Source organism: Psittacicella gerlachiana (assembly GCF_003585965.1).
GTDB lineage: Bacteria > Pseudomonadota > Gammaproteobacteria > Enterobacterales > Psittacicellaceae > Psittacicella > Psittacicella gerlachiana.
The window spans coordinates 1-47,568 of the sequence record NZ_NRJF01000029.1 but is presented as its reverse complement, the minus strand read 5'-3'; the positions used below and the strand labels follow the sequence as shown (position 1 = coordinate 47,568).

The 47,568-nt window shown below is 35.3% G+C and carries 28 protein-coding genes and 1 pseudogene; 18 read left to right on the top strand and 11 right to left on the bottom strand.

Annotation, left to right across the window (positions count from 1 at the left end; all coding sequences use genetic code 11):
* Nucleotides 1-836: 836 nt before the first annotated feature.
* From CKF59_RS01230 to CKF59_RS01160, 15 genes are all read left to right on the top strand, one after another.
* The gene (locus CKF59_RS01230) at nt 837-1,103 is read left to right on the top strand and encodes a SemiSWEET family transporter (RefSeq protein ID WP_245959256.1); all 267 of its coding nucleotides are present in this window, start codon (nt 837-839) and stop codon (nt 1,101-1,103) included.
* 87 nt (nt 1,104-1,190) lie between these two features.
* Nucleotides 1,191-1,820, top strand: a complete 630-nt coding sequence (rlmE, locus tag CKF59_RS01225; protein ID WP_119534164.1) for a 23S rRNA (uridine(2552)-2'-O)-methyltransferase RlmE — start codon at nt 1,191-1,193, stop codon at nt 1,818-1,820.
* Between the two features lie 182 nt (nt 1,821-2,002).
* A complete protein-coding gene (speA, locus tag CKF59_RS01220; protein WP_245959255.1) occupies nt 2,003-3,964 on the top strand; it encodes a biosynthetic arginine decarboxylase in 1,962 nt (653 codons plus the stop codon).
* A 20-nt stretch (nt 3,965-3,984) separates the two neighbouring features.
* Nucleotides 3,985-4,914, top strand: coding sequence for an agmatinase (gene speB / locus CKF59_RS01215; RefSeq protein ID WP_119534163.1), 930 nt, complete (start codon nt 3,985-3,987; stop codon nt 4,912-4,914).
* A gap of 467 nt (nt 4,915-5,381) precedes the next feature.
* Nucleotides 5,382-7,106, top strand: coding sequence for a hypothetical protein (locus CKF59_RS01210; RefSeq protein WP_119534162.1), 1,725 nt, complete (start codon nt 5,382-5,384; stop codon nt 7,104-7,106).
* Between the two features lie 149 nt (nt 7,107-7,255).
* Nucleotides 7,256-9,943: a penicillin-binding protein 1A gene (locus tag CKF59_RS01205; protein WP_119534161.1), complete on the top strand. Its 2,688-nt coding sequence runs from the start codon at nt 7,256-7,258 to the stop codon at nt 9,941-9,943.
* 90 nt (nt 9,944-10,033) lie between these two features.
* Nucleotides 10,034-11,359: a hypothetical protein gene (locus CKF59_RS01200; RefSeq protein WP_119534160.1), complete on the top strand. Its 1,326-nt coding sequence runs from the start codon at nt 10,034-10,036 to the stop codon at nt 11,357-11,359.
* Nucleotides 11,360-11,447: 88 nt separating this feature from the next.
* On the top strand, nt 11,448-12,515 hold the full coding sequence (locus CKF59_RS01195) for a metallophosphoesterase (protein ID WP_119534159.1): 1,068 nt from the start codon (nt 11,448-11,450) through the stop codon (nt 12,513-12,515).
* A 2-nt stretch (nt 12,516-12,517) separates the two neighbouring features.
* The gene (locus CKF59_RS01190; RefSeq protein ID WP_119534158.1) at nt 12,518-13,564 is read left to right on the top strand and encodes a metallophosphoesterase; all 1,047 of its coding nucleotides are present in this window, start codon (nt 12,518-12,520) and stop codon (nt 13,562-13,564) included.
* Nucleotides 13,565-13,656: 92 nt separating this feature from the next.
* Nucleotides 13,657-16,137: an autotransporter assembly complex protein TamA gene (locus tag CKF59_RS01185; protein ID WP_119534157.1), complete on the top strand. Its 2,481-nt coding sequence runs from the start codon at nt 13,657-13,659 to the stop codon at nt 16,135-16,137.
* Between the two features lie 3 nt (nt 16,138-16,140).
* On the top strand, nt 16,141-20,658 hold the full coding sequence (locus CKF59_RS01180; RefSeq protein ID WP_119534156.1) for a translocation/assembly module TamB domain-containing protein: 4,518 nt from the start codon (nt 16,141-16,143) through the stop codon (nt 20,656-20,658).
* 201 nt (nt 20,659-20,859) lie between these two features.
* On the top strand, nt 20,860-21,756 hold the full coding sequence (locus tag CKF59_RS01175; protein ID WP_119534155.1) for a metal ABC transporter solute-binding protein, Zn/Mn family: 897 nt from the start codon (nt 20,860-20,862) through the stop codon (nt 21,754-21,756).
* A gap of 534 nt (nt 21,757-22,290) precedes the next feature.
* Nucleotides 22,291-23,448, top strand: coding sequence for a hypothetical protein (locus CKF59_RS01170; protein WP_119534154.1), 1,158 nt, complete (start codon nt 22,291-22,293; stop codon nt 23,446-23,448).
* A 451-nt stretch (nt 23,449-23,899) separates the two neighbouring features.
* The gene (locus CKF59_RS01165; RefSeq protein ID WP_119534153.1) at nt 23,900-24,823 is read left to right on the top strand and encodes a hypothetical protein; all 924 of its coding nucleotides are present in this window, start codon (nt 23,900-23,902) and stop codon (nt 24,821-24,823) included.
* 69 nt (nt 24,824-24,892) lie between these two features.
* Nucleotides 24,893-26,053, top strand: a complete 1,161-nt coding sequence (locus CKF59_RS01160; protein ID WP_222985464.1) for a CDP-glycerol glycerophosphotransferase family protein — start codon at nt 24,893-24,895, stop codon at nt 26,051-26,053.
* Nucleotides 26,054-26,107: 54 nt separating this feature from the next.
* On the opposite strand, the gene CKF59_RS01155 is transcribed toward CKF59_RS01160, so the two are convergent.
* Together CKF59_RS01155 and aroB are read right to left on the bottom strand one after the other, a co-directional pair.
* Complete coding sequence (locus CKF59_RS01155) at nt 26,108-26,968, bottom strand: GNAT family N-acetyltransferase (protein WP_119534151.1); 861 nt, start codon at nt 26,966-26,968, stop codon at nt 26,108-26,110.
* A gap of 26 nt (nt 26,969-26,994) precedes the next feature.
* Complete coding sequence (gene aroB, locus CKF59_RS01150) at nt 26,995-28,140, bottom strand: 3-dehydroquinate synthase (RefSeq protein ID WP_119534150.1); 1,146 nt, start codon at nt 28,138-28,140, stop codon at nt 26,995-26,997.
* Between the two features lie 150 nt (nt 28,141-28,290).
* On the opposite strand from aroB, the gene CKF59_RS01145 reads away from it, so the two are divergent.
* Nucleotides 28,291-30,171 (top strand): subtype B tannase, encoded by a 1,881-nt coding sequence (locus tag CKF59_RS01145; RefSeq protein WP_119534149.1) that lies wholly within the window; start codon nt 28,291-28,293, stop codon nt 30,169-30,171.
* Nucleotides 30,172-30,210: 39 nt separating this feature from the next.
* Here CKF59_RS01145 and thiL read toward each other — a convergent pair whose 3' ends face one another.
* Genes thiL through CKF59_RS01130 form a run of 3 tightly spaced genes read right to left on the bottom strand, consistent with a single transcriptional unit; the run spans nt 30,211 to nt 33,430 of the window.
* Nucleotides 30,211-31,512 carry a thiamine-phosphate kinase gene (gene thiL / locus CKF59_RS01140; RefSeq protein WP_119534148.1) on the bottom strand — a complete coding sequence of 434 codons (1,302 nt, stop codon included), beginning with the start codon at nt 31,510-31,512 and terminating at the stop codon, nt 30,211-30,213.
* Between the two features lie 52 nt (nt 31,513-31,564).
* Nucleotides 31,565-32,803, bottom strand: a complete 1,239-nt coding sequence (gene serA / locus CKF59_RS01135; RefSeq protein ID WP_119534147.1) for a phosphoglycerate dehydrogenase — start codon at nt 32,801-32,803, stop codon at nt 31,565-31,567.
* A 60-nt stretch (nt 32,804-32,863) separates the two neighbouring features.
* Nucleotides 32,864-33,430 (bottom strand): nitroreductase family protein, encoded by a 567-nt coding sequence (locus CKF59_RS01130; RefSeq protein WP_119534146.1) that lies wholly within the window; start codon nt 33,428-33,430, stop codon nt 32,864-32,866.
* 418 nt (nt 33,431-33,848) lie between these two features.
* Here CKF59_RS01130 and CKF59_RS01125 point away from each other — a divergent pair, with 418 nt between their 5' ends.
* On the top strand, nt 33,849-36,194 hold the full coding sequence (locus CKF59_RS01125) for a 5-formyltetrahydrofolate cyclo-ligase (RefSeq protein ID WP_119534145.1): 2,346 nt from the start codon (nt 33,849-33,851) through the stop codon (nt 36,192-36,194).
* An 83-nt stretch (nt 36,195-36,277) separates the two neighbouring features.
* Here the strand turns inward: CKF59_RS01125 and rlmB are convergent, their stop codons facing one another.
* Complete coding sequence (rlmB, locus tag CKF59_RS01120) at nt 36,278-37,021, bottom strand: 23S rRNA (guanosine(2251)-2'-O)-methyltransferase RlmB (RefSeq protein WP_119534144.1); 744 nt, start codon at nt 37,019-37,021, stop codon at nt 36,278-36,280.
* A gap of 339 nt (nt 37,022-37,360) precedes the next feature.
* On the opposite strand from rlmB, the pseudogene CKF59_RS07980 reads away from it, so the two are divergent.
* Nucleotides 37,361-37,585 (top strand): annotated as a pseudogene (locus tag CKF59_RS07980) (met regulon transcriptional regulator MetJ); the annotation flags it as partial.
* Between the two features lie 543 nt (nt 37,586-38,128).
* Here the strand turns inward: CKF59_RS07980 and galE are convergent.
* The 5 genes from galE to CKF59_RS01090 all read right to left on the bottom strand — a co-directional run bounded on the left by galE (nt 38,129) and on the right by CKF59_RS01090 (nt 46,766).
* On the bottom strand, nt 38,129-39,157 hold the full coding sequence (gene galE, locus CKF59_RS01110) for a UDP-glucose 4-epimerase GalE (RefSeq protein WP_119534142.1): 1,029 nt from the start codon (nt 39,155-39,157) through the stop codon (nt 38,129-38,131).
* Between the two features lie 18 nt (nt 39,158-39,175).
* Nucleotides 39,176-42,571 (bottom strand): ATP-dependent helicase, encoded by a 3,396-nt coding sequence (locus CKF59_RS01105; protein WP_119534141.1) that lies wholly within the window; start codon nt 42,569-42,571, stop codon nt 39,176-39,178.
* The gene (locus tag CKF59_RS01100; RefSeq protein WP_222985462.1) at nt 42,561-43,436 is read right to left on the bottom strand and encodes a SprT-like domain-containing protein; all 876 of its coding nucleotides are present in this window, start codon (nt 43,434-43,436) and stop codon (nt 42,561-42,563) included. The genes CKF59_RS01105 and CKF59_RS01100 overlap by 11 nt, the downstream gene beginning before the upstream one ends.
* Before the next feature lie 293 nt (nt 43,437-43,729).
* Nucleotides 43,730-45,124: an NAD(P)(+) transhydrogenase (Re/Si-specific) subunit beta gene (locus tag CKF59_RS01095; RefSeq protein WP_119534166.1), complete on the bottom strand. Its 1,395-nt coding sequence runs from the start codon at nt 45,122-45,124 to the stop codon at nt 43,730-43,732.
* Between the two features lie 61 nt (nt 45,125-45,185).
* The gene (locus CKF59_RS01090; RefSeq protein ID WP_119534139.1) at nt 45,186-46,766 is read right to left on the bottom strand and encodes a Re/Si-specific NAD(P)(+) transhydrogenase subunit alpha; all 1,581 of its coding nucleotides are present in this window, start codon (nt 46,764-46,766) and stop codon (nt 45,186-45,188) included.
* Nucleotides 46,767-47,568: the final 802 nt, after the last annotated feature.

The window sequence follows — 47,568 nt, the reverse complement described above, 5'->3', positions numbered from 1 at the left end:
TCATGAGATAGGCCAAATAATTCTTTTTTAACCGCAGTTGTTAATTTTAAAGCCATGAAAACCTCAAATTTAAATTGACAATATTTTGTAACTACAAGCAAACTATTATAACATAAATGCTCTTAAAAGTTATTAGAAGTTGTAAAATATGCTTATTTTTTATTTAGTAATACAAAAAATAGGGTATAATATACGGCATAGATAAAATTTAGATAAGATTAGGTGTCGGTATTTATTACAATATTTATTGATACTTATCTAAATACATTACTATTATTAACATAAACTTTGTGTGATTTTATGTAGTCTTAGTTAGTTCGAAAAGCTTTATTGAGAAAGTAAAAAAGTATTAACAAAGGTTTAGTAAAAATTTAAACAAAAGCTTAAACAAACTTAACCCAAAGCTTTAATGCAAAGTTCTAAACCTCCAAAATTTAAAACTAAAACTCAATAAATTTTTTCGAAAAAACTAATCCTTAATTTAGACCCGCAAAGGAGCATTTGGAGACCTTAGATCCATAATGTTGACTATGTAATGGCGTATTTTTTGTTTTTAAGTAAAAGCAAAAAGGTTACTTAAGCGATTATCTTAAATAATTATCGATAGATTATTTCCATAATCTCATCATTGTTATAAAGAATATAAATGTTTATAAATTAGTAAAACTGTTTACAGCGTAAACAGTTTGCTCTATTTTTAGCACAAATAATAACTTAGGGCAATTGTCCTTACTTAAGTAATTAAAGAAAGGGAGGAGGTATATAAATACGTTTTTCCTTGCACTGATTTTTTTATCAGTTATACGTACATGCAAAAAGACATCAGGGAGTCGATTTTGGAAAAAACGTTTAATATTGTAGGCTGGATTGCAACTTTTACTTCTATGTTAATGTATATAGCTTATATACCACAAATATGGAATAGTTTGCATGGTGTCTCAGGGGATTTTATTCAGCCGTTGGCTGCAGGGATTAACTGTAGCTTATGGGTAGTATATGGATTATTTAAACCGGATAGAGATTTACCTCTAGCGGTAGCTAATATTCCAGGAGTTTTCTTTGGTTACACGGCTGCAATTTTGGCAATTATTAATCTTTTATAAATAACCAAAGCTCAAGGATTAGCTTCTTACAAAGTAAGAAACTAAATCTTGAGCTTTGCTTTGTTCTCATGTAATTTTTTTATTATTATGGCAAAAAAGAATATTTCTGTAAGTTCACGACGTTGGCTCAATGAACATTTTAAAGATCATTATGTACAAAAAGCACATGCAAATAAACTAAGATCACGTGCTTATTTTAAGCTTGAAGAAATCCAAAAAGTAGATCGTATTTTTCGTAAAGATATGATTGTGGTGGATTTAGGAGCTGCTCCTGGAGGCTGGTCACAATATGCTTCTACGGTAATTGGAGAAAATGGTAAGGTAATCGCTTGTGATATTTTGCCAATGGATCCATTATTTAATGTAGATTTTTTACAAGGCGACTTTAGGGAAGAAAGTGTTTTAGAAAAGCTCATGACCATGATTGATGGACGTGAAGTAAATGTGATTCTTTCTGATATGGCTCCTAACTTTTCAGGAAATCCTAATGTAGATATTCCTCGAGCTATGTATCTTTGTGAGCTAGCTTTAGAAATGGTTAAAGACTGCTTAGCCAAAGGTGGAAGCTTTGTCATAAAAATTTTCCATGGTGAAGGCTTTGAGGAGTATTTAAAAGAAGTACGTCAAATGTTTAAAACAGTGCGTATTCGTAAGCCAGATGCTTCTCGTGATCGTTCTCGTGAAGTATACATTGTCGCTTTAGACTATAAAGGATAAAAAGAGATCATTAAAGATAAAAATTTTTTCTCTTTACCCTCATAAGTTCGTTTTTTAAGTTATAATATAACTCGCAAAATGACACCTTATTTTTCGTAACTCTTTGCAATTTTATTTTGTACCTTGCTTCTGTTGTCAGAGTTAAGGATATTATTAATTATCTATTTTTAGGGGAATAAGCAGTGGCTGATTCTATTGCTCCTTCAATTACTCCATTATCTCACATTGCGGTTGATGGCAATCAACAAAGCCTCCGTGAAGTAAGTAATATTCAATATTGGGGAATGGGGTACTATAACGTAGATGAAAACGGTGAAGTTTATGTTTGTCCAAATCCTGATAAACCAGAAAACCGTATTTCATTAAATAAACTTGCACAACGTATGGAAGAATCATACGGAGCTCGTTTACCTGCATTATTTTGCTTTCCGCAAATTATTAAGCATCGTTTACGTTCTATTAATAAAGCCTTCTCGACAGTAATCGCAGATTATGAATATAAGGGTGAGTATACTTTAGTTTATCCAATTAAAGTAAACCAACACAGTCGTGTTGTTGAAGCTTTAAAGCACTCGGGACAAAAATATGGTCTTGAAGCTGGTTCTAAAGCTGAATTAATGGCAGTAATTGCCCACGCTGGTTTAAAGAAACATACAATTGTATGTAATGGGTATAAAGATTTAGAATATGTACGTTATGCTCTCATGGCTGAAAAGCTAGGACATAAAGTATATTTAGTAATTGAAAAACTCTCTGAAATTTATTTAGTTCTTGAAGAATCAGAACGCCTAGGGGTATTACCTCGTTTAGGGGTAAGAGCTCGTTTAGCTTCACAAGGAGCTGGGAAATGGCAATCTTCGGGAGGGGAAAAATCTAAATTTGGACTTTCTTCAACGCAAGTATTAAAGCTTGTTGATATTTTACGTGAAGAAAACAAATTAGATAGTTTACAATTATTACATTTCCACTTAGGTTCACAATTAGGTAGTATTCGTGATATAGCTACAGGCGTACGTGAATCAGCTCGTTTCTATGTTGAATTAGCGAAATTAGGTGTAGAAATTAAATGCTTTGACGTAGGTGGTGGTTTAGGTGTGGATTATGATGGTAGCCGTGTAGGTTCTGATCGCTCTGTAGACTATGGTTTACGTGAATATGCGGAAACTATTATTTGGGGAATTGGGCAAATTTGTGATGATAATAATTTACCTCACCCAGATATTTTTACTGAGTCAGGACGTGCTACTACTGCTCATCATGCGTTATTAATCTCAAATGTAATTGGGGTTGAGCGTTATGAATCACAAAAATTAGCTCCACCAAAAGAGCAGGACCCGACAGTTTTACATAGTTTATGGGAAACTTGGGAAAATATTAATAATAATCGTGATAAACGTTCTCTACGTACTTGGATTCATGAAGGTCAATTTGATCTTGAAGATGTACACCAACAGTACAATGTAGGAACTATTTCTTTAGAGCAAAGAGCCTATGCAGAACAATTATATTTAAATATTTGTTCGGAAGTAGCTAAACTCTTTACTTCACAAAACCGTTCACACCGTCAAGTAATCGATGAATTACAAGAGCGTTTTGCTGATAAAATTTGGGTGAACTTTAGTTTATTCCAATCTTTACCTGATGCTTGGGGGATTGACCAACAGTTCCCTGTAGTGCCGATTAGTCAGTTAAATGCTCCAATTGAACGTCGAGCAATTCTTCTTGATATTACTTGTGACTCTGATGGTTTAGTTGAAAGCTATATAGATGGCGATGGGATTGCTACTACCCTACCAATGCCGGATTTTGAGGTAGATAATCCTCCGTTAATGGGCTTTTTCATGTTAGGAGCTTATCAAGAAACTCTAGGAAATATGCACAATCTTTTTGGTGATACCACGACCGTAGATATACGTATTACTGGACCGGATAAGTTTGAGATCATTGATCTCTATCACGGGAATACAGTATCTGACATGCTCGAGTATGTGTATATAGATCCGAAGAAAATTCTTGAAAGATATCGTGAACAAATCTATGCTTCAAATTTATCGCAAGTCGATAAAGTTAAATTCTTAAAAGAATTAGAAGCGGGAATGTCAGGTTACACTTATCTTGAAGAAGATACCGAAATCGATTATTAATTTGTGGAAAGTTAATCTTTATGAAAACTAATACCAATACTTTAAATCATCGTGAAGATATTTCTTTAGTATCTAATAACTTTGGTTTTTTACGTTTACCAATTAACTTTGAACCAGCTACTTCTGATGCTGATTGGGTAATTACCGGTGTTCCTTTTGATAGTGCGGTTTCAGGACGCTCAGGAACTCGTTTTGGAGCTGAAGCGATTCGTCGTGCTTCAGTAAATCTTGCGTGGGAACACTGTCGTTTTCCATGGACGTTTGATGTTCGTGAACGTCTAAATATTGTTGACTGTGGCGATTTAGTTTATGCTATGGGCGACAATGGAGACTTTACTCAGCGTTTAGAACAGCATGCAAGCAATATGTTACAAGCAGGTAAACGTTGTTTAACTCTAGGGGGAGATCATTTTATTACTCTTCCGTTGTTAAGAGCTCATGCAAAACACTTTGGTAAATTAGCTTTAGTGCATTTTGATGCTCATACTGATACCTATGATAATGGTTCAGCTTATGACCATGGAACCATGTTCTATCATGCTCCAAAAGAGGGTCTAATTGATCCAAAACACTCAATTCAAGTGGGAATTCGTACTGAGTATGATCGCAATCTTGATTATACTGTGCTTGATGCCCCAACAGCTAATGATTTAACTGCAGAGCAAATTGTAAGTCGTATTAAAGAAGTAGTAGGCGAGATGCCTGTATATCTAACTTTTGATATTGACTGTTTAGATCCTGCTCATGCTCCAGGGACTGGAACTCCAGTAATTGGTGGGATGACTACGGATAAAATTCTTAAAGTTATTCGTCTTCTTTCGCCTTTAAATATAGTGGGCATGGATTTAGTAGAAGTTTCTCCTGCTTTTGATCAATCTGATATTACCGCTTTAGCTGGAGCAACCATTGCTCTTGAAATGCTATATATGCAAGCTGCAAAACAAGATTAGTAGCCCAAAAAAGTCCTTTTACCTCTTGGTAAAAGGGCTTTTTTGTGATAAATATTGATCTTTTAGGGTATTTGGTGGTACACTGGATGAGTAAAAAAATGCCTAGGCACGAACTTGGTTTTTAAAAAGTAGACTTTTTAGAAGTGCAAGTTTAGAAAAAGTTCTTGTTTATTAAGGGCTTGAGATATTTAGGTTAGAGGATTTAGCTCCAAAGGATTTAAGTTCTTAAATAAATTTTCTCAGTGATAAGTAAAGCCATTAATAAAATTTGAGAATTTTTTCAGAGAAATAGCAGTTTTTTGTTATATTTACGCCTTTATTTCAAATAATTAGTTTATAATATAAAGTAAAAGTAGATAAATTTAGTCATAAAGTCAATTTTCTTATCTACTCTAGTTATAATTATCACCCGAATTCCTACAGAGAGAATTAAGACGAGCGTCTTATTTTTTAATAATTTAAAAGATATGGAAAACAATTACGTTTTTGTAATCTGTATTGTTTTAGCATTAATTGTCTTAGGTGCTGTTTTTTATCGTTTTATAAAACGTAAGCCTCATCAGGATGCGATTCGCACTGATGTTCCGAAAAAAAGTAGCTATAGTCTAATTAATCATGTAAATCCATCTGTAAGTCAAGATTTACGTACCCAGAATATTGCTGAAACTTTACAAAGTAATCTTGCGGCTATGTATGCTCAAGAAGAAAAACAACAGTCTCAAACAGCTGAGGCAAAAGCGGAAAAACCACTTGAGCCGGTAAAGCAAACAGTTACTCCTCCTAAAGTAGATACTACTTTGGGAGTTAAGGTAACTGCAAATAACACCGCTAATGTTACCGGTGATACTATTACTCAGCAAAAAATTGCGGCTGAGAATAACAGCAAGGATAGTGACTCTAAAGCTAGTGCGGCAGAAAGTTACTTTGGTAAATCTTATACGGTTACCGGTAAGGCTAAAGAAAGTGCAATTGAACAAACTAATAAAACCTTAGCCAAAAAAGAATTTAATATTAATCAAGAGCGTACTATTGCGACCGATAATATTAATGATGTTTATAAAACTCGAGAGCAAAAGCGTTTACAGCAAGAATTAAATCCTGAACGTGAATTAAGTCTTGCCGAAGAACGTAAAATTGCCAATAAAGAGTTAACTCCACAAGTAGTAGCTAAACGTGAAATTACCGCAAAACCGGTAAGTAAACCAGTAAGCAAACCTGTAGCTAAAACTGCAACTACAGAAGCAAATGAGTCCCAAGACCAAGCAAGCTTACAAGCTTTGGAACAGTTAATTCGGAGTAATCCTGAAGTTTATGAAAAAGTTCTTGCTTTTTTAAAGAGTAAAAATACGGGAACTCAGGAAACTAGTTCTCTAGTTTCAACCGTAACTAAGGCTCAACAAGCAGAGGCAAGAGATAAAGAGCAAAAGGTTGCTTCTCCAGCAGGAGCTACTCCCCCTCCGGTAACTCAGGGGGCTGCACCTGATTTAAGTGCGGTAACTAATGCTTCACACTTTGCCACTAATGGGATTAGAGTTGAAAGTCCTGAAGATGTAGCCAAAGCGGTAACCGGTTATCAAAATCTTGCCGAAATCGCTCGTAAGCGTAGTCAACCATCAACTAAAGAACCTGAAGAAGTTAAAGTTGATCCTTATGTTGAAACAGATCCGGTGATTTTAAAGTTAAATACCTTATTTGAAAATCCCGAGCAGTATATTGTTTTTAAAGTAAAAAATCAGCGTAGTGCAGAGATCTCGGCTGTACGCATTAATAATATTTTACGTAACTTAGATACGGACTTTAATGAAAATAGTGTGAATTACACTACTTTTGTAGGCGATCGTATGCGTTTGAGTTACAACAATGTATGGCGTCCTGCAACTTCTTCAGCTAAAGAAGTGGTAATCTACCATCTCTTTAATGAGTTTGGGCAATGGATTGGAGAAAATGAACGTGAAGAGTATAAGTATCTTTATTTATATGTTTCACGCAGAATTTTACAAAATGATGAAGCCTTATCGATTCTCATTACCCAATTAACTAAACTCTGTAACAAGCTTTCAGCTTATTTAGATTTACGAGGAACGGTATTTAGTACGAGAGAACTTTGTTCTTATCCTTCAACTATTCGTAATCAAATTAATCAAGTCTTAAAACAAGGTGATGCTGTGCGTCATAGCTCACGCTATTCTTGATTTTTGACTTTTGCAAGCTATAACTCTAATAAGACCAGCCCCGGGGCTGGTCTTATCTTTCAAGATTCGACAATGATATTTTTTGCTATAATAGGAGTTTGAAAAAATTATCATTGCTAGGTTAATCGCAAAACATTAACTGTTTTATTATGAAATCTCTATTTAAGAAATTATTCTGTACAGGTTTAACTCTAGGTACGATTGGGGTAGCTGGTCTAATAGGCTTCTACTCTTATTTATCTACAGATTTACCTGATGTAAAATCTTTTACCCCAACTTTTTCTGAACCTCTAAGGGTTTATGACCGTAATGGAGATTTAATTGCTTCTTATGGATCAGAGCGTCGTATTACTTTAACTTATGACGAGTTTCCTAAAGTATTACGTGATGCGGTAGTGGCGATTGAAGACCGTCGCTTTTACGAGCATGGAGGGATAGACTTAAGAAGTATTGCTCGTGCCTCTATGGTGCTCTTAACTACAGGGAATAAATCACAAGGGGCTTCAACTATTACCCAACAATTAGCTCGTAACTTTTTCTTAAATTCTAAAAAAGAATTTATTCGTAAGTTTAGAGAAATGATCTTAGCCGTACGCATGGAAAAAAGTATGACTAAAGATCAAATTTTAGCTGCTTATATGAATAAAATTTATCTTGGGCATAGATCTTATGGTTTTGCCGAAGCAGCACGTACTTACTTTAATAAAAGTGTAAATGAGTTAACTTTATCGGAAGCTGCTCTTTTAGCTGGGATTCAGCAGGCTCCATCTAAACTTAATCCTATTGCTAATCTTGAAAGTTCGGTAGCTCGTCGTAACCAAGTGTTAGCGGCTATGCTCGATACTAAGATGATTAGTCGCCAAGAGTATGATCAAGCAATTGCTGAGCAGATCATGGTTAATCCAGGACGTATGGATAACCAAGGGGTAGGTTATGTCTCTGAGATGGTACGTCAAGCTCTATATAATAAATACGGAGAAAAAGCTTATACCGAAGGCTTTAAAGTTTACACTACTGTAGACAATACTCTCCAAAATGAAGCAACCGTGGCTCTACGTCGTACCTTAATTGGTTATGATCAACGTAAAGGCTGGCGTGCAAAAGACAATGAGCGTTTTCTCTTTAACAATGGTGAAGCTTTAGTAAACTATCAAGATGCTTCGCACATAGTAGTAAAAGTAAGACAAAATCAAGGTTTTACGGAGAAAACTATTACTTTAAATGATTTATTAAATCGCTTTAAGTTATCAAATTACACTAGAAGTTATGATCCGTTATATCCGGTAGTAGTGTTAACCGCTAATAAAGAACAAGCTCAGGTAGTAGATATTAATGGTAATATTATGCCTCTACCACTAAAAAATATGGCTTGGGCGGGAGCTTATATAAATCCAGATCGTAAAGGTGCTGCTCCGAAAGCGGTAAACGAGCTCTTAACTCCAGGACAAATAATCTATGTCGAAAAAGAGTTAGCTGCTAATGGCATGGTGGCGAGTTTAGGACAAATTCCTGCGGTAAACTCAGGTTTAATTAGTCTTAACTCAACTGATGGGGCAATTGAAGCTATGGTTGGTGGTTTCTCTTATGACTTATCTAAGTTTAACCGTGCAACGCAAGCTACTGTCCAAGTAGGTTCTTCATTTAAACCTTTCTTATATGCAGCTGCTTTTGAAAAATTCTCTTCCTTAAGTGATCGAGCTTTAGGCTGGGGAAGCATTATGCGTGATGATCGTATTGCGATTAAAGATAATGATAAGATTTGGACACCAAAAAACTATGGTGATACTTATAAGGGTGATATTACCTTACGTCAAGCTTTTGCCGAGTCGCGCAATATTATTGCAGTAAAACTCATGCAACAAGTTGGTCCTAACTATATGTCACGTTTCTTACAACGTCTAGGCTTTAGTTCGAATTCATTTTTACCAACCTTATCTTTAGCTTTAGGTACGGCAAACTTTACCCCATTAGAAATGGCTCGTGCTTATGCTACTTTTGATAATGGAGGCTTTTTAATTAATCCATATCTCATTACTAAGGTAGTAGATGCGGAAAATAATGTGATTTATCAAGCTAATCCTTTAGTTGCATGTACTGCAGATACTGATGAATGTAACAGTATTATGCCTTTAGATCCAATTACCGATGAAACTGCAATGCAAACTGCAACTAATCAGGATTTAATCTCGCTTGATAATTCTAATGGACAAGCATTAGAAGGGCAAGAAGATCTTGATGCTTTAGTTAAAGCTAATACTCAAGAGCGTAACTTAGACCAAAGTCAAGCTGCTGAGGCTACAGATGTAGGTTTAACCGATGGTCAGCAGGCAAGTTCACAAGCTAAGTATGCTCCAAGAGTTCTAAGTGCTGATGTAGCTTGGTTAATGTGGTCGGGCTTAAATTCTAATGTATATGGACGTCAAGGTTTTTATACGGGAACGGCAGCTCGTGCAGCTCAACTTGGAACATCGGATGTCGGTGGTAAAACCGGAACAACCAATGATTCTAAATCAGCATGGTTTGTAGGTTATGCAAATAAATATGTAACCGCAACCTTTGTAGCTTTTGATAATGCTACAACCTTAGGTCGTCGTGAGTTTGGGGGTGGTTTAGCGTTAAATAACTGGATAGCTTTTGAAAAACTGCAGTTAGCAAAAGTGACAACCAAGTGGGTTCGTCCTATGCCAAATACCATTCAAACCTTTATGATTAATGCGCAAGGCTATCAGGTGCCAACTGGAGGCTATAATGAATACTATCGTATTCCACAAGTTCCTCCTACTGCTCCAAGCAATAATAATGTAGATCTCAATTCAGAAGATCTAGGTATTTTCTAAAATTAGATTTGTTAGATCCGAGATGTTTATCTCGGATCTCTTTGATTTAAGGTATAATAGAAGCAAAAATTTTAGGCAAAGAGAAAAACAATGACGCAAACAAAAGATTTTAGTGCCATAGATACTGGGATTTTTCCGGTTGATTTTGCTTTAGAGCGTGAGGGAGATCAACAAGTTTACCCAGAAGATTATCGTCAACGGGAACGTGAAGTTGAGGTATATGCTTTAGTTCCTTTTGCTAATAATGCGATTACCTTAAAAAGTTCCTTAAATTCCTTAACTCCTACAATTAGTAAAGGAGTTTTAGTTTACCCTGAATTAGGAGAAGGAATTCAAGATGATCAGAGCCTCGCAATAGCTACGGCTTTTGTGCAAGAAAATCCTGGATTTAAATTAGTAAAATACCCAGTGCCGGTAATTCCTCCAACCAGTTCTTGGTTGGCGTCAAAATTATTTGCTGGTGGAGTTTCGGTATATTGGTTGTATCATGAGCTTCTTAACTTTGGTTTAGTGAATTTAAAATTTTTAGTGGAAGCTAACCAAGATCAAGATAAAGCTTGGTTGTTTGTAGCTAGTCCTGAAACTATCTATGCCCAAGGGAATCTACAAGTTTTAAAAACTAAAGTCGAAGCACAAAATCTCCAGTATGATGTGTTTAAGTATCAAACTTTAAATTATACCTTGAACCATTTAGAACTCTTTAAAACCGGAGGTTTCTTCCGTAGATTCTTAAAAACTTTAGGTTTAGACGGAAGTGAAGAAGTGCTTTATCCTGAGGTTGTAAGTAAAGCGAGATTAATTCCGGTGCAAGCACCACGAGAACTAGATCTTAACTATCTCATCCGTCTCCGTAACTTAAAGCACTTTAGCTATAAGTATCATAAAGCTTTAGCTGATGATTCTGCATTACTCGAAGCTCAAGGAGCTTTAGTGCCTCAGGAAGCAATTAGTAATTTTAGTCCTGAGTTTGTGAGCCAAGCTCAAATTTATCCGCAAGAGTTCTTACTAGGAAGAAGTTTTCCTTTTGAAGCTCGTCTTGCTTATCAGGGAGATACTGCCGAACACTTAGCTCAGTTCTTTAAGCAAGAGCTACATTTTGAGGTTGAGACACAAGAGCAAGAGCTAGATGCTCAATTTTGGAGTCAAGAAGGACAAGAGGCAAATTTAGCTCAATTAGCATATCCACGTGTACATCGTTTATTACGTAGACCCCAAAAAGTTTTTAATACTTATGACTTGTCTTTAGAGACATTGCTCGGACAAAGTAAGTACCGTATGGAAGAATGGTTAAATGGTTTTAATCTCCGTTTAGGGCAAAATAATTTAACCGAGATAGATCGCTTAAATTTGCGAGCACAAGCGCAAATTTTACAATCCTTTTTTAATAGTTACAACATTAATCCCCAAGTACTTTAGTCAAGGCCTAGACCTCAAAGTCTAGGTCTTTGCTTATGTGAAGATGATATAATAAAGAAGACGTTTTTTAGTTGGAGGAGAGAAAAAAATGGCTAAATATCTAATTGGAGATATTCATGGTTGTGCTGATGAGTTTGCACAATTATTAGAAAAGATTAACTTTAATCCTGCTGAAGATGAGCTATATTTAGCTGGAGATTTAGTGGGACGTGGTCCAAAACCTAAAGAGGTTTTAGATTTAGCAATTAAGCACAATGCTAAAGCGGTATTAGGTAATTATGATCTACATTTTTTAGCTTGTTTATATGGAGCTAGAGAAGCTAAAGAGTCTGATAATTTTGACTCATTATTAAATCTTAATCCTGAAGAAAAGCAATATTATGCAAGTTGGTTACAAGAGCAAGGATTTGTGCGAGAAGACGAAGGCTTTTATTTAGTCCATGCTTCTTTAGATCCAACTTGGTTACCTGAACAAATTACGGATATAGCTCAGCAAGCTAAAGAGTTTTTTAAAAGCTGGGGAGCTGAGGAGTTTAAACGATTTTTTGGTGGCAAGCAATTCTATATTAATTTACGTGAACTAGGTTTTGCTTCTCATGAAGAGATCTTTTTACGTCGCTTTTTTGAAAGCCTACTAGTGTTTACCATTTGCCGTTTCCGCCAGTTTAAAACTTTAGAGGAAGAGTCTATTTTACTCTATCCAAGTGCTCAACAAGTATTGGATACTATTGGTAAGGATAAACTGCAAAAATTAGCACCTTCATTATTAATCGAAGACTATAGTAAAGCTTATTTTGATCTTAATATTGGCTTAAAAGGTAAACCTGAAGCGGTGCGTGAGCAGGGGCTTTATCCTTGGTTTGAATTTGCTCGTGCTAAAGCTGAGCGTACTAAAGATAATGTGCGTCAGGTATATAAAAATCCTAACTTTAATTTTTTAGGTTTTAAAAAACCAGTATATTTTGGGCATTGGTCCTTATGTAATGGTTTTCCTCTGCCTCCAGGATTTATAGGAACAGACACTTCTTGTGTGTTTGGTGATCGTTTAACTGCGTATAAACTTCCGGAATTTAGTGTAAATATGCAAGATCAAGCGTTTTTATTAACTCTTGCTCAACCTATTGCCGAAGTTAAAAGTACAATAAAATTTAATTAAGCATGGCAAAATATTTAATTGGCGATGTACACGGCTGTGCGCAGGAGATGTATGCTCTCCTAGCGCACGTTGATTTTAATCCTAGCAAAGATGAACTTTATTTTATTGGCGATTTAGGCTGTCGTGGACCCCAAACTCTTGAAGTTTTAAAATATGCCGAAAAGTATGCTACGGGAGTAGTACTAGGCAATAACGACTTAAGGGTAATTTGTTTAGTACATGAGGGCTTAAAACCTCTAGCTAGTGATCATCTCGAAGATTTACTAGCTTTGCCGAGAGCTAAACAACATTTTTACACTGATTGGCTGATAAGACAACCTTTGGTAATTAGTGAACCGGGGTTTCACCTTGTCCATGCAGCTCTTGATCCTTTATGGTCAAGTGAGCAAATCCAAGCCTATAATCAAATGGCAAGTGATTACTTACAAGGTTTAACTCATTATCAGCGAGGTTATTATTTAGGTTATAAATATTTTGCTCATACTTTAGCCGATTTAAATCAAGCAGCCTTACAAGGACAAGCTTTAACGGGAACTTGGCAAAGAGATCTAGAGTTAAGAGCTTTTTCTGAGTTTATGCTTACCACCACTGTAGCTCGTCACCGACAATTACGACAACCTCAAGAGCAAGGGATATTAGCTCAGCCAAATCTTATGCAGTTAGAACAAGCTTATGCTCAGCAGGGAGTAGGCTTACAGTCTTTAGTAATTAATGATCTTAGTCAAAGTTATAGTGATTTTAATCTTGAATTAGTTAAAGAACCTTGTTTGGATTTAGCTGCAGGAATTTTTCCTTGGTATCACTATCAAGCTTTAGGGCAAGAAAATCATAATTTAACTTTACAAGGATTTGATCGCCCGGTTTTCTTTGGACATTGGCAACAAGCCTATTATGCAGGAACTCCAGAAGGAATTATAGCTACAGATACAGGTTGTGTTGAGGGTAAGAGTTTAAGTATTTTTGCTCTCCCAGAGCAATTATTAGCCGAGCAAAATTGGCAGCAACTAGCTCAACCTTTACACCAAATTCCTAAATTCCAAAACTTTTAAGAAGATTATTTTGTCTAAGAGAATAACGCATTTTTCCTCTAAATCAATGATTTTAAGGGAAGTGGTATTTATCAATATTTAAGATTTGAGATATGCAATATTATAAATTTCATAAGTTATATTTGCCAATCTTGGGTGCTTTTTTGAGTGCTACAAGCTTTGCTCAAGAAGGTGAAGTTGTCAAGCAAGAGGGTAATACTGTTACCCGTGATGGCTTAATCATAACTTACCAAAATGATCAAACAACTTTTAAAGTAGCGAATAATCAGCAAACGACTCCAGAGATTACTAATGGCTACAATGCTTTAACTGCACTTAAGTTGTATATTAGCAAAAATGATATACGTCATCTCGGCTTAACCAGTTATCCAGTTACTTATCAATTTATTAACTCGGTGTATCAGGCTTTAGCTAGCTGCCAACAGCAGTTACAAGTAGCCTCTAACTTTCAAGCAGTAGATACTAAAACTTTAAGTAATTTAAGTCTTGATAAGCTTAACCAAGTTCAAGAGGCGATGCAACAAGGAAATGCTCAAGAGCTATATTTAGCTCTTGCAGAGTTAAGTAAAAAACTCAATGTTCCAGGTTTAGAGGGATATATTTCGCAACCTTGTGTGGTCGAGCAACTAAGTAAAGCTCAGCCTATAGACTATAAAGCTTTTAAGGCTGAACAAGAAAAGTCACCTAATGTTTTACAGGTGATCCATGCTTATTATCGTTCGCTCTTTGTTAACTATTACACTCCTTTAGCACAAAAGCAACAAACGCCTCCATTACTTTTTAGTAATCAAGGGTCAAACGTTTTAACTGACAATGCAAACTATACTCAGTATACCAATGCTGATTTATTAAAATCTTCGCAAAGTTTTACCGTAACTACCGGTAAATTTAAAACTCAAGTTTTTGGTTTAGGCTCAAAAGAACAACAAGAAGCGGCGGGAGATAATCTCTATGCTCAAGTAGCAAGCAATGTTTTTAATGCTATAAGCACCATTAGTGAAATAAATGCTGATGGCTCTTTACGTCACTTATTTACAATTATGAAACTGGTAAATAGTGCGGTGCAAGCTTATGGTTTCTATGATGCTGATGTTAAGGTTGATCGTATTAGTGAACAAGAGTTTAAAGTAAGTGTAGTTCTTGGCAAGCCAGTACGTTTAACTGATACTTCGCAAATTATTATTCGTGGTTCTGGTTCGGGATTACAAAGCCTTTATGAAATAGCGAGTAAAATTACGCCTGCGGGGACGATTTTTAAAGCTCAAGATTATACAGAGGTTAAAGACGAACTCCTAAGTAAAGCTCAAGAAGCGGGATATCTTGATGCTCAGTATAAGGTTTCTCAAGTATTAGTAAATAAAGAAAAAGCTCTTGCTCGTTGGAATCTCGACTTAGATACTGGAAGTAGGTATAAGATTAATTCGATTAAGGTCGTAGGTGGACCGCTTGATCCTCGTTTAACCTACTATATGACCGGTTTACAGGTAGGTAATGATTATAGTGAAACCGATGTAAGTCGTTCGATTGCTTATCTCCAAGCTTCACGTAACTTTGATACCGTGGACTTAAGTAGTGAAGTAAATAAGGAAAATCGTACCGTAGACTTAACTTATAACCTCACCAAAGGTAAACCAAATAATCTTGAGTTATCTGCTGGTTATGATACTACCGAGGGAGTACGTACTTCAGCTTACTACGATCGTTATTATGTAAACCGTTGGGGTGGAAGTATTGCAGCTAATGCTTATTTATCGAAATTAACCCAAAGGGTAGAGACTTACTACCGTCATCCATATCTTTATAGTCCGTTAACCAAGTACTTTACCGTAGGTTTTTATTTAGAGCGAGCTTACCAATCTTCATTACTCTACTATAGTCGTTCAGCTGTAGGTTATTTTAGTTATGTAAGAATGCCAACCAATAACTGGCAATTTACTTCGACCCTATATTTACGTAAGGATTTATGGCAAGAGCTAGGTGAAAGTAGTAATCAAGGTTTAACTTATGGCGAGTTTATCTTTGCTCGTTCAGGGTTAACTACAGATGTTTCCTTTACTTTCCGTACTACCTTTGGCTTAGAGAAACTCTTATCAGGAAATGTAAGTTACAATGCTTTTATTATGCGTTTAAAACATACTTTCCAGTTAACCGAGAAAAATGGTCTGCTTTTAGGATTTAGATATGGAGTAATTAACTCTAATAACTTTAATAAAGTAGCTCCGAGTTTACGTTTTTATTCGGGAGGGATGAACTCGATTCGTGGTTATGGTTATCAGTCGATTTCTTCTTATAAAGGAAATGAAGATATAGGGGCGAATAAGCAAATAGAATTTACGGCTGAATATCTCCGTACGATTGTAGATAATTTAAAAGGAGCGGTGTTTGTAGATGGAGGGGATTCATCTGATACCGTAAGTGTTAAAAATCTCAAAGATTGGTATTATGGTGCAGGTATAGGGGTAAGATATTACTTACCTGTAGGTTATGCTAGTTTTGATATTGCTTATCCATTGCAACCAGGATTTCAATGGAGTAAAATCGCCTTTTATATAAATATTAATGCTTCTTTCTAAAATATGCGACTTAAGAAAATTTTTAAATATACAGGAATAACCCTTGGAGCTCTTGTCGGGGTAAGTGTTGTCGCAGGAGCATCCGTATGGTTTTCTTCTACCTTAAGTACTAAGGTCTTAAATTTTGTGGCGACAAAAGTTCCAGGTTTAACTTGGGAAAAAGTAGAAGGTAGTTTTTCTTCCGGAATTAAGATTACCAATCTACATTATATTTCACAAAATTATAAATATAATCCTCAGGTTACCCTTAAACCTGAAACTGAACAAGATGAGCCTATTCCTACTTTAGTTGATGTAAAAGTAGCTTATGCAACTTTACATCTTGATATAGGCTGTTTGGTACGTAAGCAAGTTTGTCTTGATAATCTCAATCTTGAGCAAACCCAAGTAACCCTAGCTACGGGTGATGAGACTCAGCTTGATCCGCAAGCTTTACTTTACGGTACGGGCAAAGCTTATAATCCAAATAATTTAGCTAATCCTAACTATCAAGAGCAACCATCATCAGGAGTGCCTGAATGGTTAGATATAGTTTTAGAACAGGCAAAGATTACCGATTTACAAGTAGTGGTTGGAAAAAACATAGGTTTATACCAACAACACTTAAATCAAGAGTTACGTCAGGATGGTCAAGCTTCGACAAATTACAAACCGGTTTTAACTGAGTTTAAGCTAGGTAGTTATCCGCAATCGGTATTTAATCAGTATCTCACTGATCCTATGGTAATTAGCTTAGATCAATTGCAAGTAGGAGCGGTACGTTATCGTCCTACGGCATATGATCTTGGAGATGTAAGTCTTGGTAAATTAAGCTATGCTCAATACGGACAGGAAGTAGCTTCTGCAGTTAATAACGATCTAGCCTCGCAAACTCCTCCTGAAGTTATACAAGCAACGGAGCAGGAACAACCAAAATTTGAAGGTAAGGCTTTACCTCCAGAATTACAAAAATTATTAAGTAAATATCTAAATTTACAAGCAGGTTCTTTCAGTCAAGCTTTTTCGCAAATTAAGCAAGCATTTTCTTTAGAATATAAACAAAATGCTAATGACGCTAATGACTTTGAGATTAGCCTGCCACAGCTTTTAAGTGAAGAGCAGTTTGAGCAACAAACTAATGAACTTAATTCTGCGGTAGTAGAAGAAACTACTCCTGAGAATGACCAAGAATTATGGCAAAGTTTAACTGGCTATCAGGGTGAGTTTAAATTTGTTAAACCTGAAGGGCAAGGCAAAGAACTTCCTGCCTCTAAGGTAAGCTCTCAAATTGCCGATAGCTTTAAGTTTTTCCGTACGCCATTACGTGACTTTTTCTTGACTAATACCCAGTTAAATTTACCTCTTGCCTTAACGAGCCAAAATGTTACGGTAAATGAAGTAAATCTGAGTTTTTATACTTATAAGGTAAAAGGATTAGAACCTGAAGTAGCTACATCTGATACTTTTCAAGTAAATAATATTAGTCTTGATGGTAACTTAACCCCCGAGCAAGCAAACTTAAAAGCTAAGGTCTCTGGAGATGTAGAGTTAGAAGCTCAAGTAGATTTTTTAGCTCGTACTAGTGATTTAAATGCTCAAATTGCCTTAAAAGTACACAAGTTACCTTTAGTGTCTTTACCTGTAGCTATAGATGCTAATATTTCGGCAACGGGTAAAGCTTATAGCAATGTGCAAATTCTTGCCACTAATAAGGCTCAGAACGCTCAGCTTTCTTTAATGCTAGATTTAGATACGGGACGTCCTTATTGGCCAATGGATCTTAATCTCCAATTAGCTACCCTAGCTTTAGATGCAGGAACAAAAATTAGTGATTTAAATCTTACGGCAAAAGGGAGAGTAAATAATCTTAATGCTAAATTAAGTACCAATTTACTCTTTAAGCAACAAAACTATGCTTTTAATGCTAGTCTTGTGAATGTCCCACAAAAATTTGCGACAGAGATTACTTTTGTAAATCAACATAAAGCAAAAGTACAACCAGCTCTACATGCTTATTTCCAGTTTGATTACAACAAGCAACTGGTACTGCAAGGGCTGTTAAAAGCTAAAGATATTCGTGTACAAGATTTTGCTGATCTCGGAAAAATTAAAGATTTAACCATTTCAGGCTCGTTTAATTTAGGGGCGATTTATAATTCCCAACAAGACTGGAGTGCTTTTTTCAAAGAAGCTAGTTTTGTAGGTACTTTAGATCAACGTCCTTTCGAGGGGAATCTGCTTCTCGGGGTGGACTCGGTATTTGGTTTATTAGCCCAAAAGGTTAATGCTGAGTATCTTGAAAACCATGTGCGTGTAGAGGGAAGTTTAAATCGTCAATCAGATTTTAATTTAGATCTTAAATTAGTTGATTTAAGTAAACTGGTGCCTGGGTTAAAAATTAATTCGCAAGCGAACTTAAAACTTGCAGGAAGTATTCTTGTACCAAGTTTACAAGGGACAATTAATACTCCTTATGTGCACTATCAAGCTTCAGGAGTTAATTTAAATATTAATCAATTCCATACCAAGTTAGACTTAACCATGGATGAGAGTTTAACGGGGGAGGCGAATTTATCTTTAGCGAAATCAACCATTAATGATTTAGTCATTAATCATGCTAAAGTAACCTATAATGGTGATCCGCAAAATATTGTAAATATTGATTTTAGTTCAAATCAAGCCGTGCTTTTAACGGAAATAGATAATTTTACTTTATCAAAAGCGGGAGATTTAACTGCTGATATATCTTTAAATCGCTTAGATCTAGTTGCTCTTAACCTAAAAAACTTTAAAACTACCGATGGGGATATTAAAGTTAATCTTAATACCAATAACTTTAACTTTACTGTATCTCCATTTACGGTAAGCAATAATCAGTTTAATTTAACTAATGAAACTGATTTAGTTTATGATTCTAAATCTTTAACGGGAAAAATCTCTACTAACTTAGACTTAGACCTGCTTAATTCTTTATTAAAAGAAAATAAAATCTTTATGCAGGGGAAAGTTAAAGCTACCGCAGATTTTGCTCTCGATCTCCAAGATTTAAATAGTGAGAAATCGCAATTAAGCGTAAACTTAGCAAGTAGCCAAGTAGATTATCATCAGCTGATAGATGTACGTCCATTTAAAGTGAGTATTTATGATTTAGATTTAACTTCGAGTCTTAAAGGTAATGACTTACAAACTAAGGGAAGCTTACAAATTAATCGCCAAGGTAATGTAAGCTTAAATGTTACCGTAGGAGATCTCTTTAAGCAACAAACTCTAGCGGGATCGCTAATTCTTGATAGTTTAAGTCTGAATCTAATTAAACCTCTGCTAGATAATACTCAACAAATTACAGGGAATATGTATGCGAACTTAGAGTTTGGAGGGACTTTACGTCAACCTTTACTTTATGGGCAAACCGGAGCTTCAGACTTAAATGTAGCGATGGTGGATTTACCATTTACCATTAGTAAAGGGGCTTTAGTTTTAAGTTTTGATGGACGTAAAGCAGATATTCTAGGGGATTTACCTACAGATTCTACGGCAATTGAAATTAGTGGTAGTGCAGATTGGAATACTATTGAACAATTAACCTCAAATGTACGAGTACAAGCCAAAGATCTGCGTACTAAGTTAATGGATTATGGTGTAGCCTTAGTTGATACAGATATTACCGCTGAATATGCTAATAATTTCTTAACCGTAAACGGGCAAGCTCGAGTTCATGACGGAACTCTAACTGTAGCTTCTTCTGATGATGCAACTTATCTTGCTCCTAGCGGAGACGTGGTTTTTGTTACCAATGATAATCTTGTAGATACTACCATTATTGATGGTAAAGATACGCCAAGTAATCTCTTAGCAAATATTAAAGTTACTCTAGGTGATAACTTAATTTTTGATGCCTATGGGGTTAATGCAAGTTTAGTAGGAAATTTAGATGTAACTTATGCTGAGTCTCCATCAATTATTGGAAATATTTCCATTGAAAATGGAACCTTCCGTCAGTATGGACAAAATCTAATTATCCAACGTGGAGAAATAACTTTTAATGGGTTATCAGTTATTCCAAATATTTATATTCGTGCAATTCGTGATCCTAATTATGTGATGGATAATGTAACTGTGGGGGTACAAGTACAAGGGCTAGCAACTAAACCAAATATTAGTTTATTCTCGACTCCAGCTTCTTTATCCCAAAATCAAAAGATTAATTATCTTTTAACCGGTACTGCAAGTGATAGTGATGACGATGGAGTAGGTCTACAGTTATTTACTTCTTCGTTAACTTCATCTATTAGTTTATTTGAGCAAATTGGTAATGCCTTTGGCATTAAAAATACTCAAGTAACTACTTCAGGATCAGGAGAAAACTCAAAAGTAAATATTTCAGGTACAGTATTTAATAAAGTAAGATTAAACTATGCTTATGGTTTATTTGACGGTTTAAATACGATTAGTGCTTCATATCGTGTACTACCAAAAGTATTCTTACGAGTATCTCGTGGGGTGAGTGCAGCTGCAGATGTGGTTTACTCTACCGCTTGGTAAATAAATTTAAGGGTCTAGAGATTCTAGACCTTTTTTCTTTATAAATCAATAAGATTAGAATTAAATGATAATTATTTGCATTTGTGAAGAGGTTTTTAGGTATAATATAGGTATCGGTTACATAGAGGGCTGTGATTTTTTAACTAGGTGCAAAATAGTTAATGAAGAACAGAAATCTCAATCTCCTTTTTTAGAAACACTATGAAAACTAAAATTGCTTTTATTTTTGTTGCTGTTTTGTCAGCATTGACTTTTACTTCTAATGCTTTGGCTTTACGTGTAGTTACTACCTTTACGGTATTAGCTGATATTACGAAAAATATTGCTGGTAGTTATGCCCAAGTTGAGTCTTTAACTCCAATTGGGGCTGAAATTCACGAATATGAGCCAACTTCTCGTGATTTAGTTGCTTTAAATCGCTCAGACTTAATCATTACTAATGGTTTAGGGGTAGAAAAATGGTTTGAACGTTTTTATCAACGTGCAAAAAAAATTCCTGTAGTGGTAGCTTCTGAAGGGGTAGAGCCATCTTTAATTAATGAAGGACCTTATGCGGGTAAACCTAACCCTCATGGTTGGATGTCTTTAACTAATGCTTATATTTACGTACAAAATATTACCGCAGCTTTAGTTAAATATGATCCTGCAAACAAGGCTGGTTATGAGGCTAATGCAAAAGCTTACATCGAAAAATTAAATAAAATGGAAAACGATGTACGTACTTTTATTAGCAAAAATAACTTATCAGGAGTGTACTTAATTACTTCAGAATCAGCTTTCTCTTATCTTGCACGTGATATAGGTTTAAGATATGATTCTATTTGGCCAGTAAATGCTGAAGATGTAGGAACTCCAGCACAAATTACTCGTATTATTAATTTAGTACGTGATAATGGCATTAAAGTGGTATTCTCTGGTTCAACTATGGATATCAAACCTATGCAAGTAATTATGAAAGAAACAGGAGCTCAATTTGGTGGTTATCTCTATGTAGATACCTTAACTGATGTTGATGGTCCTGTACCAACATACTTAGATATGTTACAAAAAACAGTTTATACGATTGTTGATGGTTATAACAAAACTTTAACTAAATAATGAGAAAGAGAAGTCGTAAGGCTTCTCTTTTCTAATAATTTTCATCTTCTTCTTAAGATCGATTATAATATAGGCATCTAAATATATTTTCTCGATAAGATTAATTGCTATAATCACCCCGACTGAGAATAATAGCTATTGTAGTAGAGATTATGATAGTTATTTATTATCGCCTCTCAGTAAAATCTTGATAAATAGATGTTTATTAAGGAGTTTTTGCTGGGGGGGGGGTAGCTTAATTTATTAATTTCTCAGCAGGGGAGTGGTTTTTTACCACTCCCTTTTGTCGTGGACAAAATTTAAAGTAAAGTTTGGAGTAAATTGCTCAAAGCTTATACGCTGTAATAAGGATAATCGTATAAGTAAAGGAAAGGTTTTTTGTGGTTGCAATCACCGATGTAGGGAGTCAAAAAACTCAATTTATCTTCGAGATTGAAGTACTTTAAATCAGCAGTTAAGAAACTAACGAATATAGAGGTCTTAATGAGTAAGTTGAGTAAATTAATAAAAAGTCCAAAGTTATTTTTTAAGGATATGGTAAATAAGCGTATTAACAAGGGAGATAGCTCTCAAGCAACAGCTCAGAAAAAAGAATCAAAAAAAACTCTCGAGTTACATAATTTTAATGTGTTAAATAAGTATACTCATGTTTTGCATACAGGTGAAACTATTAAAGCAGGACCAAATCATTTGGTGTTATGGATTCCTTATTTTTGTAAAGCCAAAATAAATTTCTTTATCCTTGTAAGAAATAGAGAGATGTTAAATTGGCTTAAAGAGACCTATCCTTTTGTATCTGTTGCTTATTGTAAAAGAGATCAAGATGTAGAGCAATTACTCACCAATATTGACTCGGTGCATTCTATTTTATATCCCTCAAATACTGCAAATTTAATTCATACCTTACGTTATTCTGAGTATAAGCATATTTTTATTGGACATGGTGATAGTGATAAATCAGCAAGTGCACATAAGTTCTTTAGGGTATATGATCAAATTTGGGTTGCCGGTCAAGCGCATATAGATAGATTTGCGAATGCGGGTTTTAGTATAGCATCGGAGTTTGTTAAAGTAGGAAGACCATCATTAAAAGAAGTAATTGTACAAACTAAAGAAGCATGGCACGAGCGCAACTATAATGTTTTATACTTACCAACTTGGGAGGGAGTCTTGGAAGAAGCTAATTACTCTTCTGTAAAACATGCGGGGAGTATTCTAACTCATGTGCGAGAGAAATTAAATTTACCGGTTAGCGTAAAATTTCATCCTTTAACAGGTACTCGTGATTCCTTCTTAGACAATATTGAAGCTAATGTTATAAAATCTCTTTTAGCTAAGGGGATAGAAGCTAAAGTCGTGAGTAAATTAGAACCTATTAATGAAGGCATCGGGCAAGCAAATATTTTTATTTGTGATATTTCAGCCGTAGTTTCTGAATGTATTGCCGCTAATGGTCCAATTTTTGTTTATGTTCCTAAGGATAAGCATTTGCAAATATCTAAGAGTAATATGAGTTATGATGATTATGCTTATACTTGGTCAACTCTTGAAGAACTATATGCTGAATTAGCACGAGTTTTAGGAGGAGACGATTATAAACAGGAGCAAAGAAAAAAAGCTAAAGAGTATTTAATTGGTAGTACCGAAACTGAAAGTGATACCTTTATTAAACTTTTACAACAAGAAGCTTAAATCCCAAAAAGAGAAGTCGTGCGACTTCTCTTTTCTAATAATTTTCATCTTCTTCTTAAGATCGATTATAATATAGGCGACAAAAATATTTTCTCAATAAGCTTAATTGCTATAATCACCCCGACTGAGAATAATAGCTGTTGTAATCGGTATTATAATCGCTATTTATTATCGCCTCTCAGTAAAATCTTAATAAATATGTGTTTATTAAGGGATTTTTGCTGGGGGGGGGGTAGCTTAATTTATTAATTTCTCAGCAGGGGAGTGGTTTTTTACCACTCCCTTTTGTCGTGGACAAAATTTAAACTAAAGTTAGATCTATGAAAACTTAAGTACTCTTAAATTTAAACAGAGTAGAAATTAAATGCAAAAAATTATATTCCTTATTCTTTTGCTTTGTTTATTTGCTGTGGTTTATTTCAATCCTAGGCTATCTTTAAGATCACAGGTAATGCAATTACCGCCTTTGACTTTACAAGAACAAACTAAAAGCAATCATAATTGGCAATTAGTGCATCAACTTCAACCAGTAGGAAGTAGAGTTGGTAATGTAGAGCAAGGTTTTGTTTTATTACCTCAGTTAGAGCAAGCCTATTCTCAAAGAGTTTGTAATACAGGATTTTCCTGTATTACCAAGTACGTTTATGATCCTCAGACGTATACCATTCAAGGAAAATCTTCAAGTATAGGAAGTCAGCTTTTAGGACACCAAGGAATTAGTGTACAACTGATTGATTCGCAAGTGTACTTTTGGACATCAGCTGGATTTGGGATAACTAACTATGGACACTATGCAGTAAGATTTCAATATCTTGAAAATCAAGCTCCAAGCAATATTTTACGGGTTCGTTTATTTTCTCCTGATTTTCAAGAGCGAGGAAATACTACCCCAGCGATTGCTACTACGGGAGAATATCTAATTGCAGTAGGTGAAAAAGCTCAACAAAAATATCTAAGGGTATGGGATTTAAAAGCTCAAGAACTAACCACCTTAGATTGGAGTGAGAAGTTTATTTCGCAATTTCTTTTAGATCCTTTAAGTAATTCTAAACAGTATCCCGTGCAAGGTATAGCTAGTGACGGTAAATTGATCTATGTTTTTCTTGGGTTATATGACATAAATTTTCCCAAGCTTTTGTTGACTTATACTTTGGATGGAAAATTACTGGGACGTGAATTTATTGAAGCGGGAAAGGATATAGCTTTAAAGAGTGGGAAAGAGAAGCATTGGGAAGCTGAGGGGATCTCCTTAGTCGATAATTATATTTATATCCAAATAGTAGTTGGAGATCATCGAAAACGAGTTAGCCTCTTATATAGACGTTCTTTAGATCAGCAGTTAAAAGGATTATTAGAGAGAGTAGAGAAAAACTAATTTGATATTGAGGTCATCATGAGTAAGCTGAGTAAATTAGTAAAAAATCCGAAGTTATTTTTTAAGGATATGGTAACTAAAAGGGTTAATCAAAATATTGGAGTTAAAACTGCTAAACCTAAATCTAAAACGAAAGCTACAACTTTAGAAATGCACAACTTTAATCCTTTTATTTCTTATACCCATGCCGTGCATACTGGAGAAAGTATAAAAGCTGGTCCAAATCAAGTTGCTTTATGGATTCCTTATTTATGTAAAGCAAAAATTAATTTCTTTATTCTTGTAAGAAATAAAGAAATGTTTAATTGGCTTAAAGAAAATTATCCATACTTACATGTGGTCTTTTGTAAAAGAATTGATGATATAGAGCAAGTGGTGGAAAAGATTAGTAGCTTAAAGTATATTCTTTATCCGTCAAATACCGCAAATTTAATTCATACTTTACGTTATACTCAATTTGAACATATTTTTATTGGGCATGGAGATAGTGATAAGACCTCAAGTGCACATAAATTCTTTAGAGTTTATGATCAAATTTGGGTTGCCGGTCAAGCTCATATCGATAGATTTGCCAATGCCGGTTTTACAATTAGCACCGATTTTGTTAAAGTAGGGCGTCCTTCCTTAAAAGCAGTAATTGAGCAAACTAAAACTAATTGGCAAGAGAGAAAGCCTAGTGTTTTATACCTCCCAACTTGGGAAGGAGTTTTTGAGGAAACAAATTACTCTTCAGTAAAACATGCAACAAAGATTCTTAGTTTTATTGCTGAAAAATTTAAGCTTCCGGTAAATGCAAAGTTTCATCCTATGACTGGAAATCGTGATAAGCTTTTATTAAATATTGAAGAGCAGATTTCTCAATCTCTTGATGAAAAAGGGGTGGAGCATAAAGTTGTCAATAAATTGCAACCTTTAAATGAAGTATTAGTGGAATCAAATATTTTTCTTTGTGATATTTCAGGAGTGGTTTCAGATTGTATAGCTGCTAATGGACCTATATTTGTGTATGTGCCTAAAGATAAGAAAATCCAAATTTCTAAGAGTAATATGAGTTATGATTATTATGCTTATACTTGGTCAACTTTAGAAGAGCTATATAGTGAATTAGAACGCGTTTTAGGTGGGGATGATTATAAGCAAGAACAAAGAAAACAAGCTAAAGAGTATTTAATCGGAAGCACCGAAACCGAGAAGGATACTTTTATTAAACTTTTACAACAAAAAGCTTAAAGGCAAAGAGAGAAGTCTGTTCAAGTAACCGACTTCTCTCTTTTGCTTTTGGGATTAATTTGAAGTTTTTGCTTCAGAATTATCTACCGCACTTTGTTCCGCTTCAATTTCAAATTCTTCATTATTCGTAACCGAAGCATTTTGTTGAGCTACGATACGTGAAACCATATTTTGGGCTTCAGCTTGATTAAGATTATTGGTAGCTTGACGCGTTGCTTCCGCTAATTCTTCAACATTAACCTCTTCTAGATTTTCAATCGAAAATGGAGCTATCGCTAAGCCCTCACCTTCAACAAGACGATCGTTAATTAGTTGGTTTTGTTGAATAAAGTCATCCGGAAGCACATAACTATAAAGACAATAATCTTGACCAAAGTAGTTACGTAATTCCCCTTCAAACTTAGCATTAAGTTTGAGAGCGACATTACGAGAGGCAGTATTTTCTACTCTTACTTTAATTTCAAATCTTTGTACATTGTCATGAGTATAGGTAACCGTACATAAAGCTTGTACCGCCTCATGAGTAAAGTTATGCCCTGTAGCATCTTGGAAAAGGTAATAGCCTAATTCTGCATTGCCGGGATAGTTTTTTCCCACAAAGTTGAGTTTTAAAGAAATACAACCTACCACTTGTTTTTTAAAAAGATGGTTGTTAACTCTAATGGCATAAACTCGATTGGTATTAGCAACAAAATCTTCTTCACATTTTGCAAAGTATTGTGTCAGACTTTCTTTGGAAGCATTTTCAGCCCAAGGTAAAAAGCGTGCTAAATGCTCTTGGCTTTCTTTTACTTGAGGCCACATTTCTTTAACATGGTCAACTTTGATCGGCTCTAAACTTAGCTCTGGGCTAACTAGAATACTACCGTCTTCGTTCAATGAAGGATAAGAAATAGATGTAAGGAATTCTCTCATGAAGTAACCTTAAAAAAGTTATAGGGCTAACTCGCATAGCCTTTGTAAGTGTTAATTATTTTTCTAATCGTATCATGGCTTACATATTTTTCAACATAAGCTTGTCCTAAATGGGCAAAGAGAACAAGTACGATTTGATTAGCAAGATTTTTCTTGTCTCGAGCCATGTATTTTAAGAAGCTATCACTATCCATATTTTCTGGAATATGAATCGGTAATCCTGCACGGGTAAGCAGTTGTTTTACGCGTTCAAGGTCTCCATGGGTAAAGTTTAAGGCGATATCGGTAGCATGGTTTTGTTGGATTATTTCTAAGGTAGTTAATCCAGCTAATACCATTCCTGTACTTATTGCCTCTCCATGTAACCAGTTACCATAGCCTTGGCAAGCTTCAATTGCATGTCCATAAGTATGACCTAGATTTAGTAAGGCTCTCACTCCCGTTTCTTTTTCATCTTCAGCCACTACTTTCGCTTTAAACTCGCAACAACGAGCAATAGTTTGAGCGAGAGTGGCAAGGTCTTTATCTCTTAAACGGTCAAGATTATGTTCGAGATATTCGATAAATTCTGCCGAGAAAATAAATCCATATTTAATTACCTCAGCTAGACCTGCAGATAATTCACGATCGGGAAGAGTTTTTAAGACTTCTAGGTCAATAAGAACATTTACTGGTTGGTGGAAAGCACCAATCATATTTTTTCCGAGCTTATGATTGATCGCAGTTTTACCTCCAATCGAAGAATCTACCTGAGCTAATAAAGTAGTAGGAATTTGTAAAAAATCTATCCCCCGTTGATAGGTAGCAGCCGCATAGCCTGCAAGATCCCCAATTACTCCGCCTCCTAAAGCAATAATTAAAGAGCGACGAGAATAATTGTGCTCTAATAAACTTGTGTAAATTTGCTCAAGGTAAGGTGAAGTTTTAGCTTCTTCACTATCAATAACTTCAACAACATTTAGTTTACTACAGATATTACCTAAGCCTTGGAGTAAAGAATTTAAGTGATATTGAGCTACCGTAGGGTTAGTTACAATTAGTACTTCACGCCCTTTACAATAAGGACTTAAATATTTAACATCGGTTAAAAGATGACTACCAATTAAAATATCGTACGATTTATTATCAGGTAAGGTAACATGTACCTGACTTAAAAGTCTAGATGTGGTCATATTTTATCTCTCTAAGATTTATTTTTTACAATTATATTTTACTACTTTTATAGCTTTGATGCCCGAGCTTTTTTTGCAAATTGTAATTGCCTAAATCTTAGATGCTAAATTTTAGTATAATAGGCGCATACAAAATTCTAGAGGAGAAATATGCGAGTAAATAAATTATTTGTCTTTATTTCTTTGCTTGGTTTTCTTCCTTCTTTAGATACGAGAGCAGAAGAAATCAAATCTTTAAATTTTATCCCCGAAGCTAATTATGTTGATAAAACTTTTATGCTGGGAGATAAAGTTATCAGAGTAAGAGCATATGAAAATGTGCTGTATTTAGGAGCACCAACTAATCCTGAATATCAAAGAATGAATATTTATATTCCTGCTGATTATTTTGCAGGAAAAGAACTCAATGGTTATAGTCAGAGTACTGCACCTATTTTGTTAATTAATCGTATGGATAAGTTTACCTCAGTAGCTCCTGAGGTACTACCAGCCTTAGTTGTCGAACCACAAGTTGATGTTGAGTCTCAAACAGAGGCAACGACTAAAAAAGAACAAGCTGAGGCAACAGCAACCGTAAAGTTTAGTTATCAAGTGGATAACCGAGGACTCTTAGTATTAGGGAATAAGTATAATCTTACTCTTAATCAACAAATTTCTACCCCACAAGCAATTGCTAAACAATTAGGCAATCTTGTGACTACTGCCAAAGATGGAGTCTCGGCAATTGGCGAAAAAGTTACCTCGGGCATAGGTTATGTGACTAAATCGCTTAATGAGAATAACTCAAATGAGCAGCTAGAACCTACGCCTACACCGTCTTCAGGAGAAGCAAGTTTAGATTTGCCAAATCTTGAAGGAAATCTCATTGCTCAAGCTTTAGCTCAAGGATATGTGGTGGTGAGTGTTGGAATGCGAGGTAGTGAGGCGGTAAACAGTCAAGGGCAAGCTACAGGTTATGCTCCCGCTTCTCTTGTTGATGCTCAAGCAGCCGTAAACTACTTAGCGTTTAATGCAGCCTCTATGCCTGGTGATGCTAAACGTATTATTGCTCTTGCCGGAAATGGCGGAGCTAATATTATAAGTTTACTGGGTATGCCTTTAGGGACGCTAATCGAAGAAGAGCTTGCCGATCTTCAAGCCGCACCTAGCCAAGGACAAGTATATGCCATAGCCTTATATGCACCTTATTTTAATTTAGAGCATGCAGATATGGCTTATGAATGGGGCTTTAGTAGCGTTCATGAACAACAACTGCGTCCTTTACCTGGAACTTCTGAGACGGCAAGTAAAGCTATTCCTTTTACCGCAAAACAACTAGAAATTAGCCAAGAGTTACAGCATGAATTTATTCACTATGTAAATAATTTAAATCTTGGTGAAGCTAAACAAACTTATGGCTTAAATCCTGATGGTAATGGCTCTTTTCGTACTTTAATTGAACATTACTTTATTCAAGCTGCTCAAGAGGCTTTAGAACAAACCCCTGAGTTAGATTTAACGCTTTATCCATGGTTAGTTGTACATGAAGGTAAAGTGACAGCAATGCATACTTTTGCTTATCAAGCTGCTGTAGGGAGAGCGAATTTTCCTCTCTTTGTAGATGCCACGGATTTAAGTTCACCTTATAATCGTCTCTTTGCTAAACAGCACTTTAGTAAGTATCAAGAGTTACATAGTCCACAGCAAACTCATGCTTCTCAAGCTCTAGTACAAGCTTTTAATCCGAGTTATTATTTACAAACTCAAGCTCCTGTAACTAAGTTTTGGTGGATGCGTCAAGGAACCTTTGATAATTACTATCCAATTGCTTTACCAATTATTTTTGCTCAACAATTGCAACAACAAAAGGTTGAGCTGGATTTTAAATTAGTATGGAATCGAGCGAATCAAGTAAATTATAATTTGCCTGAGCTTTTTGCGTGGATAGATAAGATTTCTCATCCTAACTTTGTGCAAAAAACCGGAGCAGCCATCAAAGATTCTTTTCAGCGTTTAAAAAGTGCTATTAGTGCTGAACCAAGTAAAGAATAATTGAAAAGAACACCTACAGCTGAGGTGTTCTTTTTTCGTTTAATTAAAATGCTCAAAGATTAAGGAGTTGACTGTTTTGTGGGCTAACTCTTGATCTTGAGTTTTAGTGAAAATATCTTGTTCAATTAATTGACTTAAGTTTACTTCCTCTCCATTTTTATAGTAGCTTACTTGAGGGACAAAGTTTGAACCTATTGCTAAGGTTTCTGAACTTGCTCTTGCTGCTTGTAATTGCTCTGGAGTTGCAGGAGTAATAGTACCAATTTGAGTAATTAAGCCGAGTAAGCCACTTTTAGCAATTTCTGCTTTAAAGCTCTCAACCTTATCAGCTCCCACGGTGAAAAGAATTTGATAATCTTCGCCTCCTTTAAGAGCTAAGATCTCGGGACTCGAAAGAAGTAACTGTTGCGGATCTGTGAGTTCTACGAGAGGTTTTAAGTAAGGGTGAGCAGGTAAGGCTTCTAAATTGATTTGGGCATTAACTTGACTTAACTCAAGAATATGACGTAAATCACTAAATAAGCCATCAGAAATATCCATAGAGGCATTGACATACCCATGGAATCTTTGTACAAACTTAGTGAGAGTTTGTGGATGAAGATTTTTTACAATTAGAGTTTGACAAAGATTACGATAAAACTCTGCTTGACTTGGATCTTTAATAAAGCAACTATAGTCTACTTCTTGACTACTAATAAGCGGGAAACGTGAGCTTTGATAAACACTATGCGTACTTACACCTACTGTAAATGCAGGAGCAAAAGTCGTGATAGGATTAGAGTAATTAGCAAAGTATTTTTGATGTAGAGCTTCGAGGAGTCTAAAGCCAGCATAGGCAGCTCCTAGAGTTCCGGTAACAAAAATCGCATCTCCTACTTGAGCGGCTTTACGAGTAAAGGCTTGATTATGAGCTACAGTACCTTGAGCGGTAATGGTAACCGAAAGTTCTTTTCCTTGTACCGTATCTCCACCAATTAGACGTACATTATATACTTGTAAAGCATCAAAAAGACCTTGAGAAAAAGCTTCGAGCCAAGTTGGATGGGCTTGAGGCAAAGTTAAAGCGAGGCTAACCCAAGTAGGAATTCCTCCCTTGCTGACAATATCAGAAAGATTAGTAACTACGGCCTTATAGCCAAGGTCATAAGGATGAATTTCCGGATAGAAGTGGGAGTTTTCGACCATGGTATCGGTAGTTACGAGCAAATCATATCCCGATTTTACTTGCACAATTGCACAGTCATCCCCAAGGTCGCTAGTTTCACTGACCATAGGGTGTCCAAGGAGTTCTTGAGGTTGAGCAAAGTATTTTGCAATAAGATTAAATTCACCAAGTGCCATAAATTTTCCTTGTAAAAATAGGGACGTAGATCACGTCCCTCCAAAATAATCTTTACAGTAATTGTCTTACTTTTAAAGTTCCAGGAATTTCTCTTAATTCCGCAACTATTTCAGCGACAAGATTTACTTCAGCATTGATATCAATTACTACATAACCAATTTGAGGATTAGTACTTAAGAACTGCCCCGCAATGTTAATATTGTTTTTTACAAACACTTGGTTAATGGCATTAAGTACCCCAGGTTTATTTTGGTGAATATGGAGTAAACGTATAGATTCTGAGTGTTCTGGTAAGGTAACTTCAGGGAAGTTAACCGCAGTTGCAGTAGAGCCATTATCAGAATATTTTACGAATTTAAAGGCTACTTCTGCACCTATATTAGCTTGAGCTTCGGCAGTTGAACCGCCTACATGCGGAGTAAGGATTACATTATCAAATTCACGTAATGGAGAGATAAACTCTTGTCCAGCTCCTTTTGGTTCTTCAGGGAACACATCAAAAGCAGCACCACGTAGATGCCCTGAACTTAAAGAGGTTACAACAGCATCTATATCTACTACCGTACCACGAGCAGCATTTACAAGTACTGCGCCTTGCTTAAAGTGGCTTAAAACTTCTTGGTTAATGAGATTTTTGGTTGATTCATTTTCCGGAACATGTAAACTTACGATATCGGCTTGACTTACAAGTTCGTGCAGTGAACCTACTTGAATGGCATTACCCATAGGTAGTTTATTTTCAATATCGTAGAAAATAACTTTTAAACCAATAGATTCAGCCAGTACAGATAGTTGGCTTCCAATATGCCCATAACCAACAATTCCTAAGGTTTTACCACGCACTTCATTAGCATTAGAAGCAGATTTATTCCAAACTCCACGGTGTACTTCAGCATTAGCTTGAGCGAGATTGCGGTAAAGGATAATCATTTCTCCTAATACCATTTCTGCTACCGAACGGGTATTACTAAAAGGAGCATTAAATACCACAATGCCTAATTGTGAGGCTGCTTCTAAATCAACTTGGTTGGTACCTATACAAAAACAACCTACAGCAATAAGTTTTTCTGCATGTTCTAAAACTTCACGAGTTAAATTGGTGCGTGAACGTATACCAATAAAATGCACATCTTTAATTGCCTCTAAAAGCTCTTGACCTTCGAGAGCTTTTTTCTGGTAGTCAATATTGGTATAACCAGCATTGGTTAAAGTTTCTACGGCTAAAGGATCAACGCCTTCTAAGAGCAGAAATTTAATCTTATCTTTAGCTAAAGATACTTTAGTTGTCATGCCAACTCCTTAATCCATGGGGATAATAATATTTCTTTGCTCTCTATTATACTAGAAAAACTAGTCTATATAGGTTACATAGTCATCAAGATGTTTTACTGCCTTTTTATCTTCTTTGTCTTTACGCTCTTTGGCAGTACCTGAAAGGAGGAGAGCAACGATTTGATCATCTTTTTGGCAGTTAAAATATTCACGCATTGCCGTCCCTTGTACCCATTTTGCAGTTACCCAAAAGTTATCAAAACCTAGAGAATTAGCCGCTAATTGGATAGCATAGGTAGCACAACCTGCCGTAACTACTTGTTCCCAAGCTGGAACTTTTTTGTGGTTAGGATCAACTTTAGCTACGACAACGATTACTTGCGGAGCACGAGTTGCAAATTTCTTTGCTTTTTCTTCAAATTTTTCAGGAAGATCTAATTCACGACAACAGTCGAGCATTAAATCTGAAAGTTTTTGCATTTGCTCTTGACCTTCAAGAACGTAAAATTGATAAGGTTTTAATGAGGCGTGATCGGGAACACGTAAAGCAGCACGAAAGATTTCTTGTAGTTGTTCTTTATTTGGTGCTGGAGCAACTAATTTCTTTTCCGAAAAACGATTTTGTAATAAATTTAACACATCCATGGAAAGTTCCTGTAATACAATTTTTTAGAGGTAAAGTGGATCAATATAAATATACCTTTATGATTATATCCCAAATTTACTTAAGGAAAAATATTTCTCTTGGTTAATCTAAGTCTAATCAGAGGTAGGGAGAAACAATAAAATAGAGGGTGAGAAATAAAAGTTGCAATTACCTAGTAATATTTATAAAAGCAAGAAATAGAAAAAGCAAGAATAGATTAAGAGGAAAAGAAATAAGAGAGAAATAGTGTAAGAAAGAGGGAAAAGAAACATTTGAAGAGCAAAGCTAGAGAGTTGAGAATTTACGGCAAAAGTTTTAGGTTAGTGGTAAACTATAAACCTAAAAAAGTTTAGAGTTTTAGCAACAAAATTTAATAAAAAAACAATCTCTTGTAGAGAATTTTTTCTAGGTGTTTTCATGCATAATATTGAAAATTATAATTTGCTTGTCGCTTCTATCAATGTTTTTAAGCGTGAGCGTTTTAAGCTCGCTCAAAGATATGGTCTTGAAGATAATTTATTTTTACGTGACCACCAAGAAGCCTTAGCCAAGCTAGATTTAGAAGCTTTATTGAGTGTGGATATAGAAGAGCATCCACAAGAAGCTATAGATAATTTAGCTCTTATTCGCCAAGCTTTAGCTCAAGAAACAAAAGTTCAACCTCAGGACTTTGAGCAAAAGGTTTTGGGTTATAAAACCGAATTAAGAAAACTAATTAAACATCGTCGCCAAAAAGTAGCTCATTATAGTAAAGTGAGTAACTTAGATTTTTATGTAAATAAGTTTTTTGAAAACCTTATTCAACATGACACTATATTAGCTGAGTTACGTCGTACTTTTGTGGTCGATTATTTAAGTTTACATCCTTTAGTTACTAGAAAACATATTCAAAACTTTGTTGAGTATAAACAAGATCACCAAGGACAAAGCTTTTTTGAAGCTTTAAAAGATATTAAATCTAAAGCTGGAAGTATTGGCATTAATGCCAAACAAATGGATCTAATCTTAGAGCAGGCAAGTCATCTTCCGTTAATGCTTGAACATGGTCCTAATCTAGGACGCATGTTAGAGTTACAAGCTTTAGCTAAAAGTGATCGTCATTATAAATCCCAATTGCAACGTAAGGTAGCGGTGGATAAAGAATTAAATATTGATTTTAATCCGCAAATAGGAGGTAGAGACTACTATTTACTTGATACGGATTTACCATCATTATTTTATGCTTATCCGAATTCGGCTTATTTAGATCCAGCAGAAGTAAGCGACTATACGCATACAAGTAAAAGTATTGCCGAGCATCGTAAAGATAATACTATTGAGTTAACCGTTCACAATATTGATAAGGTTTATAATCAGCGTAAACAAGATCACGAAACTATGTTTACTTCAGGTAATAGTATTAGTGAGTTAGCTACGCCTCAAGGCTGTGCGGAATTAATTCGTGCTTACCTAGGGTTATTAAATACTCAAGAGTTTGTAGAGTTAAGAGCGATTTTTTCTGATCTTTATCCGGAAATTAACTTTCCATTTAGTGCCTTATATCAAGCGATTTATGGTCAGTTAAATGCTTACTTTGCTTTAACTTCTTCGGCAAGTAATAAAGCTAGTGTGCGTAGTAAAATTTGTTTAGATAATGATGATGAAGTGCTAGCAACTATGGAAAAAGCAATTGCTCATGCTCCAAGTTTTCAGCAAAGATATAAAATTATCTTACAGATTTTACAAAACCTCTGTCCTGAAGAAGTTAAACAACAAGAACTCAAGCTTTTACAGTTAAGTTCTAATCTTGAAACTAAGCAAGAAGCTGTTGATCTTTCTCCTTTAGCTTTACGTTATGCTCAGTTCTTATATGGTAGTGCTTACCATGACAAAACTGGTTATATAGGTTTATATTTCTCGGAAAAAGGTGAATTTGAAACCCAAAACCTGATTAAGCTCCTAATTAGCCAAGGTTATAAGGTTGCTTTACCGGTAATGCGTCCTCAAGGTTTAATGGTATTTGCTCCGGTGAGATCTTTAGATTTTACTGATCCGCAATATTATCAACGTAATAAATATGGCATTCTTGAACCGGTAATTAGTGGTAATACCCCAATTGTCCATCATACTGATTTGTTAGTTGTTGCAACTCCGGTGGTTGCTTTTGATCATCAGTTAAATCGTATGGGCATGGGTGGAGGCTATTATGATATCTTACATGCTTATTTTACTAAGATTCATGTCAATGTCTTCCCTGAAAGTATTTTAAGTGTGGATAGTCCGATTAGTCCAGAGTTTATTGGTTTAGCTCATGCTTGGCAAGAAGTACCTTATTGTTTCCCGCATAAACATGATTTGGTATTAAATAATCTTGTCTTATCAAATCTTGAACCAGTTACCGCAGGGACAAGTACGCAAAAACTCTATCGAGATTTTGGGAGTTATGATCTTGAAGTATATCAGGATTTAGCTCAGCAATATCATGCTTATCGCCAGGCGCAAAAAGCTAAAGAGCAAATAGCTCAAGCTTTAGGAGATTTAAGTCCTGCTTATGCTGATAATTTTGTTCAACAGCAAGCACTAGCAAGCTCTGAATTTAAAGAAAGGCTGCAAGTTTATCGTACTTCGGTAGAGGCAAATCCTTATTTAAGAAGCTCAGAACGAAAAAGTACTTTAGCTAAGCAAGGAACAAAAAAGGCAAGTGCTTATAGCAAAGCAAGAAATAAAGCTTATCAACAAGCCCAAAAGAATCTCCAAGCTTGCTTAAAAACCTTATCTAAATAGAAAAAAGTCCTCAGCTGAGGACTTTTTTCGGTTTTAAATCTAGTAAAATTAGATCTACTGCTATAAATCTGTAGGAGGGTGATTTAAAGTTTTAATTGGCGAACAATTTCAAATAAACAAACGCCAGTAGCTACTGAAACATTTAATGAAGAAACTATTCCTGCCATAGGGATTTTTACGAGGCTATCACAGTTTTCACGGGTAAGACGACGCATACCTTTGCCCTCATTCCCCATAACTAAAGCTAAACCTGTACGTGGAAATTGGTACTCATAGATATTTTGTTCAGCTTCTCCAGCTGTCCCCACAATCCACACTCCATAATCTTGTAAGCGTTTCATGGTACGAGCAAGATTGGTAACTTTAATTACCGGTAATACCTCTGAAGCTCCTGAAGAAATTTTACGTGCAACTGGAGTTAAGCTTGCACTTTTGTCTTTAGGGATGATTACCGCATCTACGCCCGCTGCTTCGGCACTACGTAAACAAGCTCCGAGATTGTGTGGATCGGTAATTCCATCAAGAATGAGGAAAAATGGTTTTTCCTTAGCCGTAACTATTTCTTCAATATAATTTTCACCAAACTCTTCGAGTTTGCGAACAAGAGCAATAACTCCTTGGTGAGCAGCTTCTTCAGGGACAAATTGCTCGATTTTTTCTTTACTACTTGGAGTAGCTTTGATACGTAAATTTTCTAATTGAGTTAATAAATTATGTAAACGTTGATCGTTACGTTGAGCCACGTAAACTACTTCAACTATAGCTTTAGGACGAGCGGTAACTAAAGCTTCAATAGCATGGAAACCAAAAATAACTGAAGCTGACATAAAAAAGCATTCCTTGATTAAAAATAATTATTTTTTGCTAGGTTAGTATATCGTAAAAGCTCAAAAAGCCAAGAAGTTTTTATTGAAAAAATCTCATGAGCTTGTAGAATAAATTAGGGTTAAGGGGTTAAAAAAGCCTCTTTTTATGAAATTAAGAAAAATTTCAACCTATAGACGTATTTTCTATAAAAATTTGCTATAATATAAGTGTAGATTTGGAAAATCAAAAAAGTTAACTTTTATTTTAAGATTAAAAAGATATAACACCTAAAAGAGAAGAATTTAGTTTGTTTAAGCTTTTAAGGAAGATAAAATAATTGTAAAAAAGAGAATAATATTATGACAAAACATATCAATCCATATATCGAACATGGGAAAAAAAATCTCCACATTAAAAAAATGACAGTTTCTGTACCTGTAGAGATTTACGAAACCATTCAACAAGAACGTAAACGTAGAATTGATAATAAAATGCGTCATGCTACCGCTTCAGAATTATTATGTGAAGCATTTGCTCATGCTTTTACCGGACAACCTTTACCAACTGATGAAGAATTATTCCGTTACGTTTCAAAAGCTAAAGCGGAAAAATATGAGTTATTACGTAAGAAAAATCGTGATGACAATATTAACAGTGCCATGATGGTTGCCGAAAGCTACGTAGGTGTACCTGAGTTCCGTGAGCATTTGCATCGTATTATTAATCAAGAGATGTCTGCTAATGAAAAAATGATTCACATTTATCGTTTAGTAAACCTGCTCTTAACTTACGTAATCTCTGATACCATGTCTCCATATTTATTACGTAAAGAATCACAAAGTTATGTGGAATCAATTGAAAAAACGAATAAGTATAAAGACTTTTTAGATTTTATTGATTATAACGTGCAAAGTACGAACTTTTATGCGAACTCAGCACGTGAAGTACAAAAAATCCTTAAACATTTAGGGGATAGAAAAGATAAATAAAACAATGCAAAATAGATAGTATATTTAAATCAAGCTATGCTAAAATAAAGGTATTCTCTAAATAAAAAAATCCAATCAAAAATCCAATCAAAAAACCAATTAAAAAAGACCTTGCTAAGCAGGGTCTTTTTTTCTTCTTTAATTTTGTTGCAATTTATATTTTAAATAGGCAATGGCATGAGTACACATTTGTTCTAAAGTGTATTTAGTGCTAAAACCAAGAATTTCTTTGGCTTTAGTAGTCGAAGCATAGTAGGTTGGTAAGTCCCCAGGACGACGCTCACCATAAACTACTGGAATCGGGCGGTCTGATTCTTTAGTAAAAGCTTCAACAATTTCTTTTACTGAATAAGGATGTCCAGAACCAAGATTAAAGGTTTCTAGATTAACTTCAGGATGTTGTTCAAGAAATTGTAGAGCCTTTATATGCCCATGAACTAAATCCATAATATGTAAGTAATCACGTTCAGCTGTCCCATCTTTGGTTTGATAATCAGTACCAAAAATGGTTAATTGAGGCATTTTGCCTAAGTAAACATCATAAAGAGCTGGGAAAATATTTAAAGGTTTAGCGTATTCTTCACCAAGAAAACCACTAGGGTGAGCTCCTACTGGATTAAAATAGCGGAGGCGTACCGCTCTTAAGTTACTCGCTTGGACAAGATCTTCGATTAGATATTCACAAGTAATTTTACTTTGTCCGTAAGGATTAGCTGCTCGTCCTATAGTTGCTGTTTCTACATAAGGCAGAGGTGCATTTCCATATACCGTAGCTGTAGAACTAAAAATCAGATCATAAGTTTGATGAGCGAGCATTTGTTCTAAGAGAACTTTTAAGCCCATGACATTGTTATGATAGTATTTTAAAGGATTAGCTACACTTTCACCTACAGCTTTAGAGCCGGCAAAGTGAATTACTTGATCAATTTTAAACTGCTTAAATACCGGATCAAGATCTGAAGCAATAGTTACATCACCCACAATAATATGTAAGCGCTGGTTTTCTTCGGGAGTGAGAACTTTACGTAAATTATTACTAAAGCTTAACTTAGAATTTGAGAGGTTATCAAAAATAACTACGTTATAGCCTTGTTGTACGAGAGTTACACTAGTATGTGAGCCAATATAACCTAGCCCCCCAGTAACAAGAATTGTTTTTTGTACCATAGATATATATTTGGAAGATTATTTGAGAAATAGTTTATCAAAATAGTCTTGATAAAAGACTTTAGTGTGAGGTTTTTGTTCGAGCTCTTCTAAAGTATAGGTTTGACTTTGATTACTTAAAGTAAACACAAAAACTATCTCTGCAACTAAAGGATTGTCAACAAACTTTATGCCTCGCATATTTAACTCTTGTTTAATTTCCTCACGAGTTAAAGTTGGATGCTGTCCTAAAGTCGAGACATGGAAATGATGAATATTACTTGCGTCAATAATTTGGGCTTGGCTTTGACTAAAAATTGAATCCATGATTCCATCTAAGTCTTTTTTGTGATAAGCAGTGGTGTAAAGGTTACTATTTTGTGTACTTTTACTTATCGCTTGATCAAATTCTTGAGCCAATTGTTGCTCGTGCGGAGTTAAACTTGCACGAGGAAAAACTTGACGTGCTTCGACTTGACTTCTTTTTTCTTGTAAAGTAGTAAGAATTTCCGCAACTACGCCCAGTTGTTGACGTTTAGCTTTAACCTCTTGATCGGCTGGATCTAAGTTATTACTTGCGACTCCAGCATCAAGAATTTGTAATAGGGTTTCTTGATTTTGCTCTTGCTTAAATACTCGATGAAGAACTACTGATAACTCCGCCGGAACTTTATACTTAGCTAAAGCTTGAGCAAAGTCTACGCTTGTCGTAAATTTATTTACGACCTTAAATAATTGTGAAGCTGATTTAAAGAAACGAGCTAAACGTAAAATTAAAGGTGCATTATCTAAGCCAGGGAAATTAGCCGCATAGATTGCATGCCCAAGACTGAGTTCTTGAGTTTGTTGGATTTGGCTGGCAAAAGTCGAAGCTAAAGGTGCAAGCTTAGGATCGAGTGCTAGATCTTGGGCACTAAATAACAGGAGTTGGTGCGGATAAGTTAATTTATACTCTTTAACTAAAGCGGTAAAGCTCTCAAGATTTGCACTAACAATGCTCAGATTTAAAGCTCCTGGACTTGCAAGATGAGCTAAGGTTTTACGGAGATAATCTTGAGCATTGCTTGAAGCCTGTTGCACTAAAGACACTTCAGGAGCAGCCGAATAGCTTACATTAGGTTTAGGTTTAGGTTTTGGGGTACGAGCAAAACTAAAGTTACTTGCAAGTCCTCCTCTTGGGTTATTACTTTTATTTAAGCTAAATGGGTTTTCTTGTGGACTTAAAGGAATTTTACGACAAGCCTTAATTCCATGACTAAAGTCGATTAAAGCAAAAGAACTTTTTTGTAAGTTACTTTGCTGATAGAACTTAAGGTCATTACTCATTTCGGGAATGAGAAACTCATAAGCATAAGGTGAGATATCTACGGCTTCATGGCGACCATGTAGGTAAATAGCCTCAGGTTTAAATAGGTAGAGGTATTCTTTAGCTCGGGTGATGGCTACATAAAAAATTCTGCGTTCTTCAGCTTTCTCTTCAGGAGTTTGAGAAAAAGCACTCGGCATAGTTAGATCACTAAAATCTGCAATATACACATGCTTCCATTCTAGTCCTTTTGCTCGGTGGACAGTTGAAAGTACTACTCCTTGTTCTTTAGCTTCAGAATTATTTAAGCTCGATTGATCAAGATAATTTTGTTGTAAAAATAATCTTTGTAAATAGAAATTGCGAAGCTGGGCTTCACTTAATTGATGCCCATGTAATTCTTGAAGATGACGGAGATCGGTATTTTCGGTTTCTTCATCTTCAATTAATTCAGGTACAAATTCTTGAGCAAGATTTAAGAGTTTGGTTAAGTTTTCTTGACGAGCTTCGTAATTATCTTTTTTTGCTTTAAGCCAAGCTTCTAAATCAAAGGTTTGGTAAATGTATTTTAGAGTATCATCTAAACTCGCATCTTTAGCATAAGCGGTAACACTTTCAAGACGTTGAATAAACTCTTGTAAATTGGCCTTAGCTTGTGTATTGCTTTTCCATAGGCTGTGTAAATAGTCACGAGCCGTAAGAAAAGCTGGTTGTCCAATGGAAGCTCCTATATCGGCAATTTTATTTAAAATACTTGCCCCCACTTTAGCTACGAGATTATCAACAAGATAATAAAAGGATTCATTAGCGGTTGGGTTATTAGCTAAAGTAAGAATACTGAGAACAATTTTAACTTCGAGACGAGCAAAGAACTCTAAAGCAGTTTTAAATACATAAGGAATATTATGATTAATTAAATACTGCTCTAATTGTTGTAAAGTCGCATTACTCCGAGCAAGAATGGCACTATCATGAAACTCTTTATGGCGGAGTAGATCCGAAGCTATAGCTTGTCCTTGAAAATCACTTGCTCCTGCAGTATGGATATATTTTACTGGAGCATTAGCAGTGTGGCTTTTAGCTGCTTGCAGGACTTTTATATTATCAGTTTTATATTTATTAACAATTAAATTAGCTAGGCTAATAATACTCGGAGCACAACGATAATTGTATTCGAGTTTATAGGTTTTTACTTGCTCAAACTCACGTTGAAATTGAGAAATAAGTTCTACTCGTGAGCCACGAAAACCGTAAATAGACTGATCATCATCCCCAATCATTGATACACGATTAAATTTAGGATTATGCAAGAGTTTGATTAACTTATATTGAATGGTATTAATATCTTGACACTCATCAACAATGAGATAATTAAAGCGTCTCTGATAGGACTCAAGAATATCCTGATTGGTATCTAAAAGTTTATAAGTTTTTACTAAGTAATCAGTAAAATCGACCATATTATTTTCGATTTTATAGCGACGATAGTAATCATAAACTTTTTTAAAATTTTGGTAAAGAGATTTGAGGTTATTGCTTAGATCTTGTGTTCCTTGGTCATAGTCATTTTCACTTTTACTTTGACGAACAAAAGGTAAAAAAGCTTTTTCAAAAATATCAAAATCTAAGTTGTCTTCAATAATATAGGTTTCGCGAATAGCATTAATTAAATCAAGCAGTTTACGAGGATTTAATTCATAACGATTAAATTCTTCTTCCAGTTTTTGTTGCTTTAAATATTCTTTAATGCGACTACGAGCCGTGGTTTCTTCGAGATTGGTGAAGTTAGGACGGATATCACCAACTAAGCGTTCGATATTGTTACGTAAGATACGACCAAATAAAGAGTGGAAAGTACCTATATAACATTGACGAAGTTGACGTTCATCAAATGCGGGATTATATGCACTTAACTCTTTAAGCAGACGTTCACGCATTTCTTTAGCTGCCGTATTAGTAAAGGTCGTAGCGAAAAAACTGTAAATAGTAATATCACCTTGCAAGATTAAATGGGCAATTCTTGCAATAAAAGATGAAGTTTTTCCGGTGCCTGCTCCAGCGAGAACTAAAGAATTTTCTAAAGGCGAATGCACAAATTCTGCTTGTTGAGGATTTAAATTATTCTTCATGTTGCTCTTTATTGATTCTAGGAGGTAATTGAGGAACTTGAGTTTGTCCGGTAAAGTTTAGCCATCCTTTACATTTAGTACAATGATAATAATGGGGATTTTGTTGTTGTCGTTTATGACGGACAATTTTGAGGCGATGAACTTTTTGTGGACAATTGCAAGTATAGAGATATTCTGGACGTTTTTTTGGAGCAAGAGAAACTAGAGCTTGATATTCTTCTTCACTTACTCCATTAAGTACTTGTTCTAATTCTTGATGCTGTAAAGTACAATAAGTGGTTTTTCCGGAACTTCCTAACAACATGGCTACCACTTTAAAAGCATTACCATGTCCGGAGGCAATTTTGTTGCTAATAAGCTTTTTTTGATATAAAAAGCAGAGTACGGCATGAGCAAACTCATGTGGCACCACCTCAGTTAAAAAGGTATCCTTTTCACTAATAATGGTAAACAGATTAAAGGAAATGGCATGTTTACCATGGTGATACCAAGCTAAGCCTCGGGAAGTATGATAGTGAAACTCAATTTGGGGAAAAGCAAACTTGGAGTCAAAATTAAAAATCTCGAGACATAGATTGTAGATTTTTAAACATTCTTTAATAGTTTTTTGCATCCACAAAGAGAGGAGACTTGGAGAAACTTGTCCTGCATTAGCAATTTTTTGAGTCGTGTAAGTTGATAATAATTTACGTAAACTTAGTTCAGGATTTTTTTTGCTTTTAAGTAGTTTTTGTTCTTTTAACTGCAAATTTAGGCAAGCATTAATGACAAATTGCAAAAACTTTTTATTACCTAAGCTTTGAGCTAATTTTAGTCTCTGTTCCACCTCAGGGGTCAAAGATAGTTTATCAGGAATTGATAGCAAAGTCTTACTCCTCATTGCTTGTTAAGACTAGGGTATATTATAACAGTTTCTAATTGTTAATTATTCGCAAAAAAAGGATAAACTAAGACCTAAAGACAAAAAATCTCTTAGTAAAGAGCTGAGTTCTCAGCTTGTTTAGTTATAATAAACTTATCATCTTTGTGGTATTAATTAAAATATCCAAAATTGATAGAAAGATAAAATTTATTAGAGTGGACATAACCTGGGTTTTTACTTAGGTTATTTTTTTATGTATAAGAAAAGGAGCTAGATGGTCTAGCTCCTTATTTAGATTAAGATTTTTTCAATTCGCTATTAATTGCCACAAGGGTTGCTTTAGCATCACCAAAGCACATAGAAGAATTTTCACGATAGAATAATGGGTTAGGTACTCCTGCGTAACCTGAAGCCATAGAACGTTTAAATACTACTACATGTCCAGCTTCCCATACTTTTAATACAGGCATGCCGGCAATTGGAGAGTTAGGATCTGTTGCGGCTGCAGGGTTTACCGTATCATTAGCTCCAATTACGAGGACAACATCTGTGGACGCAAAGTCATCGTTAATTTCATCCATGCCAAGAACTATATCATAGTCAACATTAGCTTCAGCTAAGAGTACATTCATGTGTCCTGGAAGACGACCTGCGACAGGGTGAATTGCAAAGCGAACATTTTTTCCTTGCGCAGTTAAGATATCAACTAACTCCGAAACAGGGTATTGAGCTTGAGCTACTGCTAAACCATAACCTGGAGCAATAATAATGTTATTAGCATTTTCTAACATCATAGCTACTTCAGCTGGAGATGATTCTTGTACAGTACCTTCAGGTTCTTCACTAGCTACAGTTGGCGTAAAGTCTCCGGCAAGAATATTGAATAGACTACGGTTCATAGCTTTACACATAATGTAAGAAAGAATTGAACCTGAAGCCCCAATTAATGCTCCCGTAATAATTAAGATTTTACTATTTAAGAGGAAACCGGCAGCTGAAGTTGACCAGCCTGAGTAAGAGTTAAGTAAAGCAATTACTACAGGCATATCTGCCGCTCCAATCGAACTTACCACATGGTAAGAAAGAAGAGCTGTAAACACTAAGAGTAAGAAAATAAAGAAAAAGCTATTTAGTTGATAATACCAAATTGCACTTACAAGAATCAGAATTCCTAATACCGCAGTCACAAGATGAGGGTGACTAAATTTTGCACGATAAAGTTTAAATCCTGAAAGTTTGCCATAAGCAATTAATGAGCCGACAAAAGTGAACAGACCAATTACAATACTAATTGCAACTAATACCGAGTGAATATTACTCATTACTAGAGCTTGTTCTAAAGTAAACTCACCATCTTCAAGATAAACTTTATTGTACTCGTTAATCGCAATAATAGCTGCGAGTAAACCTGAAATCGAATTTAGTAAAGCAACTAATTGCGGGATTTCGGTCATAGCTACGGTTTTTGCTCGCCATTGTCCTACCACAAATGAAGCTACTAAGCACAGAAGTACTGGCAGTAACCAACCTGACCAGCCTCCTTCAATAAGAGCGGTAAGTACAACTATCCCTATTCCTATCCCACCAAGGCGATTTCCGAAAAAGGCAGTTTTATGTTGTGATAAACGCACAATACTTAAAATAATTAAAAAGGCTGCGATCACATACATTGCCATAGGACTAAAAGGCATGAGAAAGCCGATAATAAGAGCAAGAGCGGCAATCGCATATAAAAGATATGTGTTACTCATGTTATTTACCACCTTGATCTTTTTTAATAAACATACTTAACATACGATTAGTTACCGCAAAGCCACCAAAGATATTTAAGCCTCCAAGGAAAACGCCAATTAGAGCAAGGATTTTTGCAAAAATACCTAAATCAAAATCATTAATTTGGTAAATAGCTCCAATCATCACAATTCCTGATAAAGCATTAGTTAATGACATGAGTGGAGTATGCAGAGCACTATGTACATTCCAAATGAGGAAATAACCTAAAACACTTGCGAGCATAAAGATATTTAAGTCGGCAACAAAAGCGGTTGGCAGATTTGCTGTAAGGTATAGATAAACTAAAAAGCCTACCGATAAACCTAAAGTTTGCCATACTAGACGTCTTGCAAGAGTTTTGGTATCAACTTGTGGTTTTGCAGTTACTTTTGGAGTCGTAGGTTTACTGCTTGCTGAAACACTAATTGCTGGAGGCGGGTAAAGAATACTTGCATTTGCCTCTGCAGGATTACTTAGCGTAACCAGCATATTACGTACGATTACATCTTCTTGGTCGAGTTTAATTTCTCCATTTTTTTCAGGAGTAATTAACGCTAAAAGATTTACAAGGTTGTTGCTATAGAGTTCAGAAGCTTGGTTACCTAGCATTGATTGATAGTTAGTATAACCAACTACTTTTACCCCATTGCTAGTAGTTACTACTTGATCAGCTTGAGTGTATTCACAGTTACCACCTGTAGCTGCGGCTATATCTACAATCACTGAACCTGGTTTCATAGAGTCAACCATCTCTTTGGTTAAGAGAACTGGAGCTTTACGTCCTGGAATAGCTGCCGTAGTAATGATAATATCAACCTCTTTAGCTTGGTTAGCATAGAGTTCAGCTGATTTTTTATTAAACTCTTCAGAAGTAGTGCGAGTATAGCCATCATTGGTTTTTTGTTGCTCTACATGACCTATAGTCAGGAATTGAGCTCCCATAGATTCTACTTGTTCTTTTACTTCAGGGCGAGCATCAAAAGCACGGACAATTGCTCCAAGATTTTTTGCAGTCCCTATAGCAGCTAAGCCTGCAACTCCCGCCCCAATTACTAGTACCTTAGCCGGAGCGATTTTTCCGGCAGCCGTAATTTGTCCATTTAAGAAGCGACCAAATTGAGCCGAAGCCTCAACTACCGCACGGTAACCAGCAATGTTGGCAAGAGAAGATAGAGCATCCATAGCTTGGGCACGAGAAATACGTGGCACCATATCCATGGCAAGAGAAGTAATATTTTTTGCTTGTAGAGCTTCTACTAATGCAGGATTTTGTCCTGGATAGATAAAGCTAATTAGAGTTGAGTTTTCTTTAAGTAGAGGTACTTCCTCTAATTCAGGTGGAGTTACCGCTAGAATAATGTCAGAATTGTATACTTGTTCACGAGAAACTACAGTTGCTCCCGCTTGCGTATACATGTGGTCAGGATAAGTCGAAGCCAGTCCAGCTCCTGTTTCTATCACTACTTGATAGCCAAGCTTAATTAGTTTAGCTGTTCCAGTAGGGGTAAGAGCTACTCTGTTTTCATTAGTATGGGCTTCTTTACGAATGCCGATTTGCATATAAATTTAATCCTATGTCTAAACCTAAATCATTGTAAGTAAAGAGAGTACTTGTAAACTCATTTAGTTGTAAACTTAAGTTAAGCTAAACTGAGAGTAAGTTGTAGGTTACAAGCACAAAAAGTACAGTATTTTTAGGGATACCTGTCTTAGATATTATAAAACGAGAGGAAGAAAATGTCGCTACTTTTGCGTCAAAATGTGACATTTGACAAGTTATTGCTAATAAATGGGGAAGGTTTTTTCTTAAAAAACTGAGATAAAGTGCGGTTAGATTAGGATATTAGTGGAAAATTTTTTAGAAAAAGTAACATTTGATTTATTAAATAAAGTAAAGTATAAATATTTACTATCAAATGAAAGTTTTTTCTTAGCTCTTGAGAAAATCTAGAGGGTGGAAAGCAAATAATTATCAAGGGTAGAGTTTTTAGGAGAAAAATGAACAAAAAAGATCATATATCCCTATAAAAACTATGGGAAGAGAAATAAATGAGGAAGAATGAAAAGGGAAAATAAGAAGGGGAAAAATAAATGAGAAAAGCTAAAGAATCAATTAAAAAAGTTTAGCTGTTAAATTTGAGAGATCTAGGTTACGGAAAACTAAGCACAAAAAAAGGGGATGAGTTTTTTCATCCCACAGTGGTTACTTATGTTTGATTTGGCTTGTCTTCAATATGAAGAGGGTTTTTCTTAATCTCAATGAGATTAAAGAAGAAATCTTTTAATTCATTGTAAATAGATTTATCTCTAAACTTCTATTTAAATGAAAGATATTTTTTTAATTCGGTTGTCTCTATATATT

Bases quoted from the DNA above. Each gene is read 5' to 3' on its own strand.
- rlmE (WP_119534164.1), top strand. From the start codon at position 1,191: ATGGCAAAAAAGAATATTTCTGTAAGTTCACGACGTTGGCTCAATGAA.
- speB (WP_119534163.1), top strand. From the start codon at position 3,985: ATGAAAACTAATACCAATACTTTAAATCATCGTGAAGATATTTCTTTA.
- CKF59_RS01210 (WP_119534162.1), top strand. From the start codon at position 5,382: ATGGAAAACAATTACGTTTTTGTAATCTGTATTGTTTTAGCATTAATT.
- CKF59_RS01205 (WP_119534161.1), top strand. From the start codon at position 7,256: ATGAAATCTCTATTTAAGAAATTATTCTGTACAGGTTTAACTCTAGGT.
- CKF59_RS01200 (WP_119534160.1), top strand. From the start codon at position 10,034: ATGACGCAAACAAAAGATTTTAGTGCCATAGATACTGGGATTTTTCCG.
- CKF59_RS01195 (WP_119534159.1), top strand. From the start codon at position 11,448: ATGGCTAAATATCTAATTGGAGATATTCATGGTTGTGCTGATGAGTTT.
- CKF59_RS01190 (WP_119534158.1), top strand. From the start codon at position 12,518: ATGGCAAAATATTTAATTGGCGATGTACACGGCTGTGCGCAGGAGATG.
- CKF59_RS01185 (WP_119534157.1), top strand. From the start codon at position 13,657: ATGCAATATTATAAATTTCATAAGTTATATTTGCCAATCTTGGGTGCT.
- CKF59_RS01180 (WP_119534156.1), top strand. From the start codon at position 16,141: ATGCGACTTAAGAAAATTTTTAAATATACAGGAATAACCCTTGGAGCT.
- CKF59_RS01175 (WP_119534155.1), top strand. From the start codon at position 20,860: ATGAAAACTAAAATTGCTTTTATTTTTGTTGCTGTTTTGTCAGCATTG.
- CKF59_RS01170 (WP_119534154.1), top strand. From the start codon at position 22,291: ATGGTAAATAAGCGTATTAACAAGGGAGATAGCTCTCAAGCAACAGCT.
- CKF59_RS01165 (WP_119534153.1), top strand. From the start codon at position 23,900: ATGCAATTACCGCCTTTGACTTTACAAGAACAAACTAAAAGCAATCAT.
- CKF59_RS01160 (WP_222985464.1), top strand. From the start codon at position 24,893: ATGGTAACTAAAAGGGTTAATCAAAATATTGGAGTTAAAACTGCTAAA.
- CKF59_RS01155 (WP_119534151.1), bottom strand. From the start codon at position 26,968: ATGAGAGAATTCCTTACATCTATTTCTTATCCTTCATTGAACGAAGAC.
- aroB (WP_119534150.1), bottom strand. From the start codon at position 28,140: ATGACCACATCTAGACTTTTAAGTCAGGTACATGTTACCTTACCTGAT.
- CKF59_RS01145 (WP_119534149.1), top strand. From the start codon at position 28,291: ATGCGAGTAAATAAATTATTTGTCTTTATTTCTTTGCTTGGTTTTCTT.
- thiL (WP_119534148.1), bottom strand. From the start codon at position 31,512: ATGGCACTTGGTGAATTTAATCTTATTGCAAAATACTTTGCTCAACCT.
- serA (WP_119534147.1), bottom strand. From the start codon at position 32,803: ATGACAACTAAAGTATCTTTAGCTAAAGATAAGATTAAATTTCTGCTC.
- CKF59_RS01130 (WP_119534146.1), bottom strand. From the start codon at position 33,430: ATGGATGTGTTAAATTTATTACAAAATCGTTTTTCGGAAAAGAAATTA.
- CKF59_RS01125 (WP_119534145.1), top strand. From the start codon at position 33,849: ATGCATAATATTGAAAATTATAATTTGCTTGTCGCTTCTATCAATGTT.
- rlmB (WP_119534144.1), bottom strand. From the start codon at position 37,021: ATGTCAGCTTCAGTTATTTTTGGTTTCCATGCTATTGAAGCTTTAGTT.
- galE (WP_119534142.1), bottom strand. From the start codon at position 39,157: ATGGTACAAAAAACAATTCTTGTTACTGGGGGGCTAGGTTATATTGGC.
- CKF59_RS01105 (WP_119534141.1), bottom strand. From the start codon at position 42,571: ATGAAGAATAATTTAAATCCTCAACAAGCAGAATTTGTGCATTCGCCT.
- CKF59_RS01095 (WP_119534166.1), bottom strand. From the start codon at position 45,124: ATGCCTTTTAGTCCTATGGCAATGTATGTGATCGCAGCCTTTTTAATT.
- CKF59_RS01090 (WP_119534139.1), bottom strand. From the start codon at position 46,766: ATGCAAATCGGCATTCGTAAAGAAGCCCATACTAATGAAAACAGAGTA.